Below are 57,671 nucleotides of genomic sequence, written 5' to 3' on the forward strand. Positions count from 1 at the left end.
TTCACCACGCCAGCAAACGCCTTCTCGTAAGCCTGTTGGGTGGTTCCCAGACGCTTATCGAATGGCGCCAGTTCACGCAGCGTAATCGCAACCGTCTTTTGCTTTCCGGCAAGGGCTAACCAGTGCTGAACGGCATAACCCGGTTCAAAATCGTCATTGTGATGATCAACCAGCCAGGCGGTATCGACCCCCGCTTCAACTTTCGTCGTGGTGATATCGCTACGCTTCATCAGCTCCAGACTGACTGATTCACGCAGAATCAACGCATCACAGTGGCCAAAGACGTAATTCGCCAACGTGTTGAACTGCTCGTCCTGGAAGGGGCCGACGCTGTGACCAATCATATACAGCGGCTTCTTCGCCATAAAAGTACACAACGCATGTTCAAACTGCGGCACACCGTACAGATCGACAAAAAACGAGCCCCCGACCTGGATAATGGCGTCATAACCGGATAACAGACGCACGAAGTCGGTAAACCCCTGCGCAATGGCAATATTGCGCAGCTTGCCGGTATCGGTGACGCGGGAGAGCAGTACCTGATGCTGATAGCGGCGACGCAGCACTTTTTTCACGCGCCCCATCACGCCCGCCGCGTTATTGTGCTGTTTCATCTGCGAATAGAGCGGATCGCCCATCACCGGGCGATTCAATAACCAGGATGAGCTCACCGGATAGCGACTCATCACATCCACTTCTGCGTCAGGCTCAAGACGGTTAATGGCATCCAGCAGGCCGCGCAAAATTGCGCTGTCGCCACGGTTGCCGCAGGTGTGGTTGCCCAGGATCAGTAATTTCATATTTGCCCCTTAAAATCGTTGCCGGATGGCGGCTGTCGCCTTATCCGGCCTACAGCAAAATCAATTCATAGGCCGGATACGACGCGTAAACGTCGCCATCCGGCAAAAGTTATCCTGCGCGAAGCAGTGTTTTCATTTTTTCGCTACGGCAAAACTGGCGCTTCATCTCCACAACCAGCGGATGGCGCGAAAGCACAATCATCACGGCGAAGGCCAGCGCGCCCGCCACGATTTGCGTTGCCAGCAGTACGCTCAGCGGCAGATGTCCATTCAGCGCAATCCCCAACCCATAGCTCACCGCCAGGGTAGGTAAAGAGAGATAAAACGGTAGCCACAAACTAAGGATGTACTGGCGGTAACTCGACCCCAGCACCGGTTTAATCATGACGAAATAGCTCAGAACGGTATTGATGATCTGCACCAGCAGGAAGCCCAGCGTCACGCCTGTCGCCCCCGCCAGATGGCCGCCAACGATAATTGCCGGAATGAACAGAAAGGTTTTGAACACATTGAATTTGAAGCTGATATCGACGCGCGCTTTCGCCATCAGCAACGAACCAATCGGGTTGCCGACAGAGCGCAACAGCCCCACCACGCACAGCAGTTGCAGCACCGGAATGATGCTGTTCCACTTCTCGCCAAAAACCAGCGGTACAAAATTATTCGATACCACCATCAGACCGAGCAACGCGGGAAAATTAATAATCCCCACGACCGACAGCAGCTTGTAGAAGTTGACGCGCAGCTTCTCCGTATCATCCTGAATTTTGGCGAACGCCGGGAACAATACGCGGGTAATGATCGGGTTAAGCTTCATTGGCGGAACTACCGCCACGTTATAAGCAAGGTTGTATCCCCCGGCGACGCTCGCGCCGAGAATACGCGCCAGCACCAGCGTCGACAGGTTAGTATTGACGTAATTGATGATGCTATCCGCCGTCAGCCATGCGCCAAAGCGCAGGTTCGACGAAACAGACGCCAGCGAAAAATGCAGGCCGGGGCGGTAGATCTTCCGGCCAAAATAGCCGAACAGCAGCGTACGGACGGCGCTGTTGACCAGATAGCCGAGGATCGCCGTCATTGCCAGCGGCCAGAAATGGGCGCTGACCACGGTGAAGGTGAACCCCGCCAGCACCGAGCTGGTCTCGATCATGCCTATTTTGTTAAATTCCAGCTCCTTTTGCATCAACGCGCGAAACTGTTGCCCGTGAGGGATCACCACAAACGCCAGCGACAGGGTTTTAATCAGCGGCGCCAGATCGGGGTTATGCAGCACGTTGCCGATCGCGTCGCTAAGCAAAAACACCACAACGCACACCGCCAGCCCTAAGCCAACGTTCAGCCAGTACAGGGTGGTGAGTTCGAGGTGGCTTATCGTTTTACGCTGGATAATGGAGTTGGCAATACCGAAGTCCGACAGCGTATCGGCGAGGGCGATAATCACCAGCGACACGGTCAGCAGACCAAACTGGTGATTATCAATAATCCGCGCCAGCACGGTCATCTGAATCAGTCCCAGCCCGATGATGATAACCGTAGCGATCGCCGACCACTTCGCCCCACTGATGGTTTTTTCTCGTAAGCTCATGATCGTTCCTCAGTACGCCGCTTTATTCACAAAGCCTTTGAACACCGTCAGAAAAACAATCTTGATGTCAAACCACACGCTCCACTCACGGATGTACTCCAGATCAAACTCCACGCGCTTTTCCATTTTCTCCAGCGTGTCGGTCTCGCCGCGCCAGCCGTTGATCTGCGCCCACCCCGTAATGCCGGGTTTGACTTTATGGCGCAGCATGTAGCCTTCGATAAGCTGGCGATACTGCTCGTTATGCGCCACCGCGTGCGGACGCGGCCCGACGATAGACATGCCGCCGGTCAGAACGTTGATAAACTGCGGCAGTTCATCAAGCGAGGTACGGCGCAGAAAATTCCCCACGCGGGTTACACGCGGGTCGTTTTGCGTCGCCTGCGTCACCACTTTGTCGTTTTCCATCACCTTCATGGAGCGGAATTTCCACACTTTGATCGGCTTACCGTCCATGCCATAACGAGTCTGACGGAAAATAATCGGCCCTGGCGAACTGAATTTGACCGCCAGCGCAATGCAGCACAGCACCGGAGAGATCAGCAGCAGAATCAGCGACGCCAGCACGATATCTTCCGCGCGTTTCAGCAGACGATTGATCCCTGACAGCGGCGTGTCATACAGCGGCACGACCGGCACGCCGCTTACCTCTTCAATACGCGAGTGCAGAATATTGAAGGTAAAAACATCCGGGATGAGGATTACCGAGCAGGTAGTGTCCGCCAGAGCGCGCACCAGTTTTTTTACCTGCGCCCCGTCACTCATCGACATGGCGATATAGACGTTATGAATGCGTGAGGCTTTGGCATCCTCGACCAGTTGTTGCAGATTTCCGGCCCAGTCAGAAGAGACGCCGCCCGGTTTCGGATCGTAGTAAACGCCGACCACTTCAAAACCCAACCACGGCTCCTTGCGGAAGCTGTCCAGCAGCGACTGACCGGCAGGAAGATCCCCTGCCACCGCCACCCGGCGCGTGTTGTACCCACGGTTACGCAGCCATCCGGCTCCGTAGCGAATGAACGAGCGGCAGACCACCAGACCCACGCTGGAGAGCGCATACCACGCCAGCCAGACGGTAAGACGGTTATCGAAGTCGTTATTGAAGGCAATCAGGCCCGCGCTGAAGACCAGACTCAGCGTCCAGTTTTGCAGCAGTAGCGCCAGTTCCGTCGAAATCTTCACGCCGCGCCAGGAACGGTAAAAATCAGTTATGCCGCCCAGCATCTGAAAAACCACCAGCGTGATCAGCGCCACCAACAGATGCATATACAGGAAAGGCAATCCGCTCAGCTTGCAGACAACCCATAACCCGCCAAACATGATGGTGATATCCGAAAAGCGTTGCACCATAGAGATTAACGATGCATTGGTTTTGGCTCGCTCGCGCTTTTTTAGATTTGTCATCGTTGTTCCTGTTATTAGCCCCTTACCCGTCGCCGGGTAAGGGAAGAACCGACATTACTGATTCAGCAACGTCAGCAGGGTTCGCGTTCGCGCTTCCATCAGCGGAATGTCGCCGCGTGATTCCACGTTCAGCCGCACCACCGGTTCGGTATTGGAAGAACGCAGGTTGAAGCGCCAGTCGGCAAACGACATGCTGATGCCGTCAGTTCTGTCCACCGTCAGCGCTTCACGCGCAAAGTGTGCTTCCACCCGGCTGATGGCGGCCGCAGGCTCTGCCAGTTTGCTGTTGATTTCACCGCTGGCCGGGAACGCCGCCATCCGGTCACGCACCAGTTCCCCCAGCGACTGCCCTTTCAGACATACCAGCTCCGCCACCAGCAGCCACGGGATCATCCCGCTGTCGCAGTACGCAAAATCACGGAAGTAGTGATGGGCGCTCATTTCGCCGCCGTAGATAGCATCTTCATGGCGCATACGTTCTTTAATAAAGGCATGGCCGGTTTTCGACATCACCGGCGTGCCACCCGCCGCCGTCACCACATCAACGGTGTTCCAGGACAGACGCGGGTCGTGGATGATCTTCGCCCCCGGGTGTTTCTCCAGAAATGCCTCCGCCAGCAGGCCGACAATGTAGTAGCCCTCAATGAACTGCCCTTTCTCATCGAACAGGAAGCAGCGGTCGAAATCCCCGTCGAAGGCAATGCCCATATCTGCGCCGTGTTCAATAACGGCGTTGCGGGTGTCATCGCGACACTCCGGCAGCAGCGGATTAGGGATGCCGTTCGGGAAGTTGCCGTCCGGCGTGTTGTGGATTTTGATGAAGTCAACCGGCACACCCTGCGCCTTAAAGCGGGCTTCAATGGCATCCACCACCGGGCCTGCCGCGCCGTTGCCGGAGTTGATGACCAGCTTCAATGGCGTGAGATTGTTGACGTTGATGTAGCCGAACAGGTGGTCGATGTAGGCGTCACGCAGATTGATCTGCTTATAGCTGCCGCGTCTGGCTTCGTTGACCGGTGGAAAATCATTGGCTTCCGCCAGACGCTGCACGTCGCGCAGACCGGTGTCGCCGCTGATGGGGCGCGCGCCCTCGCGCACCAGTTTCATACCGTTGTAGTCCATCGGGTTATGGCTGGCGGTCACTTCAATACCGCCATCAACGCCCAGATGGAAGGTCGCAAAATAGATCTCTTCCGTGCCGGAAAGGCCGATATCCAGTACGTCAACGCCCGCATCCTGCAACCCTTTCGCCAGCGCCAGTTTCAGCGACTCGCTTGTCAGGCGCACATCGCCGCCCAGCACAATGGTTTTCGGTTGCAGGAACTCGCCGTAAGCGCGGCCAATACGCCACGCGATATCCTCATTCAACTCTTCGCCCAGCCTGCCGCGAATATCGTAGGCTTTAAAACAGGTTAATTTCGTCATGTTTTTACCCTTCTTCAGGCAACAGTTGGCCCTGACTCTCGTAAGAGCCTTTTTCAATTTTTGTTTTATTGCCCGGTGACGCTGCGCTTACCGGGACTACGGATCTGTAGGCCGGATAAGCAACGCGCCATCCGGCAACTTACCAGGCTTACACCCGCCCGTAGCGATCGGCGAAGCGCACCACGTCGTCCTCTTCAAGGTACGAACCGGAGCGAACTTCAATCAGGTCGAGCGGAATTTTTCCCGGATTCTCCAGGCAGTGGGTCGCCCCCAGAGGTATGTAGACAGACTCGTTTTCACCGAGCAGTTTGATTTCGCCGTTGATGGTGACTTTTGCCGTCCCTGCGACCACCACCCAGTGCTCCGCCCGATGGTGATGCATCTGCACGGAGAGCCCCTCGCCGGGTTTAACGGTAATACGTTTCACCTGATAACGGTCGCCAGCGTCGATGGAGTCGTATTTGCCCCACGGCCGGTAGACTTCACGGTGGATATGGTGCTCATGGCGACCGTCAGCTTTAATCTGCTCCACCACTTTTTTCACATCCTGCACCGCATTGCGATCGGCAATCAGCACCGCATCTTTGGTCTGTACAACCACCAGGTCTTTCACCCCGACGGTCGTCACCAGGCCCGACTCCGCATAAACGTAGCTGTTTTCCGTTTTATGGCTAATGACGTCGCCGTGATGCACGTTTCCCTCGGCGGTGTGCGCGCTGATTTCCCACAGTGAAGACCAGGAACCCACGTCGCTCCAGCCGGCATCCATCGGCATAACCACCGCATCCGCCGTGCGCTCCATCACCGCGTAGTCCACCGACTCTTCCGGGCAGGCGAGGAACGCCTCTTCATCCACACGGATAAAGTCGAGGTCGGGGTCAACGATGCTCATCGCGTTTTCGCAGGCGTCCAGAATATCGGGACGGTATTTTTTCAGTTCTTCCAGATAACGCCCGGCGCGGAACAGGAACATCCCGCTGTTCCAGTAGTAGTCGCCGCTCGCCACGTAAGCCTGCGCGGTTTCAAGATTGGGTTTTTCGACAAACTGCGCGACGTCAAAAGCAACCGCGTCTTGCTCGCCGGGAGAGACATCGCCGCGACGAATGTAGCCATAGCCGGTTTCCGGTAGATCCGGCACGATGCCGAACGTGACCAGCTTACCCGCTTCGGCATACGGAATGGCGTTACGCACCGCGTCGCGAAACGCTCCTTCATCAGCAATGACGTGATCGGCCGCCAGTACCAGCATCAGCGGATCGCCTTCCGGGCTGTGGCGTTTCGCCGCCAGCGCCGCCAGCGCAATCGCTGGCGCGGTATTGCGCCCGGCAGGTTCGAGAATAATGTTCTCCGTCAGTTTGTTTAGCTGGCGCAACTGTTCGGCGACAATAAAGCGGTGCTGCTCATTGCAGATCACCACCGGGCTTTCGCACTCCACGCCGTTCAGACGACAAATAGTCGTTTGCAGCATGGTGAGATCGCCCTTCAGGCAGAGAAACTGTTTTGGATAAAGTACACGAGAAAGCGGCCATAAACGGCTACCCGAGCCACCCGCCATCACGACCGGATAAAGTTTACGTTGACCCATGATTTATCCCCGAATATCTGTAATAAATTGACGTAACACGTTCTCTTTATCGAGCGTGCGTTCGGCATATTCGCATGCCACCGTGTTGTTCTCAGGCATGGCAAGCGCCTGGGTAATCCCCGTCACCAGCGCGTCGACCGACTCCGGCTCCACGCAAACGGCAATGCCGGGATAGTCGCGACAAAGCTGACCGAGTTCGGTTTTCGGTTCAGCGGTAATCACCGCGTTGCCGCCCACCGCCAGAATATTGGTCAGTTTCGACGGCAAAACAGCATCCGCCGCGCCGCGCTTTTGCACCACCAGATGGCAATCGCCCATCTTCAGCAGCGCAGGTAAGGTTTCATAAGGCTGAAGCGGGTAAAATTTGACGTTATCCAGGCCGCGCTCACGGGCCATTTTTTCCAGCCGCGCTTTGCCGCCGCCCTGCCCGACAATGACAAACAACCAGGGGCGATCGGTAAGACGCTCAGCGGCGTCGATCACGTTTTCAAGCCCTTGTTTTTCACCGATATTGCCGGAGTACAGAATGATTTTCTTATCATCCGGCACCCCCAACGTCTGGCGTAAGCGGGCCGCATCGCTAGCGGTCACGTCGCGAAAACGCGCCACTTCCGACCAGTTAGGGAAGAAAATCACCTTGTCTGCCGCGACCCCTTTCTCCTGCGCTTTATTCATCATTGAACGGGAGATGGTGGAGACGTTATCAACGTTGTGCAGACCGCTGCGCTCGAACGCGGCGGCCAGTCGGGCAACCTTACCGCTCTTGCCTTGCCCGGCCAGCCCCAGACCGAGCATCGCATCCACCTCGTAGTCCTGAATATGCAGCAACGTGCGCGCGCCGGAGAGTTTCGCCAGCAAACGCATACCCGGCGTGCAAAACAGCGTCGGCACCACGCCGATAATCCGATCCGGCTTCCAGCGTCGCTGCGCCATCAGCGGGAAGAAACTGCTCAGGGCGAAACTGCCCAGGTGCAGCAAGCGTTTCAGCGTCGATGGCTGCGTCGGAACATATAACGGGCAGCGCCAGACGGTAGCCGCCCCCTCTTCCCGGCGATAGCGCCAGGAGGAATACTGCTCGCCCACTTTCCACTGCGGGTAATAAGGCGGCGCGGTGATCACCCGAACCTCATGCCCTTCACGCGCCATCCACTCCACCATCTCGCCGGTGTATTTACCGATGCCGGTTAGCTCCGGCGAGTAGTTGATGCCGTACACAAGGATTCTCATACGCTTCATCCTTCAACCTGACTCTGCGTTGGCTGCATCTGCTCACCCCTGCCGCCTTGATTCAGGCTGAATGATTTCGTGTAACATCCAGGCACCCCGGACTGACGATCCGCGAGGAAGTACGCCCGACTGTTGTCGTGAACGCTGGCGCTTGCCAGAAGCCGCTCAGGCGTCTGCCAGCGATAATCTTCATGTTGTTCATCAGGCAGATGCAGATCCGCCTGATTCACCTTCAGGCGAAAACCAAGCACAACGTAATGAGTGGTAAAGTCTTCGCCGGAGAAGTTATCGTCATAGAAGTGCTGCCAGACGCCATAAAACGCGCCTGCGGACAGCGGTAAACGCAGCCCCAGTTCCGCCTGAGTGAGACGCTCAAACGCTTTTTCCAGCGTCTCATCCTTCTGCACGCGCCCGCCCGGTACGAACCAGTAACCCTGCGCAGGGCGATTGGTGCGCTTGCCCAGCAGAAATTCGCCGCGCTCATTCTCCACGATCAAATCAATGGAGATCAGCGGCGTAGAGCGCACGACGGTAGCGAAATCTTCCTGACGTAAAAACATGTTTACCCCCGGAACCGGTGCTGGTTCTCAAGGAACCACTGGTAAGTGCTGGCAAGCCCGGCCTCCAGCGACACCTCGTGATACCAGCCAAGCTGATGCAGGCGCGTTACGTCGAGCAGTTTGCGCGGCGCACCGTCCGGTTTCGTGGCGTCAAACACCACCCGCCCTTTGTAGCCCACGACCTGAGCGATCGTTTGCGCCAGCTCCCGAATGGTGCAATCAACACCAGTACCGACGTTGATGTGCGAGAGCATCGGCTGCGTGTTCTCCTGCCACACTTCGCGATCCAGCTCCATCACATGGATGCTGGCAGCGGCCATATCATCCACATGCAGGAACTCGCGCATCGGTGTCCCGCTGCCCCATACCACTACATCCGGCGCGTTCTGTTCGGTCGCTTCATGGAAGCGACGCAGCAGCGCGGGAATGACGTGCGAATTACTCGGGTGGAAGTTGTCATGCGGCCCGTACAGGTTGGTCGGCATAACCGAGCGGTAATCGCGGTCAAACTGGCGATTCCAGGACTCGCACAGTTTGATCCCGGCAATTTTGGCGATGGCATACGGCTCGTTGGTTGGTTCAAGCGACCCTTGCAGCAGTTCGCTTTCCGCCATCGGCTGTTTTGCCAGTTTGGGGTAAATACAGGAGGAACCGAGGAACAACAGCTTGTTCACGTTGTGCAGATGCGCGGCGTGAATGATGTTGCTCTCAATCATCATGTTCTCGTAGATGAAATCGGCCGGGTACGTATTGTTGGCGACAATACCGCCCACCTTCGCCGCCGCCAGATAAACCTGGTCAATGCGTTCTTCAGCGAAGAATGCCTGTACCGCCCGGCTGTCCAGCAAATTCAGCTCGTCGCGGGTGCGAAGCACCAGCTCCACATCCTCGCGCTGCGCCAGCTGTCTTACGATGGCGGAACCCACCATCCCGCGATGGCCCGCCACAAAAATACGTTGTTTCATCATCCTCAGGACTCCAGCGCGATGGCAACCTCGTAGCCATGAGATTTCAGCAAGGAATGTTTCTTCGCCGCTTCCAGGTCTTTCGCAACCATTTCAGACACCATCTCCTGGAGTGTGATCTCCGGTTTCCAGCCCAGCTTCTCGTGCGCTTTTGACGGGTCGCCCAGCAGGGTTTCCACTTCCGCAGGACGGAAGTAGCGCGGGTCAACGGCGATAATCACATCACCCGGCTTCACGCCCGGCGCGTCATGACCGGTGACAGAAACGACAATCCCTTTCTCTTCCACGCCTTCCCCTTCAAAGCGCAGTTTGATCCCCAGCTGTGCCGCCGCCATTTCGACAAACTGGCGCACGGAGTACTGCACGCCGGTCGCGATCACGAAATCTTCCGGCGTCTCTTGTTGCAGCATCATCCACTGCATCTTGACGTAGTCTTTGGCATGACCCCAGTCACGCAGGGAATCCATGTTGCCGAGGAACAGGCAGGACTCCAGCCCCTGAGCGATATTGGCAATCGCGCGGGTGATTTTGCGGGTCACGAAGGTTTCACCGCGACGCGGAGATTCATGGTTGAACAGAATGCCGTTACAGGCGTAGATGCCGTAGGATTCGCGGTAGTTAACGGTGATCCAGTAGGCGTACAGTTTGGCGACGGCATACGGAGAGCGCGGATAGAACGGCGTGGTCTCTTTTTGCGGAATTTCCTGCACCAGACCGTACAGCTCAGAGGTGGAGGCCTGATAGAAACGGGTTTTCTTTTCCAGGCCCAGGAAGCGGATCGCCTCCAGCAGACGCAGCGTACCCAGCGCATCTACGTCGGCGGTGTATTCCGGGGACTCAAACGAAACCGCAACGTGGCTCATTGCCCCCAGGTTGTAGACTTCATCCGGCTGCACTTCCTGCAAAATGCGGGTCAGGTTGGATGAGTCGGTCAGATCACCGTAGTGCAGGTGGAATTTCGGGTTGCTGGCATGCGGGTCCTGATAGATATGATCCACGCGTTCGGTATTGAACGAAGACGCGCGACGCTTGATACCATGAACCTCGTAACCTTTCTCCAGCAGAAGTTCCGCCAGGTAAGAACCATCCTGCCCGGTTACGCCAGTAATGAGAGCGACTTTTGACATTTTATTTTCCTCAAATAGTCCCGTTAGGGAGTAACTTTCTCAACGCGCTCGCGCGTTACCACTGCGGGATTGCCACGGCAGATTGTGTTTGCCGGTAGCGATTTAAAAACACTGCTTCGCGCACCAACGACGGTGCCGTCGCCTATCGTTACGCCGGGAGCGACAAAGACATCCGTCGCCAGCCAGCATTTCTCGCCAATCACAATTGGCGTGGCGTTAATATCAAAATGGGCGCTGGCATAATCATGACTGCCGGTACATAAATAGCTTTTCTGCGAAATAACAGAGTGTGCGCCAATCGTAATGTCACCCAGCGTATATAAAACGGCGTCATCGCCGACCCAGGCGTAATCACCTAACGTCAATTTCCACGGATACGTAATTTTTACAGAAGGTCGGATGACTGCGTTTTTTCCTATTTTTGCGCCAAACATCCGTAATAAAAATGCGCGCCAGCGATACATCACCTGCGGCGACCAGCTAAATAACGTCGCCTGCACCGCCCACCATAATTGCACTTTTATTGCATTGCCGCCCCGGAACCCTTTCGGCACCGAGAAGCCGCTTAAATCCTGCATCATTTTTCCTTATATTCAGGCTTTGTTATATAAGGCTTTTGCTTTGCCTGTCGTTTTCAGACGTAGTAAATAAGATAATTCCGCCCAGAATCCGGGTACGCGTAATATTTTACGCTGCACGTTTTTTGCATCCCGGCATAATTCCAGATTATTTGAGGTTGACACGCCGCCCATAGAAAATTCAGACACCAACCCTTTGATTCGACGGAAAGGATAGCCTGATTTATAAAGACTGGCTGCCAGCGCGTAATCAGATGACACCTTATATTGCAGATCGTATGGATGTTTTTTCAGCCCTGCGGTCGGGAAGAAAATAGCCTGATGGCTGGCGGGTAAGCTGTGGTAGATATACCAGCCATGTTTGGCGCTTCGTCGGGTTTTATTTCCTTCACCAAAATCCAGCAACGCGTCACCAATGTACATCGCGTCATCATTTTTTCGCCCCAGTTGACGGACAAAATCGGTGACATCTTCATGAAACACATCGCCGGAATTGAGGAAAAGAGTATAGCGCCCTTGCGCCATCGCAATGCCTTTGTTCATCGCGTCGTAAATGCCGCGATCTTTTTCACTCACGAAGCGTAAGTTAAACTCACCGTTGAGTTTTTCCAGAAACTGGGCGGTGCCGTCATCCGAACCGCCGTCCACGACAATCCATTCAAAGGTCAGGCTGGGATCGCGCGCCAGGTTGCGCAGCGAGCGCCAGGTGTTTACCACGCCGTCGTAATTACGAAAGGCGACAGTAACGACGCTAAGTAACATAAAACCACCTCGTCATGAATTCGTAATATTTAGCGCTTTGCGCAAAATAAAAGGACAAACGATTAAAAATGCATATTCCGGGCTAAATATCGAACCGGTAAAAAACAACGATACCGGCGTAAAGAGATAAAGCTGCACCCGAAAATTCTGATTATCGCCAAACGCATTCAGCGTCATTTTTAAGATTTTCCACATGTACCATGCGGTCAATAACACCGCGAACCATGAGAAATAAATAATCAGCAGATACAGGCCATTGTCTATTGTTTTCCCGACATCCGCACCGTTAAAAATTCCGAATGATGCGACATATTCATAAAGTGAGCCAAATCTGACTACGCCATCAATATGGGTCAACGAATAACCGACCATCACTAATGGCCCAACGATACGATAATACGATGACGAACCTTCCGTTCCTAAATCTCCAAGACGTTCAGCGATATAAGGAAACGCAAAAACCACACCGACTAAAAATACGCCCAACGAAATAATCGCCAGTGGCAATTTTTTCCTTATCGCATCCTTATTCAGATACTGAAATGCCCACTCCAGTAAGTAAAACAGGATAAAGGTCATTACCCCTGAAAATGATCCTGATAATATTATCCCTGCCAGAATCATAGCATCGGTCTTAGGGGTTTTGATACCAAACTGTTTGATGCTGAGCCAAATTGAGATTAACGCCAGAGCAAAAAACGCCGGTTCAAAATAGAGCGCAGTGGTTCGCTTACCGCCAAATTTAATAAAATTCAGCACATAGCTATTACTGTAAATAAGATATTTCGAAATTCCTTCCATTAAGCTGCTGCCGCCGGTAAGAATGATCTGCGCCATCTCAACTGCCGCCAGCGCCACCACAAACGCCACCACCATATAGAAAAAACGTAATATCTTGCGGTAGTTATGCGGGGAAACGGTTTTAAAGCGAATACTCCACACCATGCCGATAATGATGACGATGTAAACAAACAGCATCGTCGAGGTGACATATTTGCTGGCATCCAGCGACTGACCGAACAGGTAGTTAAACGCCGTCAGCCCTGCCCCCACGCCCAGCGCAATCATCAATTTTTTAATGCTGATGCGCTCAATGAACAACAACAGCAAAACGGGTAAAAAGGTGACGATGGTGATGGGGAAGCTTTCGCCCAGTTGGGCAATTTTGACGTTGACCAGCAGGTAGATCAGCGGCAGCAGCAGGTAACTACAGATTCTGATAGAACGAGACATACTCCTCCAGCATCTGTTGTCCGCTGTATGCGGTGCGGCTACGCTTGCAAAAGACCTCCAGCGAGGCGCCAAATACGGCCTGAGCAATGTCGGATTTGCTCATCTGCACCAGGTTAAGCACCTCATCTTCACTGAACGTTCGCCCGCCCGATTTTGCCAGTACCTCCTGCGCCGCGTCGCTGTGCGTGGCGATCACCGGCACGCCGATAGATAACGCTTCACACAATATCAGCGGGTAATTATCGACCCGGGAGCTGAACACCAGCGCATCCATCTGGTTAAGGGCGCTCATCAGCTTGCGTTTATCGGTTTCAAAGCCGTGATTCACCACGTTCTCACCGTCGAAGGGGGAAAACTTACCGAAGGTGTGCAGCTCAATGTTGTTGCCTGCCGCCATCATGTCGCGCACCAGTTGCTGGTTTGTTTTGCCGTCATAGCGCAGATCGTGCGCCACCACGGCAATTTTCGGTTTGCCCTGGCGCTCGCTCACCGGCGACAGTTCGGACAGAATCGCTTCGGTCGCCACATCAATGCCATTATTGATAATGCGACAACGCCCTGCCCCGTACAGGCTGTTAAACGCCTCCGCCACATGCTGGCTGGGCGAGATAAACTGACAGCCCAGCGAGAGCATCTGCTGAAACAGCTGCCGCTTGCCCACCACCAGCTGGTGCGCTCTGTCCACTTTTACCGGCGGATAATTGGTCAGCGTCGGGCATTTCTGACAGCCGCTTTTCCAGCCTTCACAACCGTCGGTAAAGGCACAGCGTCCGGTCACGCTCCAGTGATCGTGCAGCGTCCAGACCAGCCTCACGTCCGGCTTGTGGTTTTTCACCTTCTCGCAGAAAGCGACAACCTCCGCCAGATTCAGCCAGTAGCTGTGCAGCACATGAAAATGCAGCACCAGCGGGCCGGGTGTCCGGGTCACTTTGCGGTACAGATTATCGAGATTACCAAAGAGGTCGCGGTTAAACAGACGAAACAGCGCGATATTGGCGACCGATGTCAGACGCGGCGTCTGTTTAATCACATGCGGGTAGTTGCTGTGGCTGACGCTTTTCTTCCCGCCTTTGCCATAGCCATAGACAAAGTGCGAGGTCAGGCCTTTTTGTAGCGCGCGCAGGTGCAGGTCTAATGCCACGCCCGCCGCGCCGCCTTCCGCCAGTCGAACATTAAATTGCAGAATATTCATTTAATTACCTTCACTCGCGCCTTCTCTCCCACTACCAGCGCGTTATCGGGAACCGTGTCGAGCACCACGCTGCCCGCCCCGATAGTCACGTTATTGCCGATGGTGATATCCCCCAGCAAAATGACGTTAGCGCCCAGCTCAACGCCGTTACCAATGACCGGGCACGCCAGGCTGTCGCCGCCCCGGTTGCCGATGGTGACGCCATGACGCACGGTGAAGTCGTCGCCCGCGACAACATGCTTATTGATCACGACGGCATAACCGTGATGGATGGTGAAGCGTCGGCCGATGGTTGCGGCGGCCTGAATTTCGTAACCAAACAGGCATTCGGTCATCAGGCGGTACAGCACCAGCACCGGCACGGCCCACAGGTTATTCAGCACATTTTTTTTGCGCCAGACGGAACAAAAATGGGCGACGCGGTAGGCCAGCACCATGCAGCACGGGCGCAGACTCCAGCTGTTTGCGCGTAGATCCTCCAGCATCCTTAACGCCCCCGCAGTCCGTCAGCCAGGCGTTTGCCGTTACGCACAGAAAACAGCGTCAGCAACGTGCGCCAGGTCATTCGCTTATTGCGGATCTGGTACAGCGTAAACAGCTGATACTTTTTGCTGGCGCGGTCGAATTTGTCTTTATGCTTGCGGTAGAAATGGAAGTAGCCGGAGAACTTTTTCGGCGAGGAGGTGATCTGCATTTCACCGTGATTGATGTGCAGAATCTGCGTCGCCTCTTCTACTTTCCACGGTTCGCCGTACTCAACCACCATACGCAGGAAAATATCGTAGTCCTGCGCGGCTTTCAGTTCGGTATCAAACAGGCACTCTTTAAAACGCCAGGCCCAGGTAAAGACCTGATTGCCAATGATATTGCGTTTATAAAAAAGACGGCGTGAGTAAGGCGACTTCGGGTACAGCGGCAGACTGGCCGGCTGCGAGTAAACCTCGCCTTCACAGACATAGTCATTGGCGTATAAAAACGCGTGCGTTACCAGCTGATGCTTATGTTCAAGGAACACGCTCAGACGGTTCGGCGTCCATTCATCATCATCATCGATCCCGGTGATGTACTGCCCTTTCGCCTGCATAATGGCCTGATTACGCACCGCGCAGGCGCCGGAATTGATCGCATTGTGGGTGTAGCGCACGCGCGGGTCGTTTAACCCTTCAACAAACTGCTGCAACTGCTCATACGATGAGGAGCAGTCATCCACAATGATCATTTCCCAGTGGGTATAGTCCTGGCGCAGCACCGATTTAATCGCGCGAATCGCCAGTTGCTGCCGATTCCAGGTTGGCATGTAGATCGAAATCAGTGGGTTGTCTATTGTCATTCTCATTCCCCGGATAGTGTCGGATGGCGGCGTAAACACCTTATCCGGCCTACAGTCACCAGCAATTTTGTCGGCCCTGTAGGCCTGATAAGCGCAGCGTCATCAGGCGACTTATTATTTTGAATCCGACTTGTATTCGTACTCGTAGTAACCGTAATCCTGATAACCGGTCGCCCGTCGGAAGATGGAGTTGAGGATTACGCCTTTTACCGGAATGCCGTTCTGCTCAAAGCGGCTCAGGCTGGTTTCCACCTCTTTTAATGTGTTAACGGCGTAACGCGCCACCATCAGCGTGGTGCCGACATGCCGTCCGACGATTGCCGCATCGGTCACCGCCAGAATCGGCGGCGTATCGATTAAGACCAGGTCATAGTGCGCGCTGGCCCAGGCAATCAGTTCGCCAAAGCGCTCGCTCATCAGCAGTTCCGACGGGTTAGGCGGCACCTGTCCGCGCGGCACCAGATCGAAATGCGGGATGGAGGTGGGTTTGGCGCAGGAGGCGATATCCCCTTTGCCCACCAGAATGTCTGACAGACCATTCACGTTGTTGGTGCCCAGCAGCTCGTGGGTATAGCCTTTACGCATATCGCAGTCGATCAGCAGCACGCGTTTGTTGGTCTGGCTGATGACCGCCGCCAGGTTGGCGCAGACAAAGGTTTTGCCGATAGACGGGCTAACCCCGGTCAACATCAGCACATTGTTTTGCGCCTGCATCATGGCGAAATGCAGACTGGTACGCAGGCTACGCACCGCCTCAATCGCCAGATCGGTTGGATTCCCCACCGCCAGCAACTGGCTCTGTTTGTAGCGCTTAACGCCCTTAATCGTTTTGACGTTATCGCGCGCTTTCTGCCACTCCGACAGCGGAATGCTGGCATAGACGCTGATGCCGTGTTCTTCGAGCACCTGCGGACTTTCAATCCCACGGTTAAACAGCGAACGCAGCAACACGCCGACGATAGAGAGCATCAGGCCAAGAATAATGCTGCCAAGAATAATCAGCGCTTTTTTCGGCTTCAGCACGCCCGGCTGGGCAATCGCCGGGTCAACAATACGCACATCCCCGACGGTACTGGCCTCGGTGATCTTCAGCTCCTGCTGCTTGTTCAGCAGTTGCATATAAACCTGCTGACCGGATTCGACGTCGCGCGTCAGACGCACAATTTCCTGCTGCGTTTTCGGCATTGCCGTCACCCGCCCGTTCAGTTTGGCTTTTTCGTCTTCCAGCGCTTTACGTTTTTCCAGCAGCGTGCGGTAAGCCGGATGCGCTTTAGTAAACAGCTTGGAGATTTCCGCCTCTTTGAAGGTCAGTTCGTTAAGCTGAGCGTCGATATTCACCATCGAATCCAGCACCGCCTTGGCCTCCAGCGGTAAGTCCACGGAGTCTTTATCCTGACGGAAGGCGTTGAGTTTGTTTTCCGCGACGTCCAGGCGACTGCGCACTTCCGGCAACTGTTTCGCCAGGAACGCCAGGCTTTTCGCCGCTTCCGCAGATTTCCGCTCAACGTTCTGTTCGAGATAGTTGCGGGTGATGCTGTTGAGAATATCGCGGATCTGATCCTTGTCTTCACCGGTGAAGGCCAGGCTCAATACGCCGGTATCTTTGCCGTTTTCCGTCACGGTCAGGTTGTTTTGCAAATTGTTGATCATCCCAAGCGTGGAGAATTTAGTGACGGTAAATTCACTGTCCGGGCGGGCATGGATAGCGCTCACCATCATCGTCACGCCGTCTTTACTCAGCAGTTGCCCGGCCTGACCGCGCGCGCTAAAGCCGCCGTCGCTGGTCAGTTCGTAGGTTTTGTCACTCAGCACGTTAAGCGTGAAAACCTGCTCGCCCATCTCTTTTGGACGGGTGAACGTTGTCACTTTCACCGTCTCATTCTGCCGCCCCATCAGACGCTCCCAGCCTGCGCCAAACAGCGGGAAGGTGTTTTTGGTGACGGAGATATCCAGGTCGAGATCGTCAACGGTTTTCCCCAGAACCAGACGCGACTGAATCAGCTGAATTTCCGCTTCTGATGCCGGCGGTTTATTGGCCAGCGCAGAGCCAATATCCTGCACCAGCGAGTTACCGGTATTTTGCTCGATTTGTACCAGCGCGTCGGCGCTGTAAATCGGCGTGGCGAATAGCGTGTAAATCACGGCGCACAGCGCAAATACCGCCGTAATGCCAAGCACCCACCAGCGCGCTTCAATGACGGTTCCCACCAGGCGACCGATATCGATTTCATCACTGCCCGTTACCGGAGCGGCAAGCTGTTTTACTTTTTCTGTCATTGTTATACCTGCTCTGCGTTCAATGCCTGCGCCCATTGGCGAGCAGACCTTTCAAGTAATGTGTACACCGCTTCAAACGCCTCGCGACTTTTGCGATACGGATCGGGTATTTCACGCTCGCTATCCCAGTGGCCGAACAACATCACTTTCCCGCGCATCTCTGGCGCCATTTCGCACAGTCTGGCGATATGGCGTTTTTCCATCGCCAGAATCAGGTCATAATCCCGGCACATACGCCCGGAGATCTGGCGGGCGCAATGACCTTCAAGAGAGAGGTTATGCGCCGCCGCCACGCTGACCGCCGACCGGTCGGCGCCCCTTCCCACCAGCGCGCCCAGCCCGGCGGACTCCACCGTTAACGACGGGTGATAACTTTTCAGCAAGCGCTCTGCCGTCGGGGAACGGCAAATGTTCCCCACGCAAACAACTAAGATTTTGTTAAACATGACGTTTACCAGTTATGAATGTCGCTGGCCGTATCCGTCATATAACGGACACCGCTGATGGTCGGCAGCAACTGATTGATCAGACGGTTCCAGCGCGCAACCGGTGCGGTCGTGACGTACACCACATCGTAAGGTTGCAGTCGGAACTCCGTCGCCATCACCAGAGAGGTGGCATCAGACATATCAAGCTGATAAATATTGGCGATCTTGCCATTGCGTCCGCCCTCGCCTTTCAGCGGTCGAATCACGAAGATGCCGCTGGCATTGGAGGTGGTCAGGTCGATACCTTCCGCCGTACCCAATGCTTCGGTGAGCGTCATACCGCTGAAGTCCATTTTGAGGGTGCTCTGTTTCTTCACTTCACCCATCACGAAGACTTTCAGATCGTCATTACGCGGTACAAACAGGATGTCGCCGGGGTAGAGCAACCGGTTCTGGCTGAGATCGCCGTTTTGCATCAGCGCCTGCAAAGAAATTCGCTGCTCCTGGCCATTGTGCGTCAGCACGACGTTGCGCCAGTCGGCGTTTTCGGTCAGGCCGCCGGCGGCGTTGATGGCATCAAGAACGGTGAGCGGCACGTTGGTGATCGCCTGCTGGCCGGATTTATTCACCTGCCCGGAAACATACGCCTTCTGCGAGCGGAAAGCGGCGATATTAACGTCCACCTGCGGGTCAGCAATGTACTTCGCTAAGCGCCCGGTAATATCACTGCGAATTTCACCCAGCGTTTTGCCCACCACAGTCACTTTGCCGATGTAGGGATAAAACATGGTGCCATCGGGTTGAACCCAGTTGCCGGTATCACTGGAGCTGCGGTACTGCCCGGCGGGCGTGGTCAGTTCCGGGTGATCCCAGACCGTCACATTCAAAACATCGCCTGGGCCGACGCGGTACTGGTAGCTTGAGATCTCCTGGTCCAGTGACATATTGGGCTGCGCCACATTTGGACGTGGTCGTAATTGCTCCACCAGACGCGGCGTCAACGGATAGACATTCACCATACGGTCGAGATCAAAGTCAGCGTCTTGCTGTTTGATCACGTCTTTACCCATCGTAGACATATTGCTGCCCGGAAGTACTGTGCAACCACTTATCAAGGTTACCGACACCAATAATGGCATCAATTTCATTTTGGATTTCATCATTGATTATTTATCACTTTGGCAGAGTAATTATCCCGTGCAATTTAAATAGCGACTTCGCCTGTACACATTTACATTGCAGTTAATTGAAAAGAAATTTAACTGGCATCAGTCCTAAAAAATTTGGATTCATCCGTAGGCTATTGACAGAATAATTCAGACTTGTCACCAGGTTATCAGACACGCTACCGCCCTTGGCTTTTTAGCTACCAATACACTGATTAATTTAGGTTTTTATAATCCTCTTTATTTCCTCTTCTTCGCGACAGAGAAACATCACAGGAAATAAGAAAGTTACTCAGTAATGGCCTGCTTGACGGCGACAGGATATTTTTGTTGCCCACCATTAATGCTGCAAGAATTGTTGCAGTTAACGTAATAGCAGGCAAGGTAACAAGCCTGTACTTCACCCTTTTTAAGATTAATATTAAGCGTGGCGAAATTATAATTTTAGGATTTTATTGATGTTGACAAATTCTATATTTAACGCCAAACCTGCGATATTTCCGAAATATGTCCACATTAAAAAAACCGTACCATATGGAAACTTTATGGTTATTTTTCCGCCACGTTTTCAGCATAAAAGCCTGATATAAAAGAAAGAGAAATGACGTTATGTCATTGCATTTTGCGCCAGCTTTATCCATGATCGAATTGTGACAACTGTCATATAACGAAAGGTATTATTCTCATTATGGAATGGATTGCCGATCCATCAATCTGGGCCGGACTCGTCACGCTTATCGTCATCGAGTTAGTCCTCGGCATTGATAACCTGGTCTTTATTGCCATCCTCGCTGAAAAACTGCCGCCTGCGCAGCGCGATCGTGCGCGCATTACCGGGCTGCTGTTAGCGATGATCATGCGCCTGCTGTTGCTGGCGTCTATATCGTGGCTGGTCACGCTGACGAAGCCTCTCTTTAGCATACGCGACCTGAGCTTCAGCGCCCGGGATCTGATTATGCTGTTTGGCGGTTTCTTCCTGCTCTTTAAAGCCACGATGGAGCTCAACGAGCGGCTGGAGGGGAAAGACAGCGATAACCCCACCCAACGCAAAGGGGCGAAATTCTGGGGCGTGGTGGCGCAAATTGTGGTGCTGGACGCCATCTTCTCCCTCGATTCGGTCATTACCGCCGTGGGGATGGTCGAACACCTTGCGGTGATGATGGCGGCGGTGATTATCGCCATCAGCCTGATGCTGCTGGCCAGTAAATCCCTGACCCGGTTTGTGAACAGCCACCCGACCATCGTGATCCTCTGCCTCAGCTTCCTGCTGATGATCGGCTTCAGCCTGGTAGCGGAAGGGTTTGGCTTCCATATTCCGAAAGGCTATCTGTACGCCGCGATCGGCTTCTCGGTGATGATTGAAGCGCTGAACCAGCTGGCGATCTTCAACCGTCGTCGCTTCTTATCCGCCAACCATACGTTGCGCCAGCGCACCACCGAAGCGGTGATGCGTTTGCTCAGCGGGAAAAAGGAGGATGCCGAGCTGGATGCTGACACCTCCGCCATGCTGGCGGATCATGACGACAACCAGATTTTCAACCCGCAAGAGCGGCAGATGATTGAGCGGGTGCTGAACCTCAACCAGCGCACCGTCAGCAGTATCATGACCTCGCGCCATGATATTGAGCACATCGATCTCGACGCGCCTGAAGAGGAAATTCGCGCCCTGCTGGAAAAAAACCAGCATACGCGTCTGGTAGTGACCGGAGAGGACGAACAGGAAGAGTTGCTTGGCGTGGTGCATGTCATCGACCTGCTACAGCAATCGCTGCGCGGCGATCCGCTCGATCTGCGGGCGTTGATCCGTCAACCGCTGGTGTTTCCTGAAACGCTGCCGCTGCTTCCGGCGCTGGAGCAGTTCCGTAACGCCCGTACGCATTTTGCTTTTGTCGTGGATGAGTTTGGTTCCGTTGAAGGGATCGTGACCCTGAGCGACGTCATGGAAACCATCGCCGGTAATCTGCCGAACGAAGTGGAAGAGATCGACGCCCGTCACGATATTCAGAAAAACCCGGACGGCTCCTGGACCGCCAACGGCCATATGCCGCTGGAAGATCTGGTGCAGTACGTTCCGCTGCCGCTGGATGAGAAACGCGAGTACCACACCATCGCGGGGTTGTTGATGGAATACCTGCAACGCGTGCCGAAAACCGGAGAAGAGGTTCAGGTGGGAGATTACCTGTTGAAAACCTTGCAGGTTGAGAGTCACCGCGTACAGAAAGTGCAGATTATTCCGTTACGTAGCGATGACGAGTTAGATTACGAGGTGTAAGGCTGAACGACATGCCGGGTGGCGACTGACGCCTTACCCGGCCTACGGTTGTGTCGTTGTAGGCCTGATAAGCGCAGCGCCATCAGGCGTAGGGTGTTGCCGGGTGGCGGCTGACGCCTTACCCGGCCTACACATGCTGTCTGTTTTCACAGCCGGCATTCAGATTCGCTTACAGCTTATCCAGCAGCTTCTTCACGTCTTTACCGTTGCGGGTCTCTTTATTACGATCCGCCCAGTCGCTCAGACGACGTTTTGCTTCATCCTGCAAATGCTTACGCAGAATCTGGTCAACCTGGAGATTGTAATTCAGCGCCTGCCACTTACCGTATACGCGCAGCGGAACCGGCGTCTCTTTCAGGAAATCAATCAGCTTGCTTTCACCTGTCCAGCCGCCCAGCACGCGCACGTTAAACTGCGTGTCGCAGGTCTGCTCAACAAGATTCAACGCGCCATTACCGGAAACCGCCAGTATTGCAGACTGCCCTTCCATGCTGCCCAGCGTGAGCTTACCGTTATCCAGCGCCAGGTCGGTGACAAAGCGATCCAGGCGGGTCGCGTTATCAAAATTCTGCTGCGATTGCTGCACATCGCCACCGCTACGCGTTACCGCCTGCTGCACCAGTTGCTGGAAGTTCATCCCTTCCATACGCGTGTCGCGCATTTCAACATGCGCCTGCCCTTGCCAGCTGTGACGAAACGCCTGGGCGTCAATATCCGCGCCGGAAAAATCACCCGCCAGCGACATTTTGCCGGTCAGCGCGATGGGATAGTCAAACGCGTTCAGAATCGTGCCAATTTCCACATCTTCAAGGCGCGGCTGGAACACGGCGCGCGGATTTGCCGCTCTCGCGTCCAGCGTACCGGGCAGAGAAATCTCACCGCCGTCGAGTTTCCCCTGCAACTCGACGATATTCAGCAAACCGGCCTGATTCGTCATTTTCGCCGACACGTCGGTAAACGCCATGCCACGCCACTGCGCGTTATCCGCCCGCAGAGAGAGGGCCGCAGAAAACCCTTTTAGCCCCTGATAAGCGGGTTCATCAACGCGGGACGCGATAACCGGCCGCGGCCGCGTCGACTGCTGCCCCGTTTGCGCCACGTTTTTGGATGTGCTTGCCACGTCATTTCGCGGAAGAAGGTTATCCAGATTCAGCTTGCCAAATTGCAGATCGATCGCCCATTCCGGCTCATCGCTCAGCGTCACCTGAGCCTGTCCGGTCAGGGTGCTGTCGTTGGCGGTTAAACTGAGCTGACTGAAAGAGAGCCTTTTTTGCCCTTCCTGCCACTGCGCCTGTAATTGCCCCTGGCCCTGAATACCCTGTTTCGGTAAATCGGCTCCCTGCAACTGCCAGTTGAGCTGCTCGATACCGGCCGTTAAGTTGTGCGGATAGTCAGACGCATCGACCGTTCCGTTGAAGGAGAGCGAGAGATCGCGCTGATCGCGGTTCACCCGCCCGGAAAAATCAAACGTCCCGCGATGCTGTTCATCCTGCTCCATTTGCAGGCGAATATCGCGAACCGTAATTTGCTCGTCGTCTTCATGCTGGAACACCAGCACGCTGTCAGCAACGCGTAAGCTGCTGATATCAAAAGACCAGCCACGGTCTTCCGGGACATCCGGCAGCGTATTGTCTTTTGGCGCAACAGGCGCGTCTTCCCGGCGCGCCGCTTCCGTCTGCGGCGTCAACTGGATGACCGCGCCTTTGAGCATCACCTGTTCAACCTTCAACTGATGACTAAGAAGCGGCCATAGCGCAACGTCCAGGCGCATATTGTCGGCCCGAACCAGGGGTTCGCTGGCGCCTTCCGCCGTCAGCGCCATCCGTCCAGAGAGGATGCTGAGTTGAGGCCATACGTGCCAGCGCAGAGGGCCATCCAGTTGCAGTTGATATCCGCTACGCGCAGCGACCTGCTGCACCATATACGCGCGGAAATCATTCGGATTCACCAACATCACCAACGCCGAGAAACCGGCCACCAGCACGACCAGGAGAATCATCAGCGTCGTCAGAAATCGTCTCATGCTATCCTCAGTGGAGCAGACTCAGTCTTTGTCAATCCGGCTGGCAACAGCGCCTTGCTGATCGCGGTATTTCGCATCCTGACGACGGTTATAAGGGCGTGCGGCAGGGCCGGAGAGCGGCTCAAAGCTCAGGGCGCCAATCAGCATTCCCGGACGCAGGGCCAGCGGTAATTTCCCGGAGTTGTAGAACTCCAGAACGATGCAACCGGACCAGCCGGGATCGATACGGTGCGCGGTAACGTGCACCATCAGCCCAAGACGCGCCAGCGAGGAACGGCCATCCAGCCACCCCACGAGATCCGGCGGCAGCGTGACGGACTCAAAGGTCACGGCCAGCGCCAGCTCGCCCGGATGAAGATAAAACGCGTCGCCTTCATCCAGCACGATTTCATCGCTCATCACGCGATCCAGCGCAGCGCTGACCTCATCCTTCGGGCCGCTTAAATCAATAAACGCAGCCGTGTGGCCACGAAATGTACGAAATTTATTGCCAAGGCGCACATCCACCGTCGCGCCATTAATACGCTCAACAGGAGGACGCGGGTTGATCGACAAGCGGCCTTCATCCAGCCAGGCTTCAATATCTCGGTCACACAAACGCATGGCACTTTCTCCTTTCGTGCATCAGGCCCTTAACGTTCAACGCGTCAAGGGCGAACCAGGTTATCACTGAACGGTACACAATTCGCTGGGCTTATTCAAAGAACTGACTGATTTTCGCTTTCAGAATATCAATCGCAATGCGGTTCTTACCGCCGCGCGGTACGATAATATCGGCGTATTGCTTGGAAGGTTCAATAAATTGCAGGAACATCGGGCGTACGGTTTTCTGGTACTGCGCCATCACCGAATCCATTGAACGCCCACGCTCGTTGACGTCGCGCTTAATACGGCGCATCAGGCAGATATCCAGCGGGGTATCGACAAAAATAGAGAAGTTCATCTCTTCACGCAAACGCGCGTCCGTCAGCAGCAAAATCCCTTCGAGAATAATGACTTTTTTGGGCTCGACGCGAACGGTTTCCTGCATGCGGGTATGTTCAACATAGCTGTATACGGGCAATTCAATCGCCGAACCGCGCTTGAGCGCTTGCAGATGCTGGAACAGCAAACTGTGATCCATCGCATTAGGATGGTCGTAGTTGGTTTTTACACGCTCTTCCATCGACAGATGGCTTTGATCTTTGTAATAGCTGTCTTCGGGAATAACGCCGATATGTTCATCACCCACTTGTTCACGCAATTCGCGATAAAGGGTACTGGCAATAAGACTCTTGCCGGAAGCCGATGCGCCAGCAATACCGATAATGACGCACTGATGAGACTGAACAGTCATAAATTTAGCGACCTGATTAACCTGGATGTTAGGGAGGGCGACGCCGAAGCGTCAAACGCGGCAATTATAGGGATTTCAGCGGCACGATACCAGTCGAGATAACAGAACGCTAAATTGCCGTCCATCTCTCCCTGTCGCAAATTAAAATGCTTATTTTTAAAGCAGCTGCCGGATTTATTCGTTTATGCCGGAATTAATCCCCCGGAGATGTCAAATTATGAGCCGCTGACGTATAAATCGTAAATTGTTTGTACTAGCATGATCCTGAATGAAAACTGACGCGTCCGGGCCCTCCGCGACGGCAAGGGCTATTCGGATAACGTGGTAATGAGTAAACAAACCCAACATGTTTTAGTTACCTTGCCTCACCCTCTACTGCGTCTCGTCAGTTTAGGTCTGCTCACCTTTATCTTTACACTCTTCTCGCTGGAACTGTCGCGTTTCGATACGCCGCTGGCGCCGCTGTGGTTCCCGACGTCAATCATGATGGTCGGTTTTTATCGCCACGCAGGACGGATGTGGCCGGGGATCGCACTGGTCTGTTCCCTCGGCAGCATAAGTGCGTCACTCGTTTTTTCTCCTGCCGGTTCGCTGAATTTTGGCTGGACGGCGATCAATATTATTGAAGCGGTGGTCGGCGCAATCCTGTTACGTAAGCTACTGCCCTGGTATAACCCCTTACAAAATCTGAATGACTGGCTCCGCCTGGCGACGGGCAGCGCGGTGATTCCACCGCTACTGGGAGGCGCGCTGCTCTGGCTGCTGATGCCCGAAGGGACGCCAGTAAAAACATTTTTGATTTGGATTCTGTCCGAGTCTATCGGCGCGCTGGCGCTGGTGCCATTAGGCTTGCTGTTTAAACCGCACTACCTGCTTCGCCATCGCGATCCCCGTTTACTGCTTGAAACGCTGCTTACGCTGACGATAACGCTGGGGCTAAGCTGGCTCTCTATGCTGTACGTTCCGTGGCCTTTCACCTGCATCATCGTTCTGCTGATGTGGAGCGCGATACGTCTGCCGCGTATGGAAGCGTTTCTGATCTTCCTCGCCACCGTCATGATGACGTCGCTGATGCTGGCATCCGACCCGGCACTGCTGTCAACGCCCAAAACATACGCCATGATGAACGTTCCCTGGCTGCCGCTTTTAATGATCCTGCTGCCCGTCAACATCATGACAATGGTGATGTACGCGTTTCGGGCGGAACAAAAAAATATCACGGAAAGCGAATTACGCTTTCGTAACGCGATGGAATATTCCGCGATCGGCATGGCGTTAGTGGGCACCGAAGGCCAATGGCTACAGGCCAACAAGGCATTGTGTCAGTTTCTTGGCTACAGCCAGGATGAACTGCGCGCCCTCACCTTTCAACAGCTCACCTGGCCTGAGGATCTGCATAACGACCTTGAACAGCTGAATATGCTGGTGCGCGGCGATATCAACAGCTATTCCATGGAGAAACGCTATTACACCCGCGACGGCGATGTGGTCTGGGCATTACTGGCCGTTTCACTGGTTCGCCATAGCGACAACACCCCGCTCTATTTCATTGCGCAAATTGAAGATATCAACGACCTGAAACATACCGAACGGGTAAACAAGCGCCTGATGGAGCGGATTACGCTGGCGAACGAAGCGGGCGGTATCGGCATCTGGGAATGGGAACTGCGGCCTGACGTGATCAGTTGGGATAAGCGCATGTTTGAGCTGTATGAGGTTCCGCCGCATATCAAACCCACCTGGCAACTCTGGCACGACTGCCTGTTGCCGGAAGACCGCGCGCCGACGGAAAAGATCATCCGCGAGTCTCTGGCGGCACGTCTCCCCTTTAAGCTCGAATTCAGGATTGGCGTAAAAGATGGCATCCGGCATATCCGCGCCCTGGCGAACCGGGTGCTGGATAAAGACGGCGACGTGGAACGTCTGCTTGGCATCAACATGGACATGACCGAAGTCAAGCAGCTTAACGAGGCGCTGTTTCAGGAAAAAGAGCGCCTGCACATTACGCTGGACTCCATCGGGGAAGCGGTTGTCTGTATTGACGTCGATATGAACGTAACCTTTATGAACCCTGTCGCCGAAAAGATGAGCGGCTGGCAGCAGGAGCATGCGATCGGCATCCCGCTGCTGACGGTATTGCGCATCACTTTTGGCGATAGCGGCCCGCTGATGGAAAATATCTATAGCGCGGATATGTCGCGTTCCGCCATTGAGCAGGATGTGGTGCTTCACTGTCGCAACGGCGGTCGCTACGACATTCATTACAGCATTACGCCGCTCAGTACGCTGGATGGCGGGAATATCGGCTCCGTACTGGTCATTCAGGACGTCACGGAATCGCGGAAAATGCTGCGCCAGCTCAGCTACAGCGCCTCTCATGACGCCCTCACCCACCTGGCTAACCGGGTCAGTTTTGAAGGCCATCTTAAAGAAATCCTGCTTACGGTACGCGATACGCGCCAGCATCATGCGCTGGTCTTTATTGATTTAGACCGCTTTAAAGCCGTTAACGACAGCGCTGGGCATGCCGCAGGCGATGCGCTGCTTCGCGAACTGGCCGCCTTAATGCTCAGTATGCTGCGTTCCAGCGATATGCTGGCCCGCCTGGGCGGGGACGAATTTGGCCTCCTGCTGCCGGATTGCAATATCGACAGCGCACGCTTTATTTCTACGCGGATCGTCAACGCGATTAATGAATACCGCTTTACGTGGGAAGACCGTGAACACCCCATTGGCGCCAGCGCCGGGATCACGCTAATCAATAACGCCAATCGCCGGGCGGCAGACGTGATGTCCCAGGCGGATATCGCCTGCTATGCCTCTAAAAACAACGGTCGGGGACGTGTCACCGTGTACGAAGCGCAGCAGGAACAGGCGCACAGCGAGCGGGAAGTTACGTCTCAGGATGAACAATGGCGCATAATCAAAGATAACCCTCTATTGATGATCGCCCGCGGGGTCGCGTCGCCGCGCATCCCTGAAACGTGCGGTTTTTGGCTGATCTCGCTGCGGCTGTGGACCAGCGACGGCGAAATCATGGAGGAGCAGGCATTCCGCGCAGGGCTAACCGATCCCGAACTCAGCCACGCTCTCGATCGTCGCGTGTTTCAGACATTTTTCCAGCACGCGGCATCCACCGTCGCCAGTAAGGGGGTGAGCATCGCCCTGCCGCTTTCCGCCGCCGGACTCAGCCGCGCAACATTCATTGATGAGCTGCTCGAACAGCTGGAGCGCAGCCCACTTCCGCCGCGCTTATTGCATCTGGTTATCCCCGCATATGTCCTGATGCAAGAGTCCGATAAGGCCATACCCGCGATACAGATACTGCGTCAGGCGGGCTGTCGCATTGTTCTCAGCCAGGTCAACCGTGACCTGGCGCTTTTCGATTGCTTAAGCGCCCACATGGCTGACTACCTGTTGCTTGATAGCGAACTCTGCGCCAGCCTTCACGGTAATTTAATGGATGAAATGCTGGTATCGATTATTCAGAGCCATGCGCAGCGGCTGGGCGTCAGAACCATTGCCGGCCCGGTACAAATGCCGCTGATCATGGATGCGCTTTCCGGTATTGGCATCGATCTGATTTACGGTGACGTCATTGCCGATGCCCAGCCGCTGGATCTGTTACTGAACACCAGTTATTTCGCCATCAACTGACGGCTGCCAGCCATCCGTATACCAGATATGCAGCAACGCGTAGGAGCGCCAGGGTTTCCAGCGCTCCGCATAACGGCGGATTTGCGCGGGCGTCATTCCCGAAAACCGCTGTTTAATCAGATAATCATCCGGCAAAAAGATATCTTTCGCCTGCCAGCCGCGCAGCGCGAAGTAGTTGGCCGTCCAGCGCCCAATCCCAGGAAAGGTTTGCAGGTTTTTCACCCCCAGCGCAATATCCGGCGGTGCGGACGTCTCTAACGTTCCATCCAGCGTCGCACGCGCCAGATGGATCAGCGCTTCCGCGCGTTTCAGCGGCATCCCCAATGCTTTAAGCGCGAATGGGTCCGCCGCCGCCAGCGTTTGCGGCGTGGGGAAACAGACATACTCCGGCGCGTCGGCAAGCACATCGCCATAACGACGGGCGACTTTCGCCGTCAGCTTTGCCGCCATCGCCACGCTGACCAGTTGCCCGAGTATCGCCCTTACGCCCTGTTCGAAGGCATCCACCGAGCCGGGCAGACGCAATCCCGGTCGCGCAGCCCCCAGACTGCCGAGCGCGTCGGCAATCTGATCGGGGTTACAGCGCAGATCGAACAGGCGTTCAATTTTTGCCAGACATTCTTCGGCGACGGGCAACAAGCCCGCGCTCAGGGTTACGCGCAGCGTATGCGTCTGGTGCTCCGGTACAACGGCGATCAGTCCCCGATGTTCTCCCGTCGCCAGACTGCGAACGTAACGCGCGGGTTCAACCGTTTCGACGCCGCTCACCGCACGCGCGGCGAGAAAACCCAACATCCAGGACCAGTCATAAGGCGGCTGCCAGCTTAGGATATACATTGCAACTCCTGTTTTTATTCTCCTTCAGCATAAACGCTATTCAAACGCCGCGCCTTGCTTTCATATTCCAGTTGTCGGGATTACAACATTTCGTTAAAGTCACGCCCCTTCTTCACTGGCATGGGGATTATTAAGGTGTTTATTGGTTTTGACTACGGCACGGCAAACTGTTCCGTTGCCGTCATGCGCGACGGGCAACCGCATCTGCTAAAAATGGAAAATAACAGCACGCTGTTGCCCTCAATGCTTTGCGCCCCGACGCGTGAAGCCGTCAGCGAGTGGCTGTACCGCCATCACGCGGTTCCGGCGACGGATGACGAAACGCAGGCGCTGTTGCGGCGCGCAATGCGCTACAACCGTGAAGAAGATATTGAGGTCGGCGCAGGCAGCGTGCAGTTCGGGCTGGCTTCGCTGAGCCACTACATTGACGACCCGGAAGAGGTTTACTTCGTTAAATCGCCAAAATCCTTCCTCGGCGCCAACGGCCTAAAACCGCAGCAGGTTGCGCTGTTTGAGGATCTGGTTTGCGCGATGATGTTGCACATCCGTCATATGGCGCAAACGCAGTTGCCGGAAAGCATCACGCAGGCGGTGATTGGTCGACCGATTAACTTTCAGGGGCTGGGGGGCGACGAAGCTAACCGCCAGGCGCAAGGCATTCTGGAGCGCGCGGCAAAACGCGCCGGTTTTCAGGATGTCGTCTTCCAGTTTGAACCGGTTGCGGCGGGTCTGGATTATGAAGCCACGTTGCAGGAAGAGAAGCGCGTACTGGTGGTGGATATTGGCGGCGGGACGACCGACTGTTCATTGCTGCTGATGGGGCCGCAGTGGCATCAGCGCGCTGACCGCGCCTCCAGCCTGCTCGGGCACAGCGGCTGTCGCGTGGGCGGTAACGACCTGGACATCGCGCTGGCGTTTAAACACCTGATGCCGTTGCTGGGCATGGGCGGCGAAACCGAAAAAGGCATCGCATTGCCGGTTCTGCCGTGGTGGAACGCTGTCGCGATCAATGATGTTCCCGCACAGAGCGATTTCTACAGCAGCGCCAACGGTCGCCTGCTCAACGAGCTGGTTCGGGACGCCCGCGATGCGGATAAAGTCGCGCTGCTGCTTAAAGTCTGGCGTCAGCGCCTCAGCTATCGTCTGGTACGCAGCGCGGAGGAGAGCAAAATCGCCCTGTCCGGGCAGCCCGATATCCTCACCACGCTGCCGTTTATCAGCGATGAGCTGGCGACGTCTGTCAGTCAGCAGGGGCTGGAAGCCGCGCTGAGCCAGCCGCTGGCGCGTATTCTGGAGCAGGTACAGCTGGCGCTGGACAATGCGCAGGAAAAACCGGATGTCATCTATCTGACCGGCGGCAGCGCACGCTCACCGCTGATCAAAAACGCGCTGGCGGAGCAGTTGCCGGGCATTCCGATTGCTGGCGGCGATGACTTCGGTTCCGTCACCGCCGGTCTTGCGCGATGGGCGGACGTCGTATTTCGTTAACCGCCTCGCAAGCTGAGCGGCTTGCAGATTGACATTATTTTTGCTGTGGCTTATTTTCAGGAGTGAGGGTTAGGGAGGGTTTCCCCTCCCCCTGGTGTCTTAGTCAGTCTGAAAGCTAATCACTAAGAGTATCACCAGTATGATGACGCACTTCATCATAACCCTTTCCTTATTTTAGCCCCTTCCTCGGGAGGGGCTTTCCCGTTCCAGCGTCCTGCTGAAAGCTGTGGCTTACCTCCTTTTTTTGCCGTGCCGCCACTCTAACGTAAGAGTAAATATCCGTGTTTTTCATGGGTGATTGTTGCGTAACGCCTCGCAAAGGCCGACGTCATTCAGACGAATCCAGACAGTGTTTCATAATTCCTCCATTTTTCTCCCGTTATGGATGACTAAACTAGTATCATTCCGCGAAACGTTTCAGGATGAGAAACTTATAACGATGAAAGGCAGTAAAAAATCCCGCTGGGTGATAGCAATCGTGGTCGTTGTGGCGGCCATTGCCGTGTACGGGTTCTGGCATAGTCGCAGCGAAACCCAGGGGAATGCGCCGGGCGCTAACGAACATGCGCAACGTCAGGCTGGCGCAGGACGTCGCGGCATTCGTTCCGGCCCGCTGGCGCCGGTTCAGGCGGCCACCGCAACGGAACAAGCCGTACCACGCTATCTGACCGGGCTGGGCACGATCGCTGCCGCCAATACCGTCACGGTACGCAGCCGCGTGGATGGTCAACTGATGGCGCTGCACTTCCAGGAAGGACAACAGGTCAAAGCAGGCGATCTGCTGGCGGAAATCGATCCCAGCCAGTTTAAAGTCGCCTTAGCGCAAGCGCAGGGGCAGCTCGCGAAAGACAAAGCCACGCTGGCGAATGCCCGTCGCGATTTAGCGCGCTATCAACAGCTGGTGAAAACCAACCTTGTCTCCCGCCAGGAGCTGGACGCGCAACAGGCTCTGGTCAGCGAAACAGAAGGCACCATTAAGGCCGATGAAGCCAGCGTCGCCAGCGCGCAGTTGCAGCTTGACTGGAGCCGCATCACCGCACCGGTAGAGGGTCGCGTGGGGTTAAAACAGGTGGATGTCGGTAATCAAATCTCCAGCGGCGATACCACAGGCATTGTCGTTATCACCCAGACGCACCCAATCGATCTGATTTTTACCTTGCCGGAAAGCGATATCGCCACCGTCGTACAGGCGCAAAAAACAGGCAAAACATTGACCGTTGAAGCCTGGGATCGCACTAACTCACAGAAATTAAGCGACGGCGTACTGCTCAGCCTGGACAACCAAATCGACGCCACGACCGGCACCATCAAAATCAAAGCCCGTTTTAACAACCAGGATGACGCGCTGTTCCCTAACCAGTTTGTTAACGCCCGCATGCTGGTCGACACGCAGCAAAACGCGGTGGTGATACCGACAGCGGCCGTACAAATGGGTAACGAAGGCCACTTTGTCTGGGTGCTAAATGATGAGAACAAAGTCAGCAAGCATCTGGTTAAACCGGGTATTCAGGACAGTCAGAACGTGGTAATCAGCGCCGGGCTGTCGGCAGGCGATCGCGTCGTGACGGACGGGATCGATCGTCTGACGGACGGGGCGAAAGTCGAAGTGGTGGAAGCGCAAGCGCCTGCGGCGAAAGAAGATAAAGCCACGAATCGGGAATACGGTAAGAAAGGAGTGCGCTCCTGATGCAGGTGTTACCTCCGAGCAGCACAGGCGGCCCGTCGCGCCTGTTTATTATGCGCCCTGTCGCGACCACGCTGCTGATGGTGGCGATTTTACTCGCCGGGATTATCGGTTACCGCTTCCTGCCCGTCGCCGCATTGCCGGAGGTGGACTACCCCACCATTCAGGTGGTAACGCTCTACCCCGGCGCCAGCCCGGATGTGATGACCTCCGCCGTCACCGCGCCGCTTGAACGCCAGTTCGGGCAAATGTCCGGCCTGAAACAGATGTCGTCACAAAGTTCCGGCGGCGCATCGGTTGTAACGTTGCAGTTCCAGCTGACTCTGCCGCTGGATGTCGCCGAGCAGGAAGTACAGGCCGCCATTAACGCGGCCACAAACCTGCTGCCGAGCGATCTGCCTAACCCGCCGGTATACAGCAAAGTTAACCCGGCAGATCCACCGATCATGACGCTGGCCGTCACCTCAACCGCTATGCCCATGACGCAGGTGGAAGATATGGTGGAAACCCGGGTGGCGCAGAAAATTTCCCAGGTTTCCGGCGTAGGGCTGGTCACGCTGTCCGGCGGCCAACGCCCGGCTGTGCGTGTGAAGCTGAATGCGCAGGCGATTGCCGCGCTGGGGCTTACCAGCGAGACGGTTCGCGCTGCCATCACCAGCGCCAACGTCAACTCGGCGAAAGGGAGCCTTGATGGCCCAACTCGCGCGGTCACGCTCTCTGCTAACGATCAGATGCAGTCTGTCGATGAGTATCGCCAGTTAATCATCGCCTGGCAGAACGGCGCGCCGGTACGTCTGGGCGATGTGGCAACGGTCGAACAAGGCGCGGAAAACAGCTGGCTCGGCGCGTGGGCCAATAAAGAACAGGCCATTGTGATGAATGTGCAGCGCCAGCCCGGCGCCAACATTATCTCCACGGCGGACAGCATTCGTCAGATGCTGCCGCAGCTTACGGAAAGCCTGCCAAAATCGGTCAATGTCACCGTGCTGTCGGATCGCACCACCAACATTCGCGCTTCCGTTACCGACACCCAGTTCGAGCTGATGCTGGCGATTGCGCTGGTGGTGATGATCATCTACCTGTTCCTGCGTAATGTCCCCGCCACAATCATTCCGGGCGTCGCCGTGCCGTTATCGCTGATCGGCACTTTTGCGGTGATGGTCTTTCTCGATTTCTCGATCAATAACCTGACGCTAATGGCGCTGACCATCGCCACCGGCTTCGTCGTGGACGACGCGATTGTGGTGATTGAGAACATTTCGCGTTACATCGAGAAAGGGGAAAAACCGCTGGCGGCGGCGCTCAAAGGCGCTGGCGAAATCGGTTTTACCATTATTTCATTAACCTTCTCGCTGATTGCGGTACTGATCCCGCTGTTATTCATGGGCGATATCGTCGGGCGTTTGTTCCGCGAATTTGCGGTCACGCTGGCGGTAGCGATCCTGATCTCCGCCGCCGTGTCGCTGACCCTGACGCCCATGATGTGCGCCCGGATGCTCAGCCAGGCGTCGCTGCGCAAGCAAAACCGCTTCTCCCGCGCGGCGGAAAAAATGTTTGATCGCGTCATTGAGAAATACGGTCAGTGGCTGGCAAAAGTGCTCAACCATCCGTGGCTGACGCTGAGCGTGGCGCTTGGCACCCTGCTTCTCAGCATCATGCTGTGGGTCTTTATCCCGAAAGGGTTCTTCCCGGTGCAGGATAACGGCATTATTCAGGGCACATTGCAGGCTCCACAATCCAGCTCGTTCGCCAGTATGGCCCAGCGCCAGCGCCAGGTGTCTGATGTGATTTTAAAAGACCCGGCGGTAGAAAGCCTGACCGCCTTTGTCGGCGTTGATGGTACCAACCCGGCGCTGAACAGCGCGCGTCTGCAAATTAACCTTAAGCCGCTGAATGAACGTGACGATCGGGTGCAGAAAGTCATCGCCCGCCTGCAACACGCCGTGGCGAAAGTGCCCGGCGTCGATCTCTACCTCCAGCCAACGCAGGATCTCACCATTGATACTCAGGTGAGCCGCACGCAGTACCAGTTTACGCTACAGGCCACCTCACTGGATGCGCTCAGCACCTGGGTGCCGCAACTGATGGAAAAACTCCAGCAGCTTCCGCAGCTTTCTGACGTCAGCAGCGACTGGCAGGACAAAGGTCTGGTGGCGTATGTGAACGTTGACCGCGACAGCGCCAGCCGTCTTGGCATCAGCATGGCGGATGTCGATAACGCCCTGTATAACGCCTTTGGCCAGCGCCTGATTTCGACCATCTACACCCAGGCGAATCAATATCGCGTCGTGCTGGAACATAACACCGACACCACGCCAGGGCTGGCGGCAATGGACACCATCCGTCTGACCAGCAGCGACGGCGGGATTGTGCCGCTTAGCGCCATCGCCAAAATCGAGCAGCGTTTCGCGCCGCTTTCCATTAATCACCTGGATCAGTTCCCGGTAACGACCTTCTCGTTTAACGTGCCGGATAATTATTCGCTCGGCGATGCGGTACAGGCCATTCTGGACACGGAGAAAACAGTCAACCTGCCAGTCGATATCACCACCCAGTTCCAGGGCAGCACGCTGGCCTTCCAGGCTGCGCTCGGCAGCACCGTCTGGCTGATCGTGGCGGCAGTGGTGGCGATGTATATCGTGCTTGGCGTGCTGTACGAAAGCTTTATCCATCCAATCACGATCCTCTCCACCCTGCCGACGGCGGGCGTCGGGGCGCTGCTGGCGCTCATGATTGCCGGTAGTGAACTGGACGTGATTGCCATCATCGGGATCATTTTGTTGATCGGTATTGTGAAGAAGAACGCCATCATGATGATCGACTTCGCCCTGGCCGCCGAGCGCGAGCAGGGAATGGCGCCGCGTGATGCGATTTTCCAGGCCTGTCTGCTGCGTTTTCGCCCGATTCTGATGACCACGCTGGCGGCGCTGTTAGGCGCGCTGCCATTGATGTTAAGTACCGGCACAGGCGCGGAATTACGCCGCCCGTTAGGGATTGGCATGGTAGGCGGCCTGCTGGTCAGCCAGGTCTTAACCCTGTTCACCACGCCCGTCATCTATCTGCTGTTTGACCGCCTGTCGCTGTATGTGAAAAGCCGCTTCCCCCGCCAGGAAGAGGAGGCGTAAATGAAATTTTTCGCCCTTTTCATTTACCGCCCGGTGGCGACCATTTTAATCTCCATCGCCATTACGCTCTGCGGCGTGCTGGGTTTCCGGTTATTGCCGGTCGCCCCGCTGCCGCAGGTGGATTTTCCGGTCATTATGGTGAGCGCATCGCTTCCGGGCGCTTCGCCGGAAACCATGGCGTCGTCGGTCGCCACGCCGCTGGAGCGTTCGCTCGGACGCATCGCGGGGGTCAGTGAGATGACCTCCAGCAGCTCGCTGGGTAGCACGCGAATTATTCTTCAGTTTAACTTTGACCGCGATATCAACGGCGCGGCGCGTGACGTGCAGGCGGCAATTAATGCCGCACAGAGTCTGCTGCCCAGCGGGATGCCCAGCCGCCCGACCTACCGTAAAGCCAACCCGTCCGACGCGCCGATTATGATTCTGACGCTCACATCGGACACCTGGTCGCAGGGAGAGCTGTATGACTTCGCCTCAACGCAGCTGGCGCAGACAATCGCGCAGATTGACGGCGTCGGCGATGTGGATGTCGGCGGCAGTTCGCTGCCCGCCGTGCGCGTGGGGCTTAACCCGCAGGCGTTGTTTAATCAGGGCGTATCGCTGGATGACGTGCGCAGCGCCATCAGCAATGCCAACGTGCGTAAGCCGCAGGGCGCGATCGACGACAAGACTCATCGCTGGCAGGTTCAGACAAATGATGAACTGAAAACGGCGACGGAATACCAGCCGTTGATTATCCACTACAACAACGGCGCCGCCGTGCGTCTGGGCGATGTCGCCACGGTAACTGACTCGGTACAGGATGTGCGTAACGCCGGGATGACCAACGCCAAACCGGCGATTTTGCTGATGATTCGCAAGCTGCCGGAAGCCAATATCATCCAGACGGTAGACAGCATTCGCGAGAAGCTCCCGGAATTACAAACGCTGATTCCCGCCTCAATTGACCTGCAAATCGCTCAGGATCGTTCCCCGACGATTCGCGCCTCGCTGGAGGAAGTGGAGCAGACGCTGGTTATTTCCGTCGCGCTGGTCATTCTGGTGGTCTTTTTATTCCTGCGCTCCGGGCGCGCAACGTTGATTCCTGCCGTTGCAGTTCCCGTGTCGCTGATTGGCACCTTCGCCGCAATGTACCTGTGCGGTTTTAGCCTGAACAACCTGTCGCTGATGGCGCTGACTATCGCCACCGGGTTTGTCGTCGATGACGCCATTGTGGTGCTGGAAAATATCTCCCGCCATCTTGAAGCCGGCATGAAGCCCTTGCAGGCGGCGCTTCAGGGAACGCGCGAAGTTGGCTTTACGGTGCTCTCCATGAGCCTCTCCCTGGTGGCGGTATTCCTGCCGCTCTTGCTGATGGGGGGATTGCCCGGAAGATTATTACGCGAGTTTGCCGTCACCCTTTCGGTGGCGATCGGCATCTCGCTGCTCGTCTCGCTCACGCTAACCCCCATGATGTGCGGCTGGATGCTGAAGTCCAGCAAGCCTCGCGAGCAGACGCGAAGCCGCGGCTTTGGCCGTCTGCTGACTGGCCTGCAACAGGGGTACGGCACATCGCTGAAATGGGTGCTAAACCATACGCGGCTGGTGGGCGTCGTCTTGTTGGGCACCATTGCGCTGAATATCTGGCTCTATATTTCCATCCCCAAAACCTTCTTCCCCGAACAGGATACGGGCGTACTGATGGGCGGCATTCAGGCTGACCAAAGTATTTCGTTTCAGGCGATGCGCGGCAAACTTCAGGACTTTATGAAGATCATTCGCGACGATCCGGCGGTCGACAACGTGACCGGCTTCACCGGCGGTTCGCGGGTCAACAGCGGGATGATGTTTATTACGCTGAAATCACGCGGCGAGCGCCATGAAACGGCGCAGCAGGTTATTGACCGGCTGCGGGTCGCGCTGGCAAAAGAGCCGGGCGCAAACCTGTTTCTGATGGCGGTGCAGGATATCCGCGTCGGCGGGCGGCAGGCTAACGCCAGCTACCAGTATGCCCTGCTGTCTGATGATTTAAGCGCGCTGCGGGAATGGGAGCCGAAAATCCGTAAAGCGCTGGCGGCGCTCCCCCAACTGGCGGACGTTAACTCCGACCAGCAAGATAACGGCGCGGAGATGAACCTGATTTACGACCGCGAAACCATGTCCCGGCTGGGGATCGACGTGCAGGCCGCCAACAGTCTGCTGAATAATGCCTTCGGTCAACGGCAAATTTCCACCATCTATCAGCCGATGAACCAGTATAAGGTTGTGATGGAGGTTGACTCACGCTATACCCAGGACATCAGCGCGCTGGAGAAGATGTTCGTCATTAACAGCGACGGGAAGGCGATTCCGCTCTCTTATTTTGCAAAATGGCAGCCCGCCAATGCACCGCTGTCAGTGAATCACCAGGGGTTGTCCGCCGCCTCGACTATCGCGTTTAACCTGCCTACGGGCACGTCGCTGTCCGAAGCGACGGAAGCCATCAACCGGGCGATGACACAGCTTGGCGTACCGTCAACGGTGCGCGGCAGTTTCGCCGGAACGGCACAGGTTTTCCAGGAGACGATGAATTCGCAGGTAATTCTGATCCTGGCGGCGATCGCGACGGTCTATATTGTGTTGGGGATATTGTATGAAAGTTATGTTCATCCGCTGACCATCCTCTCTACCCTCCCCTCCGCAGGCGTGGGGGCGCTACTGGCGCTGGAGCTATTCAATGCCCCGTTCAGCCTAATCGCGCTCATCGGGATCATGCTATTAATTGGCATTGTGAAGAAAAACGCCATCATGATGGTCGATTTTGCGCTTGAGGCACAGAGAAACGGCAACCTGACGCCGGAACAGGCGATTTTCCAGGCCTGCCTGCTGCGTTTTCGCCCAATAATGATGACCACGCTGGCGGCGCTGTTTGGCGCGCTGCCGCTGGTTATCTCCGGGGGCGATGGTTCAGAGTTACGTCAACCATTAGGGATTACGATCGTGGGCGGACTGGTGATGAGCCAGCTGCTGACGCTCTATACCACCCCGGTGGTCTATCTCTTTTTCGACCGTCTGCGGCTGCGTTTTTCACGTAATAATAGCCAACCGGAACCCATAACAGAGCCATGACAGAACTTCCTGACAGCACACGCTGGCAACTCTGGATTGTGGCATTCGGCTTTTTTATGCAATCGCTGGATACCACAATCGTCAACACCGCGCTTCCCTCTATGGCGCTCAGTCTGGGGGAAAGCCCGCTGCATATGCACATGGTCGTGGTTTCCTATGTACTGACCGTGGCGGTAATGCTGCCTGCCAGCGGCTGGCTGGCGGATAAAGTCGGCGTGCGTAATATCTTCTTTACCGCCATTGTGCTGTTTACGTTGGGATCGCTATTTTGCGCCTGGTCCAGCACGCTGAATGAACTGGTGCTGGCGCGCGTTTTACAGGGCGTGGGCGGCGCCATGATGGTGCCAGTCGGCAGACTGACGGTCATGAAGATCGTTCCGCGCGAACAATATATGGCGGCAATGACCTTCGTCACGCTGCCCGGTCAGGTCGGGCCGCTGCTCGGCCCGGCGCTGGGCGGGATTCTGGTCGAGTACGCCTCCTGGCACTGGATTTTCCTGATTAACATTCCGGTCGGCATTATCGGGGCGATTGCGACGCTCATGCTGATGCCGAACTACACCATGCAAACCCGGCGCTTCGATCTTTCAGGGTTCCTCCTGCTGGCCGTCGGCATGGCGGTACTGACGATGGCGCTGGACGGCAGCAAAGGCACGGGGCTCTCGCCTCTCTCACTGGGCGCACTGGTGTTGTGCGGCATCCTGGCGATTGCGCTCTACCTGAAACACGCCAAAAACAATCCGCGCGCGCTGTTTAGTCTGGCGCTGTTTCGCACCCACACCTTCTCGCTGGGCCTGTCTGGTAGCTTCGCCGGGCGCGTCGGGAGCGGCATGCTGCCCTTCATGACGCCGGTCTTTTTGCAGATTGGTCTGGGGTTCTCGCCGTTTCATGCCGGGTTGATGATGATCCCGATGGTACTCGGCAGCATGGGAATGAAACGTATCGTCGTACAGGTGGTAAACCGCTTTGGCTATCGTCGCGTACTGGTCGCCACCACCCTCGGTCTGTCGCTGGTCAGCCTGCTGTTTATGAGCGTTGCGATGCTTGGCTGGTATTACGCCCTGCCCTTTGTGCTGTTCCTGCAAGGCATGGTCAACTCCACCCGTTTTTCATCCATGAACACCTTAACGCTCAAAGATCTGCCCGATGAACTCGCCAGCAGCGGCAACAGCTTGCTGTCCATGATCATGCAGCTGTCGATGAGTATTGGCGTGACCATCGCCGGGCTGCTGCTGGGCATGTTTGGTCAACAACATATCGCGGCCGACAGCGGCGCGAGCCACACGGTGTTTATGTATACCTGGCTGTGCATGGCCCTGATTATCGCGCTGCCCGCACTCATCTTCGCCCGGGTGCCGAACGACACGCATAAAAACGCCGTCATTTCACGACGCAAAAGGAGCACGCAATGAAGTTCTGGCGGCCCGGTATTACCGGCAAATTGTTTCTGGCGATTTTCGCCACCTGCATTGTCTTGCTGATCAGCATGCACTGGGCCGTACGCATCAGCTTTGAGCGCGGGTTTATCGACTACATCAAACATGGCAACGAACAGCGGTTGCAGATGCTCGGCGACGCGCTGGGCGATCAGTATTCGCTGCACGGCAACTGGCGTTTTTTACGCAATAACGATCGCTTCGTTTTTCAGATCCTGCGCTCTTTTGAGCATGACAACGACGATAACAAACCCGGCCCCGGGATGCCGCCTCATGGCTGGCGAACCCAATTTTGGGTCGTCGATCAACACGCCAATGTGCTGGTCGGCCCGCGAGCGCCAGTCCCGCGTGACGGCACCCGCCGGGCTATTCACGTAAACGGTGTGGAGGTTGGCGCGGTGATTGCTTCTCCCGTTGAGCGACTGACGCGCAATACCGATATTAATTTTGATAAGCAACAGCGCCGTACCAGTTGGCTGATCGTGGCGTTGTCGACTCTGCTGGCGGCGCTGGCGACGTTTCCGCTGGCGCGCGGGTTGCTGGCGCCCGTTAAGCGGCTGGTGGAAGGCACGCACAAACTGGCCGCAGGCGACTTCACGACGCGCGTAACGCCGACCAGCGCGGATGAACTGGGTAAACTGGCGCAGGATTTTAACCAGCTCGCCAGCACGCTGGAAAAAAATCAGCAAATGCGCCGCGATTTTATGGCGGATATCTCCCACGAACTGCGCACGCCGCTGGCGGTATTGCGCGGTGAGCTGGAGGCTATCCAGGACGGAGTCCGCCAGTTTACGCCCGAATCGGTGGCCTCGCTCCAGGCTGAAGTCGGCACGCTCACCAAGCTGGTTGACGATCTGCATCAGCTTTCTATGTCCGATGAAGGCGCGCTGGCGTACCAGAAAACATCGGTGGACCTGATTCCCCTGCTGGAGGTGGCGGGCGGCGCGTTTCGCGAGCGCTTCGCCAGCCGTGGGCTGACGTTACACTTTTCCCTTCCTGACAGCGTGATGGTATTCGGCGATCCGGATCGTCTGATGCAGTTATTCAATAATCTGCTGGAAAATAGTCTGCGCTACACCGACAGCGGCGGCAGCCTGCACATTTCCGCCGAGCAGCGCGACAACATGCTGCTGTTAACGTTCGCCGATTCCGCGCCCGGCGTTCGCGATGAGCAGTTACAAAAACTGTTTGAACGTTTCTACCGCACAGAAGGCTCCCGCAACCGCGCCAGCGGCGGGTCCGGTCTGGGACTGGCGATTTGCGACAATATCGTACAAGCGCATAATGGTCGTATCCGGGCGTCCCATTCGCCTTTTGGCGGGCTTAGCATTACAGTAGAGTTACCGCTGGAACGCGATTTACAGAGAGATGTATGACTGAGTTACCCATTGATGAAAACACGCCGCGTATTTTAATCGTGGAAGATGAACCCAAGCTGGGACAACTGCTGATCGACTATCTGCGCGCCGCAAGCTATGCCCCCACGCTAATCAGTCATGGCGATCAGGTATTGCAGTATGTGCATCAAACACCGCCAGACCTGATCCTGCTGGACTTAATGCTGCCAGGTACGGACGGTCTGACGCTGTGCCGGGAAATTCGCCGTTTTTCTGACGTGCCCATCGTGATGGTCACGGCAAAGATTGAAGAGATCGACCGCCTGCTTGGGCTGGAGATTGGCGCCGATGATTACATCTGCAAACCTTACAGCCCCCGTGAGGTGGTCGCCCGCGTGAAAACGATTTTGCGCCGCTGCAAGCCGCAGCGTGAGCTGCAACAGCTGGACGCGCAAAGCCCGCTAATTGTTGATGAAGGCCGTTTTCAGGCATCCTGGCGCGGCAAGATGCTCGACCTGACCCCCGCAGAGTTTCGCCTGTTGAAAACGCTGTCTCACGAGCCGGGGAAAGTTTTCTCCCGCGAGCAACTGCTTAATCATCTCTACGATGATTATCGCGTGGTGACGGACCGCACCATTGACAGCCACATCAAAAACCTGCGCCGCAAGCTGGAATCGCTGGACGCCGAACAGTCGTTCATCCGTGCGGTATACGGCGTCGGGTATCGCTGGGAAGCGGATACCTGCCGGATTGCATAAGTCACGCCTGCAATAGCCGGATGACGCTCCGCTGATCCGGCCGACAAATAAGAGCGTTGTCGGCCAGAGAAGGCGCTACGCCGCCATCCGGCGTTTTTCTTTACCTGCCTCCCCCACAGCGCTACAATGCCCGCCCTTAACGTAGGGGCACTCCCCTAACCGCCTCATTCAGTGAAGCGGATCTGACCTGTCATCAGAACGAGAAAATTATGTTTAAACCGGAACTCCTTTCCCCGGCGGGAACGCTGAAAAATATGCGTTACGCTTTCGCTTATGGCGCAGATGCCGTGTATGCGGGCCAGCCGCGTTACTCCCTGCGCGTGCGCAACAACGAATTTAACCACGAGAATTTGCAGCTCGGCATTAACGAAGCCCACGCGCTTGGCAAAAAATTCTATGTGGTCGTGAACATTGCGCCGCATAACGCGAAACTGAAAACCTTTATTCGCGATCTTAAACCGGTTGTGGAAATGGGGCCGGATGCGCTGATCATGTCCGATCCCGGGCTTATCATGCTGGTGCGTGAAAACTTCCCGGAGATGCCGATTCACCTTTCGGTGCAGGCCAACGCCGTAAACTGGGCAACGGTGAAGTTCTGGAACCAGATGGGGCTGACCCGCGTTATTCTTTCCCGCGAACTGTCACTGGAAGAGATTGAAGAGATTCGTCAACAGGTGCCGGAAATGGAGATCGAGATCTTCGTACACGGCGCGCTGTGCATGGCCTACTCCGGTCGTTGCCTGCTCTCTGGCTACATCAACAAACGCGATCCGAACCAGGGAACCTGCACCAACGCCTGCCGTTGGGAATATAACGTGCAGGAAGGGAAAGAAGACGTCGTGGGCAACATCGTCCATAAATACGAACCGATTCCGGTACAGAACGTCGAGCCGACGCTGGGTATCGGCGCACCAACCGACAAAGTGTTTATGATCGAAGAAGCTCAGCGTCCGGGCGAATACATGACCGCGTTCGAAGATGAACACGGCACCTACATCATGAACTCGAAAGATCTGCGCGCCATTGCTCACGTTGAGCGCCTGACCAAAATGGGTGTGCACTCACTGAAAATCGAAGGCCGTACCAAATCCTTCTACTACTGTGCGCGTACCGCTCAGGTTTATCGCAAAGCGATAGACGATGCCGCTGCGGGCAAGCCGTTTGATCCACAACTACTGGAAACGCTGGAAGGCCTGGCGCATCGCGGTTACACCGAAGGCTTTCTGCGTCGCCACACGCATGATGACTACCAGAATTACGAGTACGGTTACTCTGTTTCTGAACGTCAGCAGTTCGTGGGTGAGTTCACCGGCGAGCGTAAAGGCGCCCTTGCCGCCGTTGCCGTGAAGAACAAATTCTCCATCGGCGATAGCCTGGAGCTGATGACGCCGCAGGGGAACGTCAACTTCACTCTGGAACATATGGAAAACGCCAAAGGTGAAGCAATGCCGGTGGCGCCTGGCGATGGCTACACCGTCTGGATGCCGGTGCCGCAGGATATGGATCTGAATTATGCGTTGTTAATGCGTAATTTTTCCGGCGAATCCACGCGGAACCCACACGCTAAGTAGTTAATCCACGTTATTTTTTCATTATGGGAAGATTCTTAGAAATCGATCACATACCGCCTCGTTCATTACGGGTATTATCCGAGGCGCTGAAAAACATAACCCATAAATGCTAGCTGTACCAGGAACCACCTCCTTAGCCTGCGTAATCTCCCTTACGCAGGCTTATTTTTTTGTGCTGCACAAACCTTCCATTTTCAGCCTGTTCTGACCTTTCCGCGCCTTTTCTGCTATACACTTTCAACAGGTTAACGACAGAGGCAAACAAAGGATGGCTACGTTTCCCGCCAGCTTACTGATTTTAAATGGCAAAGGCGCTGATAATCAGCCCCTACGCGACGCGATAGGGCTACTTCGCGATGAGGGCGTGGAGATTCACGTCCGGGTCACCTGGGAAAAAGGCGATGCCCAGCGTTATGTTGATGAAGCCAGACAGCTTGGCGTTGAGACAGTTATTGCGGGCGGCGGCGACGGCACCATCAATGAGGTTTCCGCCGCGCTGATTCAGTGTCAGGGCGGCAACGTTCCCGCGCTTGGCATTTTGCCTCTGGGCACGGCCAATGACTTCGCCACCAGCGCTGGCATCCCGGAAGCGCTGGATAAAGCCTTAAAACTGGCGATTGCCGGTAACGCGGTTGCGATCGATATCGCTCAGGTCAACGATAAAACCTGCTTTATCAATATGGCAACAGGGGGATTCGGGACGCGCATCACCACCGAAACGCCGGAAAAACTCAAGGCCGCGCTGGGCGGCGTCTCTTACTTTATTCATGGGCTGATGCGCATGGACACCCTCAAGCCCGATCGCTGTGAGATTCGCGGCGAGAATTTTCACTGGCAGGGCGATGCGCTGGTGATTGGCATTGGTAATGGTCGTCAGGCCGGTGGCGGACAACAGCTCTGCCCTGGCGCACTCATTAATGACGGGCTGCTGCAACTGCGGATCTTCACCGGGGAGGAGCTGCTTCCGGCGCTGTTTTCCACATTGACGCAGCCGGAAGAGAACCCCAACATTGTCGATGGCGCATCCGCCTGGTTTGATATTCAGGCTCCGCATGAAATCACCTTTAACCTCGATGGCGAGCCGCTCAGTGGTCAGGAATTTCATATTGAAATACTTCCCAACGCGCTGCGTTGCCGTTTGCCGCCAGACTGCCCGTTACTGCGCTAACGAAAAAAGAAAGTAAGCGCAGAGAGGGATAATCAGACCGGCGACATCCCGGAACCTCTGCGCTCACAAACGGGTCATTTACCCTGCGGCCCGAACCGGCGGGGCCAGCGTCTCCAGGAGTTGCGGCATTGACGTGTAGCGCCCGATGGCCTCACTAAAGCAGGGATGCTGGCAGCCGTCAGACACCACGATGGTATCAATTCCGGCGGCCTGCGCGGCGCGAAAACCGCTCAGGCTGTCTTCAATCACCAGACACTCTGCGGCGGGCAGACCCAGCTTTTTCAGCGCGGAGAGATACACCGCCGGGTGCGGTTTGCCGTAGCGTTCATCGTCAGCGCTGCAAATGACGTCAAAATGCCCCCGGAGATTAAGTTTAGAGAGAACAGCCTCAATAACCTGATGGGATGATGACGTAGCCAGCGCAATCCGATACCCCCTGTGGCGAAAATGATGCAATACCGCGTAGACGCCGTCCATCGCTTCGCCTTCCGTTGCAATAAGTCCGGTAATGCGTTTGCGAATGGCCGACTCCAGCACCCCGGGGTCTGTCTGCAACGGGCAGTATTCGCACCAGACGCGGGCAATCTCATCCAGTCGCTTCCCTTTGGTTAACGTTTCACACTCCTCGTCATTAACCGTCACTCCCCAGCCTGCCAGCGCGTCTTTTTGCGCCTGACGCCACAGCCCTTCGGAGTCAATGATGACGCCATCCATGTCGAAAATTACCGCTTTACTCTTCATCATTTGCCGCCTTAAAAAGGCCCGGCAGCGCAGCCGGGCCCGACATCATTAAGAAATACCAACCGTTTCGCCTTCACATGCCTCCTGACGCGTGAATCCGGGTTGTTCAACACGAATGAACGGACACAGAATAAACGCCACAATATAGAGCAACGTATACGCAATCACGACGCCAATGGTGCTGAAGTGCGGTAACAACACCACGGCGATCGCCGGGGCGAGGAAGTTGGAAAGCCCAGCCGACAGGTTGTAGACCGAAATCGCGGCCCCTTTGTGTTTTGGCTCAAGCGCAGGAAAGACAGCGGCCATCGGCACAAACGCGGCAACGAAGATCCCCAGCGCGATTGCCGGAACCAGCGCCATCGCGAAGTTATGGCCAAAGTGCTGCGGAATGTAATAAAACGCGAGGCTGGAGAGCGCCATCCCGATGCAGCCAAACCAGCGTACAACCTTCATCCAGCCCATTTTCTCTGCCAGTACGCCCCAAAAGACGTTGGAGAAGATGGTTGTGAAGAAGAACGCCGCCCATACCTGTAGCCATTCAGAGGTGGTGAAGCCCAGTTCATCCACAAACATCATCGGCATGACCACCGCAAAACCGAACAGCGATAACGTATTGATAATACGCACGATGCTGGACAACATAATGCTACGGTTGGTGTAAAGCAGCGTGACCGCACGCCCCAGTTCGCTGAACTTTTCACGGGTGGTGAGGTTTTGCATATGGCGCGGCGTTTCAATTTTACGCAGCGAAACCAGCGCGATAACACCACCGGTCAGACAGAACGCCAGCGCCAGCCACAGGGTGCCCATTTCGCCAATATGCGGAATGGTAAAACTCGGGATATAACTGCCGAAAACGCCAATCCCAATAGAGTAGACCGCCCAGAACCAGCCCAGCGCGGCGCTGGTGCTGTCGCTGCGGACGTTATGCACAATGGCGACGATAAACGCATAAAGGAACAGCGGATACGCCAGACCGCGAATACCGTAAAACAGCAGAATTAAGGCGTAGTTGGACTGACCCAGCCCAAAAACGAGGAACAATACGTGGAATACGCACCACAGCACAAAGCCGATCATCATGGTTTTTTGCGGCGTGATGATCTCCGCCACTACGCCGGATACCCAGGCCGATAGCGCCGCCGCCAGGCCATATAGCGTAAAGGCGAAGGAGGCTTCCGCCGGGGTAAAGCCCAGCGCTTTGATGTAGTGCGACAAAAATGCCAGCTCGAAACCATCACCAGTCATGAATACGGCGATGGCGATATACCCCCAGACCAGACTTAAGGGTAATCCCAGCCATTGTTTGTTAGTTAACGACATATTGACCTCGTTTTAGGGTGCAGGGAGCCACTCCGGTACATTCACCGGAGGGCTTTTGTTATAGAAATTATTGATTTCGATAGTTCAGGTCGTTTCGGTACAGTGCGTTAAACTGCTGATAACGCTGCATCAGCGCCGTGTGGCGAACCGGATCGCCATACCAGGTTTTGTAGACTTCCGGTTTTTCGCAAACGGACGCCAACGGTTTACCTGCCGCAAGGCACGCCAGTCGCGCCGCGCCCAGCGCGCCGCCAGTTTCTCCGCCTTTGTGCGTCACCACGGGCATATCCAGAATATCTGCCAGCAGTTGCGCCCAGAACGGACTTCGGGCGCCGCCGCCCACCAGCGAACATTGTTCGATATTTGTACCGCTCTCCTGCAAAACACGGAGCCCGTCAGCGATGCCGAAACTGACGCCTTCCAGCACCGCATAACCCATCAGCGCGCGCTGGCTGGAGTGCGTCAGCCCCCAGAACATGCCCCGGGCGTCAGGATCGTTATGCGGCGTGCGTTCGCCGGAAAGGTACGGCAGGAACATCGGCGCGCTGGCTTTTTCCGCATCGCTTAACTGCGCGATTTCTTCCAGCAGTTCCGTTTCCGTTGTCCCCACCAGGCGGCAGAACCATTGCAGACAGCTGGCGGCGCTGAGCATTACGCTCATCTGGTGCCACAAATTCGGCAGGACGTGGCAAAAAGCATGTACTGCGGATTGCGGCGCGGGACGGTACGCGTCCGTCACCACAAACAGCACGCCGGACGTCCCCAGTGAAATAAACGCATCGCCGGGCGATACCGCGCCAACGCCAATAGCGCTGACCGCGTTGTCTCCGCCGCCCCCGGCGACCACCACCGAAGGGTTTAACCCCCAGCGTTGCGCGACGGCGGGATCGAGCGTGGCAGAAATATCGCAGCCTTCCACCAGCTCCGGCATATTGGCCCGCGTCAGCCCGCATTTCTCCAGCAGCGCATCCGACCAGTCGCGCTTCTCGACATCAAGCCACAGCGTCCCTGCCGAATCGGACATGTCGGAGACTTTTTTACCCGTCATTTTGAAACGCAGATAATCCTTCGGCAGCAGCACCGTTTCGATGCGGGCAAAATTCTGCGGTTCATGGCGACGCACCCACAGCAATTTCGGCGCGGTAAACCCCGGCATCGCCAGATTACCGGCAACCTGATGCAGCTCTGGGGCAATTTCTTCCAGTTCCGCACACTCCTGGGCGCTACGGGTGTCATTCCACAGAATCGCCGGGCGGATCGTATTCCCGGCGGCATCAAGCAGTACCGCGCCATGCATCTGACCGGAAAGACCGATCGCCTTAATCGCCTGCCAGTGATGACCACATTTCTCCCGCAGGGTGGACATCAGATACTCCGTTGCGTCCCACCAGGCTTCCGGTGATTGCTCTGACCAGTGTTGATGGGGCCGCTGAATCGTCAGCGGCGCGCTATGGGTGGCGACAATGTCATTATTTTCATCAATGACCAGCGCCTTCACTTCAGATGTGCCGAGATCGATACCCAGATACATAGCCACCTCTCAGTTAATCAGCGTGTGAACAGCGGCGATTTTCTCGCGCAGCAGCGCGGCGAAATCATCACGTTCCGTCAGGTCGCCAAACAGCGCTTTATCACTGGCATACGCCACGATCGGATCGGCGGATTCAAACATGGCATGTACCGCTGGCGCATCCAGAATGCCGTCCTGGTATTCATAAGGCAGCGTGCCCTTGTGCCACTGCTCCATGAAGACGTAAAACAGTGCGGGCAGCATAGCGGTAGCGTTCGGCCGCGCACCGCGCTGATAGCACTCGCGCAGCGTCGGCGCAATCATCGCCGGGATTTTCGAGAATCCGTCGGCGGCAACGCGCTGGTTGGTATCCTGAATATGCGGGTTGGTAAAACGCTTAAGCACCACATCACGATAGGTCGGGAGATCGATGCCGTTATCTCCCAGGCAAGGGATCACGTCTTCCGTCACGTAGCGGTCGGCAATCTGGTAGATAAAGTCCGTCAGGGTGCTTTCATGAATATACTGCTGGCCGATTAACGTACCCGCCCACGCAATGCAGCTATGTGATGAGTTGAGGATGCGGATTTTCGCCTCTTCATACGGGATAACAGACGTCACCAGCTCCACACCGACATTTTCCAGCGCAGGACGCACATCGCGGAAACGATCTTCAACCACCCACTGGATAAAGGTTTCGCCCATTACCGGCGCTTTATCATCAATGCCCGTCTGCGCTTTGATACGCGCCGGAAGATCGGCTGCCGGACGCGGCGTGATGCGGTCCACCATCGTATTCGGGCAGGTCGCATTGGCGCTAAGCCAGTCAATCACCGCCTGTTTGCCGGTCAGCTGTAAAAACTCAACCAGACCATCGTGGAACCGTTCACCGTTGTGGCGCACGTTGTCGCAGTTGAGCAGCGTCAGCGGCCCTGCGTTATTGGCCATACGCGCTTCCAGAATGCGGGTAATAACGCCGTAAATCGTTTTACAGCCGCCGTTGAGATCGCTCGCCAGATCGGGGTTATTCACTTCCAGCTTGTGGCTGGTGTTCAGGTAGTAGCCCCCTTCCGTCACGGTAAAGGCAATCACTTTGGTCTGCGCTCTGGCGCCTTCGGCAATCAGCGGCTGCAAATCCGCCTGCCACGGCAGCAGTTTCTGAATCGACGTGATCTCTTCGTACTCACGTTCGCCCTCCGGGCTGACCGTTTCCAGCACATAACGACCGTTTTGCGCCGCCAGCGCCTGCACAACGTGCTCGGCGTCATTGCGAATATTGCCGGCGGCAATGTGCCAGCGCGTATCGCCGGAAGCGATCAGACGATGCAGATACCACGCCTGATGGGCGCGGTGAAAAGAACCTAAGCCAATATGAAGCCATGTGTATTGATCGTTCATTGTTCTGCTCTCCAGTGAGGTTATGCCTGCACTCTAGTCGATCATTTGTATTAAATAAGAGCCGTAGATCACAAAAGAGCAATTGCTCTATAAAATTACAAATGACCACAAAAGAGCAAAGAGCTTGCCTCAATCCTGAGCACCCGCCAGAATGACCTTATCGGTTGAGGGAAATTAACGCCCCCAACACCACTCTTAAGGTAGGGAAACGTGAGCAAAGAAGATGACATCAGGCTGGATCAGAAAGTCCGGGCCGCATGGATGTACTACATTGCGGGTTTAAACCAAAGTGAGATAGCCAGCCAGCTTGGGACGTCAAGACCGGTGGTACAACGCCTTATCGCTGCGGCGAAAGAGGAAGGCATTGTTTCGATTGGTCTGCACCATCCTGTCGCGAACTGCCTCGATTACGCGCAGCTTTTGCAGGAAAAGTATCAGTTAATTAACTGCAATATTGTTCCCGCCTACAGCAGCGAAAGCACCCTCGACAGCGTAACCTTTGGCTGTTATCAACTGATGGCCCGCTACTTACAGGGCGACAAACCGACGGTAGTCGGCATTGGTTCCGGGTTGACGCTGAAAAAAACCATCAAACGCATTGATTTCGACAGTCGCAATACGCGCTGCGTGGCGTTGATCAGCGCCATGAACGAACACGGACAATGTAACTATTACGACGACGTCCCACTGTTGCTGGCGCGTAAAATTCAGGGCAAATATTACCAGTGGCCCGCGCCACGCTATGCGCAATCCTGTGATGAATACGAGATGTGGTGCACCAGCCGTCTGTTTCGCAACGTCTCTGCCGTCGCCGAAGCGTCGGAGGTCATTTTTGTCGGCATCGGCGCGCTGGGGAAACAGAGCCCTATCTTCAAAGACGGTTTTATCAATGAGGCGCAACTGGACGAACTGACCGCGCGCGGCGGCGTGGGGGAAATACTTGGCCGCTTTATTGACGCAGACGGCAACGTAGTGGATAGCCTCATCAACCGCTACATCACCAGCTACGATATACGCCAAAGCCAGTGTCCGCGTATTGCGGCGGCCTGCGGTGAAGATAAGCGCCCTGCTATCCTCGCCGCACTGAAAGGCGGCTGGATCAACGGTCTGGTTACCGATGAACATACCGCGCGCTGGTTGCTGACGCGCTAACGCGCCATGTTCTGGCTGGCGATCAATTCCGGCGGGATCTCAATACGACGTATTGTGGTGTCGCCGGAATCCACAATCTCAAACACTTTGTCCAGCATGGCTGGCACATCCTGGCGCACCATATCGATATCATGCCCCAGCAGAGAGACAAACGGGTCCCAGTCAAAACAGCCCATTGGCGGCTGATGGCTTCCCGTCTGCCCGTTCTGCGCCAGCCAGCGCACCACCCCTTCGAGCGAAATTGTCGAATTAACAAACAGCCCCGGCAGCGGAATATCAGGCGACGGGTAGACCGATTTCAGTAGCCCTTCCACCCTTGCGGAAGAATACCCCGTGACCAGTTGCTGCGTTTCCGGCACCGTCAATCCATGCGCTTTATGCGCGTCGAGGAAGCCGCGCAAGCGTTCGGCGGTGTTATTGTCGGTGATTCGCCCCCCCACAAACGTCAGCGGAGCCAAAACGCCATACCGCTTTTGGCTGCTGGCGAGAATGCTTTCCGTCAGCGCTTTAGCCCCCGCATAGTTATCCGAAATAATCGACGGCGCCAGCGTTCCGGGCAGATCGAGGTTCAGCGTGGGTACACCCGCCTGATGACACATCTGCGCGATCTTATCCGGGTGCGTCGCCCCGGTGGCGATAACCCAGTCCACCTGCCAGGAGAGCATCGCCCTCGCCGCTTCAACCTCCAGCTCCGGTTGACGCCGCGTACAGGTAATGATGGGCAGCAGCCCCCTGGCACGCGCCATCTCTTCAAACTTTTCAGCAATGGAGCCAAAGTAGCGGTTGTCGTATTTCGGGACAATCATCCCGATGACATTCGATTTCTTACTGCGAAGCAGGCTGGCCTGTCGGTTCACCGCATATCCCTGCTCTTCAGCAATCCGGGTCACCTTCTCCGCCAGCTTTGCGCTAATGCGTCGCTTCTTCCAGTTGCCATTCAAAATTGCGCTCACCGCGCTGGCGGAAACCCCGGTTAACTCTGCCAGGTCGTAGATGGTTGTTTTCTTCGTTTTCTCAACGCGCGTCACAAAATCGCCTCTTCATTTTGAATGTCTCTTGCTGAGGAAATAAACAAGTGCTAGATCAGCTTCATCGATTGAGCAATATGCTTCACACGCCAGTCAGAACGCCCCCGTTCTTCGCGCAGAAGCAAATACACCTTAAAAATCACCTATGCATAAAGGATTATAAAATGAATCACTCTGTCCCCTCCATGAATACTTCCCTCAACGGCAAGGTTGCAGCCATTACCGGCGCAGCCTCCGGTATCGGCCTTGAGTGCGCGAAAACCCTGCTTGCCGCAGGAGCAAAAGTGGTCCTGATCGACCGCGAAGGCGAGAAGCTGAAGAAAATCGTCGCGGAACTGGGCGATAACGCGTTTGCGCTGCAAATCGACTTGTTCAATACCGGGCAGGTCGACAACATGCTGGCAGGCATTATCGAGCTGGCCGGTGGGCTGGATATTTTCCATGCTAACGCAGGCGCTTACATTGGCGGACCGGTCGCCGAAGGCGATCCTGACGTCTGGGATCGCGTACTGAACCTCAACATCAATGCCGCATTTCGCTGCGTCCGCGCCGTATTGCCGCATATGATTGCGCAAAAATCCGGCGATATCATTTTCACCAGTTCTATCGCTGGCGTTGTACCGGTCATCTGGGAACCTATTTACACGGCCTCCAAATTTGCCGTTCAGGCCTTTGTCCATACAACCCGCCGTCAGGTGTCCGAACATGGCGTACGCGTCGGAGCGGTGCTGCCGGGGCCGGTAGTGACCGCGCTGCTGGACGACTGGCCGCAGGCGAAAATGGAAGAAGCGCTGGCAAATGGCAGCCTGATGCAGCCGATCGAAGTCGCAGAATCGGTACTGTTTATGGTCACTCGTTCGAAAAACGTCACTGTTCGCGATCTGGTTATCCTCCCCAACAGCGTTGATCTGTGAGGAAAAGCGCCATGAACAGCTTACAGAAAACCGTTATCGGCGTGGATGTTGGTTCAGGCAGCGTCCGCGCAGGTATCTTCGACCTGAGCGGCACGTTGCTCTCTCATGTCACGCAAAAAATCACGACCACTCACCGGAGCGGCAACCGCGTGGAGCAGTCCAGCCAGGAGATCTGGCAGGCCGTTTGTCACTGCATCCGGGAAGCGCTCAGGCAGTCCGGCGCGGCGCCGGAAAGCGTGGCGGGGATCGGTTTCGACGCCACCTGCTCGCTGGTGGTTCTGGATAAAAACGGCGCGCCGCTCCCCGTGAGCGCCGAAGGCGATGCGGCGCAAAACATCATCGTCTGGATGGACCATCGCGCGACTGAACAGGCTGAACGCATTAACGCCAGCCAACATCCGGTGCTGAACTATGTCGGCGGGAAAATCTCACCGGAAATGGAAACGCCTAAGATTTTATGGCTGAAGGAAAATCGCCGCGAGGTGTACGAAAACGCATGGCAATTTTTCGACCTTGCAGACTTCCTGACCTGGCGCGCCACCGGCGACCTTGCCCGCTCCATCTGTACAGTCACCTGCAAATGGACCTGGCTTGCTCATGAAAACCGCTGGGACCCGGACTATTTCCGCACGATCGGGCTGGCAGAACTGGCTGATGACGAGTTTGCCCGCATCGGACAGCGCATCGTGCCGCCGGGTACGCCCTGTGGCGACGGCTTAACCGCGCAGGCGGCGCAGGAGATGAGCCTGCCTGCGGGCACGCCAGTCGCCGTGGGTCTGATTGACGCCCATGCGGGCGGCATCGGGACTGTCGGCGTTGAAGGCGGCGCCCTCAATAATATGGCATATGTGTTTGGCACCTCATCCTGCACCATGACTTCAACGAACGATCCCGTTTTCGTTCCCGGCGTCTGGGGGCCGTATTACAGCGCGATGGTGCCAGGGCTCTGGCTTGTTGAGGGAGGGCAAAGCGCCGCGGGCGCGGCTATCGATCAGCTATTGGCGTTTCATCCCGCCGCCGAAGACACGCGGAAACTGGCGCAGGAGGCAGGATTACCGCTGCCGGTTTATCTTGCCGATCGGGTGTCAGAAAAAGCGCCGCAGGCATCGGACGCCATCACGCTGGCGGCGGGTATTCATGTTGTACCGGAGTTTTTAGGCAACCGCGCGCCGTTTGCCGACCCGCACGCACGCGCCGTTATTTGCGGATTGGGTATGGAACGCGACCTGGACAATTTACTGGCGTTGTATGTGGCGGGACTGTGCGGTATCGGTTACGGTTTACGGCAAATTATTGATGCGCAGAATGCCTGCGGCGTACGGAATAAAAATATCGTGATTAGCGGCGGCGCGGGTCAGCATCCTCTGGTGCGGCAACTATTAGCCGATACCTGCGGACTTCCGGTATTAACCACCCAGTGCAGCGAGCCCGTTTTATTAGGTTCCGCAATCCTTGGCGCCGTCGCCGGAAATATTTCCCCCTCGGTTGCCGAGGCCATGACGCAGTTTACGCATGTGGATACCTGTTATTACCCACAGACAGCGTATCAGCCATTGCATCATCGTCGTTACGAGGCCTATAAGCAGTTGCAACACATGGCGAAAATGCTCAGAGAGTGATTTTTGCGCCGTCCTGATAACCAATACCCCTCCCCGAAAACCTGGGGAGGGGTACGTGACATCAGGCAATCGTCACTTTATTGTCCAGGTAGACGTCCTGCACGGCGTTAATCAGTTTCACGCCATCCGCCATTGTTTTCTTGAAGGCTTTACGCCCCAGAATCAGGCCCATGCCGCCCGCGCGTTTGTTGATAACCGCAGTACGCACAGCGTCGCTGAGATCGGTCTCGCCGCCCGCCGCGCCGCCGGAGTTAATCAGCCCCGCGCGCCCCATATAGCAGTTGGCTAACTGGTAACGCACCAGATCGATAGGGTTATCGCTGGTCAGCTTGCTGTAAACACGATCGTCGGTGTAACCGAAATTCACCGCCTTATAGCCGCCGTTATTTTCCGCCATTTTTTGTTTGACGATATCTGCGCCAATCGTCGCCGCCAGGTGGTTAGCCTGCCCGGTCAGGTCGGCGGAAACGTGGTAATCCACGCCGTCTTTTTTAAATGCAGAGTTACGCAAGTATGCCCACAGGACGGTCACCATCCCCAGCTCATGCGCACGTTCAAAAGCGGCGGAAATCTCTTCAATCTGACGACGCGACTGCTCAGAACCAAAGTAAATGGTCGCGCCAACGGCCACGGCGCCCAGATTGAACGCCTGCTCAACGCTGGCATAGAGCGTTTGATCGTACTCCGTTGGATAGCTCAACGTCTCGTTGTGGTTCAGTTTGACGAGGAACGGAATGCGGTGCGCGTAACGGCGTGAAACCGATGCCAGTACCCCATACGTCGAGGCCACGCAGTTACAGCCTGCTTCAATAGCCAGTTCGACGATATTCTTTGGATCAAAATAAAGCGGGTTTGCGGCAAATGACGCCCCGGCAGAATGTTCAACGCCCTGATCGACGGGCAGAATGGAGAGGTAGCCCGTTCCGGCCAGACGTCCGGTATTATACAGCGTCTGCATGTTACGCAGTACGGCAGGCGGACGGTTGTTATCAACCATCACGCGGTCTACGTAGTCATGTCCGGGTAAATAAAGTTGGTCAGAAGGAATGGTCATACAACGATGCTGTAAAAGGCTGTCGGCGTCTTTGCCAAGCAACTGCGCAATATCAGTCATAGCTATGCTCCCGTAAGTTCCGATTGAGTACCGGAATGTGGATTGTCCTGACCCGCGTTTTGCGGGCAGCAATAAGCCTGGTACCGACCGGCCATTTTTTCCATCTGTAGCGCATTTTTCAGCGCTATCTGCTGGCACGTTTCAGGTACGAAAAAGTGTTACAGCAGTCAAATTTACGCCTCAAAGGTATTTAAAAGGTATTATTAAGTGGTACTGTCATCGCGTACCTTACCTGTCATGAAGGATTTAACGATGAAAACTACAGTGAAACTGTCGTTCATGATGTTCGTGGAGTGGTTTATCTGGGGCGCCTGGTTCGTCCCCCTCTGGCTTTGGCTGAACAAAAGCGGTTTTAGCGCCGGAGAAATCGGCTGGTCTTACGCATGTACCGCGATTGCCGCCATTCTCTCGCCGATTCTCGTCGGCTCACTGACTGACCGCTTTTTCTCCGCACAAAAAGTGCTGGCGGTGCTGATGTTCGCAGGCGCAGTCCTGATGTATTTCGCCGCGCAGCAAACGACATTCGCCGGGTTCTTCCCGCTGCTGCTGGCCTATTCCTTAACCTATATGCCCACTATTGCGCTGACAAACAGCATCGCCTTCGCCAACGTGCCGGACGTCGAGCGCGATTTCCCACGCATTCGCGTGATGGGCACCATTGGCTGGATCGCATCCGGGCTGGCGTGCGGCTTCTTACCGCAAATGCTGGGCTATAACGATATCTCGCCAACCAATATTCCGCTGTTGATCACCGCAGGCAGTTCCGTCCTGCTGGGCGCTTTTGCGTTCTTCCTGCCGGATACGCCGCCAAAAAGCACCGGCAAGCTGGACATTAAAGTTATGCTGGGGCTGGATGCGCTGATCCTGCTGCGCGATAAAAACTTCCTGGTCTTTTTCTTCTGCTCGTTCCTGTTTGCGATGCCGCTGGCGTTCTACTACATCTTCGCGAATGGCTATCTGACGGAAGTCGGCATGAAAAACGCCACCGGCTGGATGACGCTGGGCCAGTTCTCCGAAATCTTCTTTATGCTGGCGTTACCCTTCTTCACGAAGCGCTTTGGCATTAAAAAGGTCTTACTGCTTGGTCTTATCACTGCGGCAATCCGCTACGGCTTTTTTGTTTACGGCGGCGCGGAAGAATATTTCACCTATGTCCTGCTGTTTCTTGGCATTTTGCTGCACGGCGTTAGTTACGACTTCTACTATGTTACGGCCTATATCTATGTCGATAAAAAAGCGCCTGTGCATATGCGTACTGCCGCTCAGGGGTTGATCACCCTCTGCTGTCAGGGGTTTGGCAGCCTGCTGGGCTACCGTCTCGGCGGCGTGATGATGGAAAAAATGTTTGCCTATAAAGAGCCGGTAAACGGCCTCACCTTCAACTGGGCGGGCATGTGGACATTCGGGGCGGTGATGATCGCCGTGATTGCCGTGTTGTTTATG

43 protein-coding genes and 1 pseudogene (2 of these 44 only partly in view) are annotated in these 57,671 nt (G+C 55.7%); 15 read left to right on the forward strand and 29 right to left on the reverse strand.

The window, feature by feature from the left end:
• The 18 genes and pseudogenes from wcaK to OGX75_RS07495 form a co-directional block, all read right to left on the reverse strand.
• Positions 1–800, reverse strand: partial view of a colanic acid biosynthesis pyruvyl transferase WcaK gene (gene wcaK, locus OGX75_RS07410; RefSeq protein ID WP_012131717.1) — the 5' portion only. 481 nt of this gene lie to the left of the window's left edge; 800 of the gene's 1,281 nt are visible here — the first part of the coding sequence; it begins with the start codon at positions 798–800; its stop codon lies beyond the left edge, outside the window.
• Between the two features lie 109 nt (positions 801–909).
• On the reverse strand, positions 910–2,388 hold the full coding sequence (gene wzxC, locus OGX75_RS07415) for a colanic acid undecaprenyl disphosphate flippase WzxC (RefSeq protein WP_047462615.1): 1,479 nt from the start codon (positions 2,386–2,388) through the stop codon (positions 910–912).
• A gap of 9 nt (positions 2,389–2,397) precedes the next feature.
• Complete coding sequence (gene wcaJ / locus OGX75_RS07420; protein ID WP_047462612.1) at positions 2,398–3,792, reverse strand: undecaprenyl-phosphate glucose phosphotransferase; 1,395 nt, start codon at positions 3,790–3,792, stop codon at positions 2,398–2,400.
• Positions 3,793–3,846: 54 nt separating this feature from the next.
• Positions 3,847–5,217, reverse strand: coding sequence for a colanic acid biosynthesis phosphomannomutase CpsG (cpsG, locus tag OGX75_RS07425; RefSeq protein ID WP_012131713.1), 1,371 nt, complete (start codon positions 5,215–5,217; stop codon positions 3,847–3,849).
• 148 nt (positions 5,218–5,365) lie between these two features.
• A complete protein-coding gene (gene cpsB / locus OGX75_RS07430; RefSeq protein ID WP_012131712.1) occupies positions 5,366–6,802 on the reverse strand; it encodes a mannose-1-phosphate guanyltransferase in 1,437 nt (478 codons plus the stop codon).
• A gap of 3 nt (positions 6,803–6,805) precedes the next feature.
• Complete coding sequence (wcaI, locus tag OGX75_RS07435) at positions 6,806–8,029, reverse strand: colanic acid biosynthesis fucosyltransferase WcaI (protein ID WP_049011286.1); 1,224 nt, start codon at positions 8,027–8,029, stop codon at positions 6,806–6,808.
• An 86-nt stretch (positions 8,030–8,115) separates the two neighbouring features.
• Positions 8,116–8,589 (reverse strand): annotated as a pseudogene (locus tag OGX75_RS07440) (GDP-mannose mannosyl hydrolase); the annotation flags it as partial.
• 2 nt (positions 8,590–8,591) lie between these two features.
• Complete coding sequence (gene fcl / locus OGX75_RS07445) at positions 8,592–9,557, reverse strand: GDP-L-fucose synthase (RefSeq protein ID WP_047462602.1); 966 nt, start codon at positions 9,555–9,557, stop codon at positions 8,592–8,594.
• Positions 9,558–9,559: 2 nt separating this feature from the next.
• A complete protein-coding gene (gene gmd, locus OGX75_RS07450; protein ID WP_012131708.1) occupies positions 9,560–10,681 on the reverse strand; it encodes a GDP-mannose 4,6-dehydratase in 1,122 nt (373 codons plus the stop codon).
• A gap of 23 nt (positions 10,682–10,704) precedes the next feature.
• Positions 10,705–11,259 (reverse strand): colanic acid biosynthesis acetyltransferase WcaF, encoded by a 555-nt coding sequence (gene wcaF, locus OGX75_RS07455; RefSeq protein ID WP_047462599.1) that lies wholly within the window; start codon positions 11,257–11,259, stop codon positions 10,705–10,707.
• A gap of 15 nt (positions 11,260–11,274) precedes the next feature.
• Positions 11,275–12,021, reverse strand: coding sequence for a colanic acid biosynthesis glycosyltransferase WcaE (gene wcaE, locus OGX75_RS07460; protein ID WP_012131706.1), 747 nt, complete (start codon positions 12,019–12,021; stop codon positions 11,275–11,277).
• A gap of 12 nt (positions 12,022–12,033) precedes the next feature.
• The gene (gene wcaD / locus OGX75_RS07465; RefSeq protein ID WP_012131705.1) at positions 12,034–13,254 is read right to left on the reverse strand and encodes a colanic acid polymerase WcaD; all 1,221 of its coding nucleotides are present in this window, start codon (positions 13,252–13,254) and stop codon (positions 12,034–12,036) included.
• Positions 13,229–14,446, reverse strand: coding sequence for a colanic acid biosynthesis glycosyltransferase WcaC (wcaC, locus tag OGX75_RS07470; protein WP_115614702.1), 1,218 nt, complete (start codon positions 14,444–14,446; stop codon positions 13,229–13,231). Before wcaC ends, wcaD begins: the two co-directional genes overlap by 26 nt.
• On the reverse strand, positions 14,443–14,931 hold the full coding sequence (wcaB, locus tag OGX75_RS07475; RefSeq protein ID WP_060816109.1) for a colanic acid biosynthesis acetyltransferase WcaB: 489 nt from the start codon (positions 14,929–14,931) through the stop codon (positions 14,443–14,445). Before wcaB ends, wcaC begins: the two co-directional genes overlap by 4 nt.
• A gap of 2 nt (positions 14,932–14,933) precedes the next feature.
• Positions 14,934–15,776 (reverse strand): colanic acid biosynthesis glycosyltransferase WcaA, encoded by an 843-nt coding sequence (gene wcaA, locus OGX75_RS07480; RefSeq protein ID WP_024130193.1) that lies wholly within the window; start codon positions 15,774–15,776, stop codon positions 14,934–14,936.
• A 114-nt stretch (positions 15,777–15,890) separates the two neighbouring features.
• The gene (wzc, locus tag OGX75_RS07485; protein ID WP_012131701.1) at positions 15,891–18,053 is read right to left on the reverse strand and encodes a tyrosine-protein kinase Wzc; all 2,163 of its coding nucleotides are present in this window, start codon (positions 18,051–18,053) and stop codon (positions 15,891–15,893) included.
• 2 nt (positions 18,054–18,055) lie between these two features.
• A complete protein-coding gene (gene wzb / locus OGX75_RS07490) occupies positions 18,056–18,499 on the reverse strand; it encodes a low molecular weight protein-tyrosine-phosphatase Wzb (protein WP_012131700.1) in 444 nt (147 codons plus the stop codon).
• A 5-nt stretch (positions 18,500–18,504) separates the two neighbouring features.
• Positions 18,505–19,644, reverse strand: coding sequence for a polysaccharide export protein (locus OGX75_RS07495; protein ID WP_012131699.1), 1,140 nt, complete (start codon positions 19,642–19,644; stop codon positions 18,505–18,507).
• A 691-nt stretch (positions 19,645–20,335) separates the two neighbouring features.
• On the opposite strand from OGX75_RS07495, the gene OGX75_RS07500 reads away from it, so the two are divergent.
• Complete coding sequence (locus tag OGX75_RS07500; protein ID WP_286451224.1) at positions 20,336–21,919, forward strand: TerC family protein; 1,584 nt, start codon at positions 20,336–20,338, stop codon at positions 21,917–21,919.
• Positions 21,920–22,088: 169 nt separating this feature from the next.
• On the opposite strand, the gene asmA is transcribed toward OGX75_RS07500, so the two are convergent.
• The 3 genes from asmA to udk all read right to left on the reverse strand — a co-directional run bounded on the left by asmA (position 22,089) and on the right by udk (position 25,278).
• On the reverse strand, positions 22,089–23,942 hold the full coding sequence (gene asmA, locus OGX75_RS07505) for an outer membrane assembly protein AsmA (protein ID WP_114647336.1): 1,854 nt from the start codon (positions 23,940–23,942) through the stop codon (positions 22,089–22,091).
• Positions 23,943–23,963: 21 nt separating this feature from the next.
• Positions 23,964–24,545 carry a dCTP deaminase gene (dcd, locus tag OGX75_RS07510; RefSeq protein WP_012131692.1) on the reverse strand — a complete coding sequence of 194 codons (582 nt, stop codon included), beginning with the start codon at positions 24,543–24,545 and terminating at the stop codon, positions 23,964–23,966.
• Between the two features lie 91 nt (positions 24,546–24,636).
• Complete coding sequence (gene udk, locus OGX75_RS07515) at positions 24,637–25,278, reverse strand: uridine kinase (protein ID WP_024130192.1); 642 nt, start codon at positions 25,276–25,278, stop codon at positions 24,637–24,639.
• A gap of 327 nt (positions 25,279–25,605) precedes the next feature.
• Here udk and OGX75_RS07520 point away from each other — a divergent pair, with 327 nt between their 5' ends.
• Positions 25,606–28,935, forward strand: a complete 3,330-nt coding sequence (locus OGX75_RS07520; protein ID WP_286451223.1) for a diguanylate cyclase — start codon at positions 25,606–25,608, stop codon at positions 28,933–28,935.
• Here OGX75_RS07520 and alkA read toward each other — a convergent pair.
• On the reverse strand, positions 28,903–29,772 hold the full coding sequence (gene alkA / locus OGX75_RS07525; protein WP_104868465.1) for a DNA-3-methyladenine glycosylase 2: 870 nt from the start codon (positions 29,770–29,772) through the stop codon (positions 28,903–28,905). The genes OGX75_RS07520 and alkA overlap by 33 nt on opposite strands.
• A gap of 135 nt (positions 29,773–29,907) precedes the next feature.
• On the opposite strand from alkA, the gene yegD reads away from it, so the two are divergent.
• Entirely contained in the window at positions 29,908–31,260 is a 1,353-nt protein-coding gene (yegD, locus tag OGX75_RS07530) for a molecular chaperone (RefSeq protein ID WP_286451222.1), read from the forward strand.
• Positions 31,261–31,359: 99 nt separating this feature from the next.
• On the opposite strand, the gene OGX75_RS07535 is transcribed toward yegD, so the two are convergent.
• A complete protein-coding gene (locus OGX75_RS07535; RefSeq protein ID WP_114848278.1) occupies positions 31,360–31,419 on the reverse strand; it encodes a type I toxin-antitoxin system Ibs family toxin in 60 nt (19 codons plus the stop codon).
• A 280-nt stretch (positions 31,420–31,699) separates the two neighbouring features.
• Between OGX75_RS07535 and OGX75_RS07540 the strand changes: the two genes are divergently transcribed.
• The 8 genes from OGX75_RS07540 to yegS all read left to right on the forward strand — a co-directional run bounded on the left by OGX75_RS07540 (position 31,700) and on the right by yegS (position 45,426).
• On the forward strand, positions 31,700–32,947 hold the full coding sequence (locus OGX75_RS07540; RefSeq protein ID WP_286451221.1) for an MdtA/MuxA family multidrug efflux RND transporter periplasmic adaptor subunit: 1,248 nt from the start codon (positions 31,700–31,702) through the stop codon (positions 32,945–32,947).
• Positions 32,947–36,069, forward strand: coding sequence for a multidrug efflux RND transporter permease subunit MdtB (mdtB, locus tag OGX75_RS07545; RefSeq protein ID WP_286451220.1), 3,123 nt, complete (start codon positions 32,947–32,949; stop codon positions 36,067–36,069). Before OGX75_RS07540 ends, mdtB begins: the two co-directional genes overlap by 1 nt.
• A complete protein-coding gene (mdtC, locus tag OGX75_RS07550; protein WP_115625712.1) occupies positions 36,070–39,156 on the forward strand; it encodes a multidrug efflux RND transporter permease subunit MdtC in 3,087 nt (1,028 codons plus the stop codon). It begins immediately after the preceding gene.
• Complete coding sequence (locus OGX75_RS07555) at positions 39,153–40,568, forward strand: MFS transporter (RefSeq protein WP_047462577.1); 1,416 nt, start codon at positions 39,153–39,155, stop codon at positions 40,566–40,568. Before mdtC ends, OGX75_RS07555 begins: the two co-directional genes overlap by 4 nt.
• The gene (gene baeS, locus OGX75_RS07560) at positions 40,565–41,968 is read left to right on the forward strand and encodes an envelope stress sensor histidine kinase BaeS (protein ID WP_115625713.1); all 1,404 of its coding nucleotides are present in this window, start codon (positions 40,565–40,567) and stop codon (positions 41,966–41,968) included. The genes OGX75_RS07555 and baeS overlap by 4 nt, the downstream gene beginning before the upstream one ends.
• Positions 41,965–42,687: an envelope stress response regulator BaeR gene (baeR, locus tag OGX75_RS07565; RefSeq protein ID WP_012131679.1), complete on the forward strand. Its 723-nt coding sequence runs from the start codon at positions 41,965–41,967 to the stop codon at positions 42,685–42,687. The genes baeS and baeR overlap by 4 nt, the downstream gene beginning before the upstream one ends.
• 209 nt (positions 42,688–42,896) lie before the next feature.
• Entirely contained in the window at positions 42,897–44,258 is a 1,362-nt protein-coding gene (trhP, locus tag OGX75_RS07570) for a prephenate-dependent tRNA uridine(34) hydroxylase TrhP (RefSeq protein WP_012131678.1), read from the forward strand.
• Between the two features lie 268 nt (positions 44,259–44,526).
• A complete protein-coding gene (yegS, locus tag OGX75_RS07575; RefSeq protein ID WP_012131675.1) occupies positions 44,527–45,426 on the forward strand; it encodes a lipid kinase YegS in 900 nt (299 codons plus the stop codon).
• A gap of 78 nt (positions 45,427–45,504) precedes the next feature.
• On the opposite strand, the gene OGX75_RS07580 is transcribed toward yegS, so the two are convergent.
• From OGX75_RS07580 to dalD, 4 genes are all read right to left on the reverse strand, one after another.
• On the reverse strand, positions 45,505–46,167 hold the full coding sequence (locus OGX75_RS07580) for an HAD family hydrolase (RefSeq protein WP_048902422.1): 663 nt from the start codon (positions 46,165–46,167) through the stop codon (positions 45,505–45,507).
• 48 nt (positions 46,168–46,215) lie between these two features.
• Positions 46,216–47,493 carry an RbtT/DalT/CsbX family MFS transporter gene (locus tag OGX75_RS07585; RefSeq protein ID WP_012131672.1) on the reverse strand — a complete coding sequence of 426 codons (1,278 nt, stop codon included), beginning with the start codon at positions 47,491–47,493 and terminating at the stop codon, positions 46,216–46,218.
• Positions 47,494–47,560: 67 nt separating this feature from the next.
• On the reverse strand, positions 47,561–49,024 hold the full coding sequence (gene xylB / locus OGX75_RS07590; RefSeq protein ID WP_115181412.1) for a xylulokinase: 1,464 nt from the start codon (positions 49,022–49,024) through the stop codon (positions 47,561–47,563).
• Positions 49,025–49,033: 9 nt separating this feature from the next.
• Positions 49,034–50,401 (reverse strand): D-arabinitol 4-dehydrogenase, encoded by a 1,368-nt coding sequence (gene dalD, locus OGX75_RS07595; RefSeq protein WP_286451219.1) that lies wholly within the window; start codon positions 50,399–50,401, stop codon positions 49,034–49,036.
• Between the two features lie 210 nt (positions 50,402–50,611).
• Between dalD and OGX75_RS07600 the strand changes: the two genes are divergently transcribed.
• The gene (locus OGX75_RS07600) at positions 50,612–51,553 is read left to right on the forward strand and encodes a sugar-binding transcriptional regulator (RefSeq protein ID WP_012131669.1); all 942 of its coding nucleotides are present in this window, start codon (positions 50,612–50,614) and stop codon (positions 51,551–51,553) included.
• Here the strand turns inward: OGX75_RS07600 and OGX75_RS07605 are convergent.
• Positions 51,550–52,581 carry a LacI family DNA-binding transcriptional regulator gene (locus OGX75_RS07605; RefSeq protein WP_058669402.1) on the reverse strand — a complete coding sequence of 344 codons (1,032 nt, stop codon included), beginning with the start codon at positions 52,579–52,581 and terminating at the stop codon, positions 51,550–51,552. The two genes, OGX75_RS07600 and OGX75_RS07605, sit on opposite strands and share 4 nt — an antisense overlap.
• Before the next feature lie 164 nt (positions 52,582–52,745).
• Here OGX75_RS07605 and OGX75_RS07610 point away from each other — a divergent pair, with 164 nt between their 5' ends.
• Entirely contained in the window at positions 52,746–53,495 is a 750-nt protein-coding gene (locus OGX75_RS07610; RefSeq protein ID WP_165383417.1) for an SDR family oxidoreductase, read from the forward strand.
• A gap of 11 nt (positions 53,496–53,506) precedes the next feature.
• Positions 53,507–55,114, forward strand: a complete 1,608-nt coding sequence (locus OGX75_RS07615; RefSeq protein ID WP_286451218.1) for an FGGY family pentulose kinase — start codon at positions 53,507–53,509, stop codon at positions 55,112–55,114.
• A 61-nt stretch (positions 55,115–55,175) separates the two neighbouring features.
• Here OGX75_RS07615 and fbaB read toward each other — a convergent pair whose 3' ends face one another.
• Complete coding sequence (fbaB, locus tag OGX75_RS07620) at positions 55,176–56,228, reverse strand: class I fructose-bisphosphate aldolase (protein WP_012131665.1); 1,053 nt, start codon at positions 56,226–56,228, stop codon at positions 55,176–55,178.
• A 252-nt stretch (positions 56,229–56,480) separates the two neighbouring features.
• On the opposite strand from fbaB, the gene OGX75_RS07625 reads away from it, so the two are divergent.
• Positions 56,481–57,671, forward strand: the 5' portion of a protein-coding gene (locus OGX75_RS07625; protein ID WP_286451217.1) for a nucleoside permease. 87 nt of this gene lie beyond the right edge of the window; 1,191 of the gene's 1,278 nt are visible here — the first part of the coding sequence; the start codon lies at positions 56,481–56,483; the stop codon falls past the right edge of the window.

This window comes from Citrobacter sp. CK199, assembly GCF_030333285.1.
GTDB lineage: Bacteria > Pseudomonadota > Gammaproteobacteria > Enterobacterales > Enterobacteriaceae > Citrobacter_B > Citrobacter_B koseri.

What these genes read in the sequence shown, in the direction of transcription:
- fbaB (WP_012131665.1), bottom strand. Translation starts at nt 56,228, where the DNA reads ATGACTGATATTGCGCAGTTGCTTGGCAAAGACGCCGACAGCCTTTTA.
- dalD (WP_286451219.1), bottom strand. Translation starts at nt 50,401, where the DNA reads ATGAACGATCAATACACATGGCTTCATATTGGCTTAGGTTCTTTTCAC.
- fcl (WP_047462602.1), bottom strand. Translation starts at nt 9,557, where the DNA reads ATGATGAAACAACGTATTTTTGTGGCGGGCCATCGCGGGATGGTGGGT.
- cpsB (WP_012131712.1), bottom strand. Translation starts at nt 6,802, where the DNA reads ATGGGTCAACGTAAACTTTATCCGGTCGTGATGGCGGGTGGCTCGGGT.
- OGX75_RS07495 (WP_012131699.1), bottom strand. Translation starts at nt 19,644, where the DNA reads ATGATGAAATCCAAAATGAAATTGATGCCATTATTGGTGTCGGTAACC.
- OGX75_RS07610 (WP_165383417.1), top strand. Translation starts at nt 52,746, where the DNA reads ATGAATCACTCTGTCCCCTCCATGAATACTTCCCTCAACGGCAAGGTT.
- wcaB (WP_060816109.1), bottom strand. Translation starts at nt 14,931, where the DNA reads ATGCTGGAGGATCTACGCGCAAACAGCTGGAGTCTGCGCCCGTGCTGC.
- OGX75_RS07585 (WP_012131672.1), bottom strand. Translation starts at nt 47,493, where the DNA reads ATGTCGTTAACTAACAAACAATGGCTGGGATTACCCTTAAGTCTGGTC.
- OGX75_RS07580 (WP_048902422.1), bottom strand. Translation starts at nt 46,167, where the DNA reads ATGAAGAGTAAAGCGGTAATTTTCGACATGGATGGCGTCATCATTGAC.
- wzc (WP_012131701.1), bottom strand. Translation starts at nt 18,053, where the DNA reads ATGACAGAAAAAGTAAAACAGCTTGCCGCTCCGGTAACGGGCAGTGAT.
- wcaF (WP_047462599.1), bottom strand. Translation starts at nt 11,259, where the DNA reads ATGCAGGATTTAAGCGGCTTCTCGGTGCCGAAAGGGTTCCGGGGCGGC.
- wcaC (WP_115614702.1), bottom strand. Translation starts at nt 14,446, where the DNA reads ATGAATATTCTGCAATTTAATGTTCGACTGGCGGAAGGCGGCGCGGCG.
- baeS (WP_115625713.1), top strand. Translation starts at nt 40,565, where the DNA reads ATGAAGTTCTGGCGGCCCGGTATTACCGGCAAATTGTTTCTGGCGATT.
- OGX75_RS07540 (WP_286451221.1), top strand. Translation starts at nt 31,700, where the DNA reads ATGAAAGGCAGTAAAAAATCCCGCTGGGTGATAGCAATCGTGGTCGTT.
- cpsG (WP_012131713.1), bottom strand. Translation starts at nt 5,217, where the DNA reads ATGACGAAATTAACCTGTTTTAAAGCCTACGATATTCGCGGCAGGCTG.
- yegS (WP_012131675.1), top strand. Translation starts at nt 44,527, where the DNA reads ATGGCTACGTTTCCCGCCAGCTTACTGATTTTAAATGGCAAAGGCGCT.
- OGX75_RS07500 (WP_286451224.1), top strand. Translation starts at nt 20,336, where the DNA reads ATGGAATGGATTGCCGATCCATCAATCTGGGCCGGACTCGTCACGCTT.
- wcaA (WP_024130193.1), bottom strand. Translation starts at nt 15,776, where the DNA reads ATGACAATAGACAACCCACTGATTTCGATCTACATGCCAACCTGGAAT.
- mdtB (WP_286451220.1), top strand. Translation starts at nt 32,947, where the DNA reads ATGCAGGTGTTACCTCCGAGCAGCACAGGCGGCCCGTCGCGCCTGTTT.
- gmd (WP_012131708.1), bottom strand. Translation starts at nt 10,681, where the DNA reads ATGTCAAAAGTCGCTCTCATTACTGGCGTAACCGGGCAGGATGGTTCT.
- wcaE (WP_012131706.1), bottom strand. Translation starts at nt 12,021, where the DNA reads ATGTTACTTAGCGTCGTTACTGTCGCCTTTCGTAATTACGACGGCGTG.
- alkA (WP_104868465.1), bottom strand. Translation starts at nt 29,772, where the DNA reads ATGTATATCCTAAGCTGGCAGCCGCCTTATGACTGGTCCTGGATGTTG.
- wzxC (WP_047462615.1), bottom strand. Translation starts at nt 2,388, where the DNA reads ATGAGCTTACGAGAAAAAACCATCAGTGGGGCGAAGTGGTCGGCGATC.
- OGX75_RS07615 (WP_286451218.1), top strand. Translation starts at nt 53,507, where the DNA reads ATGAACAGCTTACAGAAAACCGTTATCGGCGTGGATGTTGGTTCAGGC.
- OGX75_RS07520 (WP_286451223.1), top strand. Translation starts at nt 25,606, where the DNA reads ATGAGTAAACAAACCCAACATGTTTTAGTTACCTTGCCTCACCCTCTA.
- trhP (WP_012131678.1), top strand. Translation starts at nt 42,897, where the DNA reads ATGTTTAAACCGGAACTCCTTTCCCCGGCGGGAACGCTGAAAAATATG.
- wcaI (WP_049011286.1), bottom strand. Translation starts at nt 8,029, where the DNA reads ATGAGAATCCTTGTGTACGGCATCAACTACTCGCCGGAGCTAACCGGC.
- asmA (WP_114647336.1), bottom strand. Translation starts at nt 23,942, where the DNA reads ATGAGACGATTTCTGACGACGCTGATGATTCTCCTGGTCGTGCTGGTG.
- wcaD (WP_012131705.1), bottom strand. Translation starts at nt 13,254, where the DNA reads ATGTCTCGTTCTATCAGAATCTGTAGTTACCTGCTGCTGCCGCTGATC.
- dcd (WP_012131692.1), bottom strand. Translation starts at nt 24,545, where the DNA reads ATGCGTTTGTGTGACCGAGATATTGAAGCCTGGCTGGATGAAGGCCGC.
- mdtC (WP_115625712.1), top strand. Translation starts at nt 36,070, where the DNA reads ATGAAATTTTTCGCCCTTTTCATTTACCGCCCGGTGGCGACCATTTTA.
- baeR (WP_012131679.1), top strand. Translation starts at nt 41,965, where the DNA reads ATGACTGAGTTACCCATTGATGAAAACACGCCGCGTATTTTAATCGTG.
- OGX75_RS07555 (WP_047462577.1), top strand. Translation starts at nt 39,153, where the DNA reads ATGACAGAACTTCCTGACAGCACACGCTGGCAACTCTGGATTGTGGCA.
- wzb (WP_012131700.1), bottom strand. Translation starts at nt 18,499, where the DNA reads ATGTTTAACAAAATCTTAGTTGTTTGCGTGGGGAACATTTGCCGTTCC.
- udk (WP_024130192.1), bottom strand. Translation starts at nt 25,278, where the DNA reads ATGACTGTTCAGTCTCATCAGTGCGTCATTATCGGTATTGCTGGCGCA.
- xylB (WP_115181412.1), bottom strand. Translation starts at nt 49,024, where the DNA reads ATGTATCTGGGTATCGATCTCGGCACATCTGAAGTGAAGGCGCTGGTC.
- wcaJ (WP_047462612.1), bottom strand. Translation starts at nt 3,792, where the DNA reads ATGACAAATCTAAAAAAGCGCGAGCGAGCCAAAACCAATGCATCGTTA.